Origin of the sequence: Pseudoalteromonas sp. H71 (genome assembly GCF_001468485.1) — a bacterium.
Taxonomy (GTDB): domain Bacteria; phylum Pseudomonadota; class Gammaproteobacteria; order Enterobacterales; family Alteromonadaceae; genus Pseudoalteromonas.
Genome location: NZ_LODI01000002.1, coordinates 96,856 through 154,526 on the forward strand (window position 1 = coordinate 96,856; position 57,671 = coordinate 154,526).

53 protein-coding genes, 1 other RNA gene, 1 pseudogene and 1 other annotated feature (2 of these 56 only partly in view) are annotated in these 57,671 nt (G+C 39.2%); of the genes and pseudogenes, 23 read left to right on the forward strand and 32 right to left on the reverse strand.

Features of this window, described 5'->3' with window-relative positions:
• The 6 genes from ATS71_RS02600 to prmB all read right to left on the reverse strand — a co-directional run.
• Window positions 1–151, reverse strand: the 5' end (the start) of a protein-coding gene (locus tag ATS71_RS02600) for an ATP-NAD kinase family protein (RefSeq protein WP_058403408.1). It extends 1,013 nt beyond the left edge of the window; only the first 151 of its 1,164 coding nucleotides appear in the window; the start codon lies at window positions 149–151; its stop codon lies off the left edge, out of view.
• Entirely contained in the window at window positions 141–695 is a 555-nt protein-coding gene (locus tag ATS71_RS02605; RefSeq protein ID WP_058403409.1) for an elongation factor P hydroxylase, read from the reverse strand. The genes ATS71_RS02600 and ATS71_RS02605 overlap by 11 nt, the downstream gene beginning before the upstream one ends.
• Window positions 696–795: 100 nt before the next feature.
• A complete protein-coding gene (locus tag ATS71_RS02610; RefSeq protein WP_058403410.1) occupies window positions 796–1,449 on the reverse strand; it encodes a glutathione S-transferase family protein in 654 nt (217 codons plus the stop codon).
• A gap of 67 nt (window positions 1,450–1,516) precedes the next feature.
• Window positions 1,517–1,909 carry a DUF4112 domain-containing protein gene (locus tag ATS71_RS02615; RefSeq protein ID WP_058403411.1) on the reverse strand — a complete coding sequence of 131 codons (393 nt, stop codon included), beginning with the start codon at window positions 1,907–1,909 and terminating at the stop codon, window positions 1,517–1,519.
• 119 nt (window positions 1,910–2,028) lie between these two features.
• Window positions 2,029–3,126, reverse strand: a complete 1,098-nt coding sequence (gene aroC / locus ATS71_RS02620) for a chorismate synthase (protein ID WP_058403412.1) — start codon at window positions 3,124–3,126, stop codon at window positions 2,029–2,031.
• Window positions 3,127–3,227: 101 nt separating this feature from the next.
• Window positions 3,228–4,163, reverse strand: coding sequence for a 50S ribosomal protein L3 N(5)-glutamine methyltransferase (gene prmB / locus ATS71_RS02625; RefSeq protein ID WP_058403413.1), 936 nt, complete (start codon window positions 4,161–4,163; stop codon window positions 3,228–3,230).
• Between the two features lie 152 nt (window positions 4,164–4,315).
• Between prmB and smrB the strand changes: the two genes are divergently transcribed.
• Both smrB and ATS71_RS02635 read left to right on the forward strand, forming a co-directional pair.
• Entirely contained in the window at window positions 4,316–4,873 is a 558-nt protein-coding gene (gene smrB, locus ATS71_RS02630) for an endonuclease SmrB (protein ID WP_058403414.1), read from the forward strand.
• Between the two features lie 27 nt (window positions 4,874–4,900).
• Window positions 4,901–5,830: an AEC family transporter gene (locus ATS71_RS02635; RefSeq protein ID WP_058403415.1), complete on the forward strand. Its 930-nt coding sequence runs from the start codon at window positions 4,901–4,903 to the stop codon at window positions 5,828–5,830.
• Between the two features lies 1 nt (window position 5,831).
• Here the strand turns inward: ATS71_RS02635 and ATS71_RS02640 are convergent, their stop codons facing one another.
• The 3 genes from ATS71_RS02640 to sixA are packed head-to-tail and all read right to left on the reverse strand — an operon-like array spanning window position 5,832 to window position 7,414.
• The gene (locus ATS71_RS02640) at window positions 5,832–6,569 is read right to left on the reverse strand and encodes an SDR family oxidoreductase (RefSeq protein ID WP_058403416.1); all 738 of its coding nucleotides are present in this window, start codon (window positions 6,567–6,569) and stop codon (window positions 5,832–5,834) included.
• A 6-nt stretch (window positions 6,570–6,575) separates the two neighbouring features.
• On the reverse strand, window positions 6,576–6,929 hold the full coding sequence (locus tag ATS71_RS02645; protein WP_058403417.1) for a RidA family protein: 354 nt from the start codon (window positions 6,927–6,929) through the stop codon (window positions 6,576–6,578).
• Between the two features lie 14 nt (window positions 6,930–6,943).
• The gene (gene sixA, locus ATS71_RS02650; RefSeq protein ID WP_058403418.1) at window positions 6,944–7,414 is read right to left on the reverse strand and encodes a phosphohistidine phosphatase SixA; all 471 of its coding nucleotides are present in this window, start codon (window positions 7,412–7,414) and stop codon (window positions 6,944–6,946) included.
• Between the two features lie 191 nt (window positions 7,415–7,605).
• Between sixA and ATS71_RS02655 the strand changes: the two genes are divergently transcribed.
• Both ATS71_RS02655 and ATS71_RS02660 read left to right on the forward strand, forming a co-directional pair.
• On the forward strand, window positions 7,606–10,329 hold the full coding sequence (locus ATS71_RS02655) for an insulinase family protein (RefSeq protein WP_058403419.1): 2,724 nt from the start codon (window positions 7,606–7,608) through the stop codon (window positions 10,327–10,329).
• A gap of 53 nt (window positions 10,330–10,382) precedes the next feature.
• Complete coding sequence (locus ATS71_RS02660; protein ID WP_058403420.1) at window positions 10,383–12,641, forward strand: putative bifunctional diguanylate cyclase/phosphodiesterase; 2,259 nt, start codon at window positions 10,383–10,385, stop codon at window positions 12,639–12,641.
• Here ATS71_RS02660 and ATS71_RS18770 read toward each other — a convergent pair.
• Together ATS71_RS18770 and efpL are read right to left on the reverse strand one after the other, a co-directional pair.
• Window positions 12,638–12,832 (reverse strand): hypothetical protein, encoded by a 195-nt coding sequence (locus tag ATS71_RS18770; RefSeq protein ID WP_235591404.1) that lies wholly within the window; start codon window positions 12,830–12,832, stop codon window positions 12,638–12,640. The genes ATS71_RS02660 and ATS71_RS18770 overlap by 4 nt on opposite strands.
• Window positions 12,833–13,207: 375 nt before the next feature.
• The gene (efpL, locus tag ATS71_RS02670) at window positions 13,208–13,780 is read right to left on the reverse strand and encodes an elongation factor P-like protein EfpL (protein ID WP_058403422.1); all 573 of its coding nucleotides are present in this window, start codon (window positions 13,778–13,780) and stop codon (window positions 13,208–13,210) included.
• A gap of 193 nt (window positions 13,781–13,973) precedes the next feature.
• On the opposite strand from efpL, the gene ATS71_RS02675 reads away from it, so the two are divergent.
• A complete protein-coding gene (locus tag ATS71_RS02675; RefSeq protein ID WP_058403423.1) occupies window positions 13,974–14,369 on the forward strand; it encodes an MmcQ/YjbR family DNA-binding protein in 396 nt (131 codons plus the stop codon).
• 83 nt (window positions 14,370–14,452) lie between these two features.
• Here ATS71_RS02675 and fadJ read toward each other — a convergent pair whose 3' ends face one another.
• Together fadJ and fadI are read right to left on the reverse strand one after the other, a co-directional pair.
• Complete coding sequence (fadJ, locus tag ATS71_RS02680) at window positions 14,453–16,672, reverse strand: fatty acid oxidation complex subunit alpha FadJ (RefSeq protein ID WP_058403424.1); 2,220 nt, start codon at window positions 16,670–16,672, stop codon at window positions 14,453–14,455.
• Window positions 16,672–17,982, reverse strand: coding sequence for an acetyl-CoA C-acyltransferase FadI (fadI, locus tag ATS71_RS02685; RefSeq protein WP_058403425.1), 1,311 nt, complete (start codon window positions 17,980–17,982; stop codon window positions 16,672–16,674). The genes fadJ and fadI overlap by 1 nt, the downstream gene beginning before the upstream one ends.
• A 306-nt stretch (window positions 17,983–18,288) precedes the next feature.
• On the opposite strand from fadI, the gene ATS71_RS02690 reads away from it, so the two are divergent.
• Genes ATS71_RS02690 through ATS71_RS02725 form a run of 8 tightly spaced genes read left to right on the forward strand, consistent with a single transcriptional unit; the run spans window position 18,289 to window position 26,538 of the window.
• Window positions 18,289–19,245 (forward strand): AAA family ATPase, encoded by a 957-nt coding sequence (locus ATS71_RS02690; RefSeq protein WP_058403426.1) that lies wholly within the window; start codon window positions 18,289–18,291, stop codon window positions 19,243–19,245.
• A 3-nt stretch (window positions 19,246–19,248) separates the two neighbouring features.
• Window positions 19,249–20,193, forward strand: coding sequence for a DUF58 domain-containing protein (locus ATS71_RS02695; RefSeq protein WP_058403427.1), 945 nt, complete (start codon window positions 19,249–19,251; stop codon window positions 20,191–20,193).
• Between the two features lie 3 nt (window positions 20,194–20,196).
• Window positions 20,197–20,631: a DUF4381 domain-containing protein gene (locus ATS71_RS02700; protein WP_058403428.1), complete on the forward strand. Its 435-nt coding sequence runs from the start codon at window positions 20,197–20,199 to the stop codon at window positions 20,629–20,631.
• Window positions 20,624–21,610 (forward strand): vWA domain-containing protein, encoded by a 987-nt coding sequence (locus tag ATS71_RS02705; RefSeq protein WP_058403429.1) that lies wholly within the window; start codon window positions 20,624–20,626, stop codon window positions 21,608–21,610. Before ATS71_RS02700 ends, ATS71_RS02705 begins: the two co-directional genes overlap by 8 nt.
• The gene (locus ATS71_RS02710; protein ID WP_058403430.1) at window positions 21,610–23,508 is read left to right on the forward strand and encodes a VWA domain-containing protein; all 1,899 of its coding nucleotides are present in this window, start codon (window positions 21,610–21,612) and stop codon (window positions 23,506–23,508) included. The genes ATS71_RS02705 and ATS71_RS02710 overlap by 1 nt, the downstream gene beginning before the upstream one ends.
• Window positions 23,502–25,169, forward strand: a complete 1,668-nt coding sequence (locus ATS71_RS02715) for a BatD family protein (RefSeq protein ID WP_058403431.1) — start codon at window positions 23,502–23,504, stop codon at window positions 25,167–25,169. Before ATS71_RS02710 ends, ATS71_RS02715 begins: the two co-directional genes overlap by 7 nt.
• A 59-nt stretch (window positions 25,170–25,228) precedes the next feature.
• Window positions 25,229–25,786, forward strand: coding sequence for a sigma-70 family RNA polymerase sigma factor (locus ATS71_RS02720; RefSeq protein WP_021032391.1), 558 nt, complete (start codon window positions 25,229–25,231; stop codon window positions 25,784–25,786).
• Complete coding sequence (locus ATS71_RS02725) at window positions 25,786–26,538, forward strand: DUF3379 family protein (protein WP_058403432.1); 753 nt, start codon at window positions 25,786–25,788, stop codon at window positions 26,536–26,538. Before ATS71_RS02720 ends, ATS71_RS02725 begins: the two co-directional genes overlap by 1 nt.
• A 65-nt stretch (window positions 26,539–26,603) precedes the next feature.
• On the opposite strand, the gene ggt is transcribed toward ATS71_RS02725, so the two are convergent.
• Window positions 26,604–28,277: a gamma-glutamyltransferase gene (ggt, locus tag ATS71_RS02730; RefSeq protein ID WP_058403433.1), complete on the reverse strand. Its 1,674-nt coding sequence runs from the start codon at window positions 28,275–28,277 to the stop codon at window positions 26,604–26,606.
• Window positions 28,278–28,428: 151 nt separating this feature from the next.
• The gene (locus ATS71_RS02735) at window positions 28,429–28,974 is read right to left on the reverse strand and encodes a GNAT family N-acetyltransferase (protein ID WP_058403434.1); all 546 of its coding nucleotides are present in this window, start codon (window positions 28,972–28,974) and stop codon (window positions 28,429–28,431) included.
• 50 nt (window positions 28,975–29,024) lie between these two features.
• On the opposite strand from ATS71_RS02735, the gene ATS71_RS02740 reads away from it, so the two are divergent.
• Window positions 29,025–29,390 carry a hypothetical protein gene (locus ATS71_RS02740; RefSeq protein WP_058403435.1) on the forward strand — a complete coding sequence of 122 codons (366 nt, stop codon included), beginning with the start codon at window positions 29,025–29,027 and terminating at the stop codon, window positions 29,388–29,390.
• Window positions 29,391–29,463: 73 nt separating this feature from the next.
• On the opposite strand, the gene fabB is transcribed toward ATS71_RS02740, so the two are convergent.
• On the reverse strand, window positions 29,464–30,675 hold the full coding sequence (gene fabB / locus ATS71_RS02745) for a beta-ketoacyl-ACP synthase I (RefSeq protein WP_058403436.1): 1,212 nt from the start codon (window positions 30,673–30,675) through the stop codon (window positions 29,464–29,466).
• A gap of 178 nt (window positions 30,676–30,853) precedes the next feature.
• On the opposite strand from fabB, the gene mnmC reads away from it, so the two are divergent.
• From mnmC to ATS71_RS02770, 4 genes are all read left to right on the forward strand, one after another.
• Window positions 30,854–32,863 carry a bifunctional tRNA (5-methylaminomethyl-2-thiouridine)(34)-methyltransferase MnmD/FAD-dependent 5-carboxymethylaminomethyl-2-thiouridine(34) oxidoreductase MnmC gene (gene mnmC, locus ATS71_RS02750; protein WP_058403437.1) on the forward strand — a complete coding sequence of 670 codons (2,010 nt, stop codon included), beginning with the start codon at window positions 30,854–30,856 and terminating at the stop codon, window positions 32,861–32,863.
• A 59-nt stretch (window positions 32,864–32,922) separates the two neighbouring features.
• The gene (locus tag ATS71_RS02755; RefSeq protein ID WP_058403438.1) at window positions 32,923–33,243 is read left to right on the forward strand and encodes a hypothetical protein; all 321 of its coding nucleotides are present in this window, start codon (window positions 32,923–32,925) and stop codon (window positions 33,241–33,243) included.
• Between the two features lie 181 nt (window positions 33,244–33,424).
• Window positions 33,425–34,060, forward strand: coding sequence for an SDR family oxidoreductase (locus ATS71_RS02760; protein WP_058403439.1), 636 nt, complete (start codon window positions 33,425–33,427; stop codon window positions 34,058–34,060).
• 476 nt (window positions 34,061–34,536) lie between these two features.
• Window positions 34,537–35,592 (forward strand): hypothetical protein, encoded by a 1,056-nt coding sequence (locus ATS71_RS02770; RefSeq protein ID WP_058403441.1) that lies wholly within the window; start codon window positions 34,537–34,539, stop codon window positions 35,590–35,592.
• A gap of 285 nt (window positions 35,593–35,877) precedes the next feature.
• Here ATS71_RS02770 and ATS71_RS02775 read toward each other — a convergent pair whose 3' ends face one another.
• The 8 genes from ATS71_RS02775 to ssrA form a co-directional block, all read right to left on the reverse strand.
• Complete coding sequence (locus ATS71_RS02775; RefSeq protein ID WP_058403442.1) at window positions 35,878–36,429, reverse strand: hypothetical protein; 552 nt, start codon at window positions 36,427–36,429, stop codon at window positions 35,878–35,880.
• 21 nt (window positions 36,430–36,450) lie between these two features.
• Entirely contained in the window at window positions 36,451–36,972 is a 522-nt protein-coding gene (locus tag ATS71_RS02780; RefSeq protein WP_058403443.1) for a hypothetical protein, read from the reverse strand.
• A gap of 396 nt (window positions 36,973–37,368) precedes the next feature.
• The gene (locus tag ATS71_RS02785; protein ID WP_058403444.1) at window positions 37,369–37,950 is read right to left on the reverse strand and encodes a YagK/YfjJ domain-containing protein; all 582 of its coding nucleotides are present in this window, start codon (window positions 37,948–37,950) and stop codon (window positions 37,369–37,371) included.
• 370 nt (window positions 37,951–38,320) lie between these two features.
• Window positions 38,321–38,788: a hypothetical protein gene (locus ATS71_RS02790; protein WP_058403445.1), complete on the reverse strand. Its 468-nt coding sequence runs from the start codon at window positions 38,786–38,788 to the stop codon at window positions 38,321–38,323.
• Window positions 38,781–39,059 carry a helix-turn-helix transcriptional regulator gene (locus ATS71_RS02795; RefSeq protein ID WP_058403446.1) on the reverse strand — a complete coding sequence of 93 codons (279 nt, stop codon included), beginning with the start codon at window positions 39,057–39,059 and terminating at the stop codon, window positions 38,781–38,783. The genes ATS71_RS02790 and ATS71_RS02795 overlap by 8 nt, the downstream gene beginning before the upstream one ends.
• Window positions 39,060–39,168: 109 nt before the next feature.
• The gene (locus ATS71_RS02800; protein WP_058403447.1) at window positions 39,169–39,873 is read right to left on the reverse strand and encodes a hypothetical protein; all 705 of its coding nucleotides are present in this window, start codon (window positions 39,871–39,873) and stop codon (window positions 39,169–39,171) included.
• Window positions 39,874–41,106 carry an integrase domain-containing protein gene (locus ATS71_RS02805; RefSeq protein WP_058403448.1) on the reverse strand — a complete coding sequence of 411 codons (1,233 nt, stop codon included), beginning with the start codon at window positions 41,104–41,106 and terminating at the stop codon, window positions 39,874–39,876. It lies immediately after the preceding gene.
• Between the two features lie 185 nt (window positions 41,107–41,291).
• Window positions 41,292–41,648: a transfer-messenger RNA gene (gene ssrA, locus ATS71_RS18365) on the reverse strand.
• A 268-nt stretch (window positions 41,649–41,916) separates the two neighbouring features.
• On the opposite strand from ssrA, the gene ATS71_RS02810 reads away from it, so the two are divergent.
• Window positions 41,917–43,542: a DUF342 domain-containing protein gene (locus ATS71_RS02810; protein WP_058403449.1), complete on the forward strand. Its 1,626-nt coding sequence runs from the start codon at window positions 41,917–41,919 to the stop codon at window positions 43,540–43,542.
• Here ATS71_RS02810 and rnt read toward each other — a convergent pair.
• Complete coding sequence (gene rnt / locus ATS71_RS02815; protein ID WP_058403450.1) at window positions 43,526–44,209, reverse strand: ribonuclease T; 684 nt, start codon at window positions 44,207–44,209, stop codon at window positions 43,526–43,528. The genes ATS71_RS02810 and rnt overlap by 17 nt on opposite strands.
• 202 nt (window positions 44,210–44,411) lie before the next feature.
• Here rnt and ATS71_RS02820 point away from each other — a divergent pair, with 202 nt between their 5' ends.
• Window positions 44,412–45,290 (forward strand): flagellar protein MotY, encoded by an 879-nt coding sequence (locus tag ATS71_RS02820; protein ID WP_058403451.1) that lies wholly within the window; start codon window positions 44,412–44,414, stop codon window positions 45,288–45,290.
• Between the two features lie 102 nt (window positions 45,291–45,392).
• Here the strand turns inward: ATS71_RS02820 and ATS71_RS02825 are convergent, their stop codons facing one another.
• Window positions 45,393–46,274, reverse strand: a complete 882-nt coding sequence (locus ATS71_RS02825; RefSeq protein WP_058403452.1) for a DMT family transporter — start codon at window positions 46,272–46,274, stop codon at window positions 45,393–45,395.
• A 358-nt stretch (window positions 46,275–46,632) separates the two neighbouring features.
• Between ATS71_RS02825 and ATS71_RS02830 the strand changes: the two genes are divergently transcribed.
• A complete protein-coding gene (locus ATS71_RS02830) occupies window positions 46,633–47,838 on the forward strand; it encodes an aromatic amino acid transport family protein (protein WP_082653580.1) in 1,206 nt (401 codons plus the stop codon).
• A gap of 86 nt (window positions 47,839–47,924) precedes the next feature.
• Here ATS71_RS02830 and ATS71_RS02835 read toward each other — a convergent pair whose 3' ends face one another.
• The 4 genes from ATS71_RS02835 to ATS71_RS02850 all read right to left on the reverse strand — a co-directional run bounded on the left by ATS71_RS02835 (window position 47,925) and on the right by ATS71_RS02850 (window position 51,869).
• Complete coding sequence (locus ATS71_RS02835; protein WP_058403453.1) at window positions 47,925–49,115, reverse strand: amino acid aminotransferase; 1,191 nt, start codon at window positions 49,113–49,115, stop codon at window positions 47,925–47,927.
• Between the two features lie 80 nt (window positions 49,116–49,195).
• Window positions 49,196–49,855 (reverse strand): GAF domain-containing protein, encoded by a 660-nt coding sequence (locus ATS71_RS02840; RefSeq protein ID WP_058403454.1) that lies wholly within the window; start codon window positions 49,853–49,855, stop codon window positions 49,196–49,198.
• Between the two features lie 56 nt (window positions 49,856–49,911).
• Window positions 49,912–51,564, reverse strand: a complete 1,653-nt coding sequence (locus ATS71_RS02845; RefSeq protein WP_058403455.1) for a SpoIIE family protein phosphatase — start codon at window positions 51,562–51,564, stop codon at window positions 49,912–49,914.
• Window positions 51,564–51,869, reverse strand: coding sequence for an STAS domain-containing protein (locus tag ATS71_RS02850; protein ID WP_058403456.1), 306 nt, complete (start codon window positions 51,867–51,869; stop codon window positions 51,564–51,566). The genes ATS71_RS02845 and ATS71_RS02850 overlap by 1 nt, the downstream gene beginning before the upstream one ends.
• A gap of 134 nt (window positions 51,870–52,003) precedes the next feature.
• On the opposite strand from ATS71_RS02850, the gene ATS71_RS02855 reads away from it, so the two are divergent.
• A complete protein-coding gene (locus ATS71_RS02855; RefSeq protein WP_058403457.1) occupies window positions 52,004–52,333 on the forward strand; it encodes a translation initiation factor in 330 nt (109 codons plus the stop codon).
• 14 nt (window positions 52,334–52,347) lie between these two features.
• On the opposite strand, the pseudogene ATS71_RS02860 reads toward ATS71_RS02855, so the two are convergent.
• Window positions 52,348–55,360 (reverse strand): annotated as a pseudogene (locus tag ATS71_RS02860) (bifunctional diguanylate cyclase/phosphodiesterase).
• Between the two features lie 199 nt (window positions 55,361–55,559).
• Window positions 55,560–55,673, forward strand: a sequence feature (Phe leader region).
• A gap of 45 nt (window positions 55,674–55,718) precedes the next feature.
• On the opposite strand from ATS71_RS02860, the gene ATS71_RS02865 reads away from it, so the two are divergent.
• Window positions 55,719–56,876, forward strand: a complete 1,158-nt coding sequence (locus ATS71_RS02865) for a chorismate mutase (RefSeq protein ID WP_058403458.1) — start codon at window positions 55,719–55,721, stop codon at window positions 56,874–56,876.
• A 61-nt stretch (window positions 56,877–56,937) separates the two neighbouring features.
• Here the strand turns inward: ATS71_RS02865 and tyrA are convergent, their stop codons facing one another.
• On the reverse strand, window positions 56,938–57,671 hold the 3' portion of the coding sequence (tyrA, locus tag ATS71_RS02870; protein ID WP_058403459.1) for a bifunctional chorismate mutase/prephenate dehydrogenase. Its footprint extends 400 nt past the window's final position; only the last 734 of its 1,134 coding nucleotides appear in the window; the start codon falls outside the window, past its right edge; its stop codon occupies window positions 56,938–56,940.

Consider the following 57,671-nt stretch of genomic DNA (forward strand, 5'->3'; position numbering starts at 1 on the left):
CGAGTGCGGCTTTAGTGCGGCTATTTGCTTTAGGCTGTGCACCTAGCTCAATAGCTTTTGCAGCGGTTTGCGCTCCATCGCTTCCTTTAAGGGCAACGCTTCCGCCTAATCCTGCTACAGGGTTTATAATTAAACCTAATTTAAACTGCATCACAAAACTCCTGAGGATGTTGCCAATTAAACTGCTTTGCGGTCATTGGCCATGGTGTATTGTAAAAATTGGCAAGAGCAATTAATAGTGATTCTGTTCGTGGGTTAAATCCGTTTTCTATCAAGTTAATTACACGCTGGTGCACTCGCTGTTGAAAATCAAACCGGCATGTTTGCTCACCATTTAAATTATCAACCGATACATTAAAAGAAAAACCCGCAGCAGCGCTTAATAACCATTCTATGGCTTGCGGCTTAACTTCTACACTTTCAAATTCAGCCTGCTGGTGTTTATCACGGCCATCAGGGCAATACCAATATCCATAATCTTCTTGTTGTCGACGATCAATGCCCGCCACTAGCCAATGGGCTATTTCATGTAAGGCACTAGCATAAAAGCCATGCGCAAACACAATTTGGTGATAAGGGGTGTTGTGTGTTGCGGGAAGGTATACGGGCTCGCAATCACCTTTGATCAGCCGTGTATTGTGGCTTTGATAAAAAGTGCCTTCAAAAATAGAAATAAGATCAGCTATTTGATGCATAAAATATGGCTAATTCGTCTCGGTTACAGCGCCCAGCGGCACATTAAAAACGAAACGAATTGTACGGGCTTTTACAGCTAAAGTAAAAGTCGCTTACTTGCTATATTTTTAAATCAACGCCGGCTTCATCAGCATCTACTATATCGGTTTCTTGAAGAGCTTGAGTTATCCAGCTCTGTAATACAGGGCATGCTAATACATGTTGGCAGTAACTGTTGGCGGCTTTAGACAAGGTTATCTGATACGTTTTTAACCGCAGTACAATGGGGGCATACATAGCATCAACAATACTGAAATCACCAAACATCCACTGATTTGGGTAAATTACCTGTTGTTTACTAAAAATGTCGTCAATGCGGGCAATGTCTTTTATAGCATCATCAGAGAGTATGATTTTACGCTTTGCACGAATATTCATTGGCATTTCTCTTCTAAGCGCTATAAAGCCTGAGTGCATTTCAGCGCTTAAAGCACGCGCTGTTGCACGTTGCGTAACATATTTTGGCCATGCAGCTTGTGAAAGGTACGCATCATTAATGTATTCACAAATGGCAAGTGAATCCCAGACTTGTAAATCACCATCAATTAATGCTGGCACTTTTAGAACTGTAAAATGCTTTTTTAGCTCGCTGTAAAAGTGTGGGGTATCGAGTACAAGCTGGCTTTCATCAAACTCCAATTCAAATTTACTCATTAAATACCACGCGCGTAACGACCAGCTTGAGTAGTTTTTATTGCCAATAAATAGTTCCATGACCTATTCCTTGTTAAAACGGACTCCCTAACTGTACATTAATCAACCACGAAGTTAATACTAAAAATTACTCAATATTGTCTTTATTTAATTGCTTAGTAATATGCTTTTTTAAAATGTGTGTATTTCGGGTATTCGCTTTAAAAAACGCATCAAATATATCGCCAAAAAGAGGAATTGATCCGACAAAAAAGTCTATCAGCATATTAATAATTATCCGTAATTTAATATGCCAGCTTATACCTAGCTTTTGAGCTTCAAATAATACGTAACTAGATAAAATAAGCCCTATCACATCCCCTACAACTGGCACAAAACCAATAACTGCCTCAATGCCAAACCTAAAGTTTGTAAAAGGAAAACGAATACTACTGTCGGTTAGTTGACTAAACCTTTCTAAGCGTTTTAATGCTGCATTTTGTTTAGCGTATTTACTATGTGTTTGAATTGAATCTTGCATAATTTACCTCTATAGAAAATTATATAACGGTAAAGTTGAACTGCGCCTTAAACCACTTTAACTCTTTTACATAAACAAAAAGCGCGAAAAACGCGCTTTTATATGACTAACTTCAAACGTTAAACAGAGCCGTTAATTGGCCCGTGTTCGTGGTTCACATGCGGGTTTTGACCGCGTTGACGCAATAAATGGTCCATTAGCGTAATGGCCATCATTGCCTCAGCAATGGGTATGGCACGAATGCCCACACACGGGTCGTGACGACCTTTGGTGATCATCTCTACCGGTTCGTTGCTAGTATTAATACTCTTACCTGGAATAGTAATGCTTGATGTAGGTTTAAGCGCAATAGAGGCAATAATATCTTGTCCTGTAGAAATTCCAGCTAAAACACCACCAGCATGGTTTGATGTAAAACCTTCAGGCGTTAGTTCATCACGATGCTCTGAACCTTTTTGCTCTACTACATCAAAGCCATCACCAATTTCAACGCCTTTAACGGCGTTGATGCTCATTAGTGAATGTGCAATTTCAGCATCTAATCGGTCGAACACAGGTTCGCCTAGCCCTACAGGTACGTTGCTCGCCACGACTTTCACTTTAGCGCCGACTGAGTCACCTTGTTTTTTAAGGTCTCGCATATATTCGTCAAGTGCTTCTAGCTTGCTAGCATCAGGGAAAAAGAACAAGTTGTTTTCAACTTCATCCCAATCGTAACTTTCGGCTTTTATTGGCCCTAGCTGGCTCAAGCATGCTTTTACTTCAATACCATGAAATTGTTTTAAGTACTTTTTAGCAATGGCCCCTGCCGCAACGCGAATTGCTGTTTCGCGTGCAGAAGAGCGGCCTCCTCCGCGATAATCACGAAGACCATATTTGTGCCAGTAGCTGTAATCGCCATGACCTGGGCGAAACACATCTTTGATTTTGCCGTAATCTTGTGAACGTTGGTCGGTATTTTCGATTAATAAACCAATACTTGTACCGGTTGTTTTACCTTCAAAAACGCCTGCTAATATTTTTATTTGATCGCTCTCACGGCGCTGCGTTGTATAACGGCTTTGCCCTGGCTTACGGCGATCTAAGTCTATTTGTAAGTCGGCCTCTGTTAATTCAAGACCTGCTGGAGTGCCGTCAACAACGCCGCCTAAAGCAACACCGTGGCTCTCTCCAAAGGTGGACACTTTAAATAACTGCCCAATGCTATTACCTGCCATTAACTTTCCTCATTCCTAATGACGACTAATAGCCGGGCTAACATGCCCAGCTATATATTTACACTCGTTTTAGTTAATACAAATCCAAAAACAAAAGAGTGCTATTTTGCAAAATACTCATCTAACTGCTTTTTGCTAATTACAAACACACCTAAGCCACCTTGCTCAAACTCAATCCACTCAAACGGTGCATTTGGATAAAGTGCATCCATATGTACCATAGAGTTCCCCACCTCTACAAATAACAAACCGTTATCAGTTAGATGATTACTGGCTTCACTTAAAATAGTACGCGTTACGTCAAGCCCGTCGTGGCCTGATGCAAGGCCTAGTTCTGGCTCATGGTGAAATTCGCGCGGCAAGTCTGCCATGTCTTCAGCGTCAACATAAGGTGGATTGGCAACAATCAAGTCGTACTTTTGACCTTCTACACCACTAAATACATCTGACTGGATAGGTAGCACGCGATCACTTAACATATAGTCGTTAATGTTGATATCAGTCACTTCAAGGGCTTCATACGAAATATCAACAGCATCTACTTGCGCTTGTTCAAATGCTTGTGCAAGTGCGATGGCTATACAACCCGACCCTGTACATAAATCTAAAATGCGATTTACCGAGCTTGGCTCCAAAAGCCAAGGCGTAAAGCGATTGCTAATAAGCTCTGCAAATGGTGAGCGGGGAATTAGTACACGTTCATCTACGTAAAACGGCATGCCTGCAAACCACGCAATGTTAGTTAGATAAGGTACTGGTGTGCAGTCGTTTATACGCTCTGCGATAAGACCCGCTAGACGATTTTTTTCTGTACTTGTTAAACGTGCATGCATTAATTCTTTTGGTGCATCAACGGGTAAGCTAAGCGCTGGCAAAAGCAGGCTTACCGCCTCGTCCCATGCGTTATCAGTACCGTGTCCAAAAAATATACTACTACTTGCAAATTGGCTTGTAGTCCAACGTAACCAGTCATGTAAAGTTGACAGTTCTGCAACAGCTTCTTCGAGTGTTGCTTCTTCTATTTGTAAATCGCTCATATATGTTTACCTGTATTAGCTTACTGACTGTTTTGAGTCTTTAAGACGATTGCATTGCCTATATGCGCTAGGCAAATTACAATTGCCCATCATTTAAGTATTGTACCGCCTTTTGCGCTGCGTTTTTACGTTTTTTTGTTTAGGTAATAGTTATGAAAAAAGACTCTCCATCACAATCGTCCCTAAGCAATGACGACATAGACTTATTTCGTCAAACGATCACAGGCGCTAAAGTATTTAAACAAGATACTCATCGTTTTGATACAAAGCCTAAGGTGTCACAAGCAAAGCAATTTGCCCAGCAAAAAAAGCAGGCTCAATCTGAATTTTATTTCTCAGATGAATATATTCCCGATATAGACACCCATGGCACTGTCAATTACGTAAAAGAAGGGCACGACACTTATTTACCCAAACAGTTACGCCGAGGCGACTTTGCACCTGATTTAACACTTGATTTGCATGGCTTAAACAAAGAAATTGCTAAAGATGAATTAGCAGGGCTTATTCATGAATGTAAAAAGCAACATTATTACTGTGCATGCGTAGTGCACGGAATTGGTGGAGGAATACTTAAACATAAAATTCCTCAGTACCTAGTTCAGCATCCAGACGTTATTGCAATGCATCAGGCTCCACTTGAATACGGTGGTAAAGGCGCGGTACTTATTTTGATAAACTTACCACAAAGCGATGAATTTAGACGCTAACCCAACACATTACTAGGAAGTAATTACGTGCATATTGTTTCTATTATTTTTCCACTTATATTCATTGTCGCATTGGGTTATAGCTGTTGCCGACTCTCGTTTTTTGACAAACAGCACATTGCAGGCCTAAGTAAATTCACATTTTATATAAGTTTACCGGCTTTTTTGTTATTGAATATGTCGCAAATAGACTTAAAACAAAGCATTAGTCTTTCTGCGTTTTTAAGCTTTTATATTCCAGTGCTGTGTGTTTTTGGGTTAGGTATTTTAGTTGATCGGTATTATTTAAATAAAAAACATCCAAAAAACTACCAAAAGCATGGCGTATTTGGCCTTGCTGCTAGTTATTCCAATATGGTGTTGGTAGGTATCCCAATTATAATTGCGTCCTTGGGCAAAGAGATGATTGCAATTGCTTTTATGATCATCACGTTTCATAGTACTTTATTATTTGCACTGACCTATTTAATTGGGGCAAAAGGCAATAGCAGTTCGTTCTCGTGGCTACAATTTAGTAAAAGCATGGTGCTAAACCCTATTGTTTTGAGTATTGGTTGTGGCTTAATTATTAATATATCTGGGGTTGAACTATTTAAAAACTTAACGGATAGTTTGGCATTATTAGCGACCACCGCCATTGCCTGTGCGCTATTTGTATTGGGTGCAAACTTAGCGTTTTATAAAATAGCAGCAAACTGGCAACCTGCCTTACTTGCATCTATTCTAAAAATTATAATACTCCCCGCAGGCGTATTAATAATTGGGTCGTATTTGTTTAAGCTCGACCCTCAAATACTTACCGTACTTGTTTTATTAAGTGCCTCACCTGTTGGCGTGAATGCTTATTTAATAGCAAGCCAAATTAAACAGCATGAAGCGACGCTTGCTGGAGCGGTGGTGCTATCAACTATTTTAAGTGTAGTTAGTTTATCGTTTTGGTTGGCGGTTTTACTTTAATTTATAAGCCACCAGCTACATCAATAAAAGCGCCAGTAGTAAATGAGGCAGAGTCTGAGGCTAAAAAATAGATTGCAGCAGCCACTTCTTCAGGTTGCCCACCCCTACGCAGAGGAAGATTACTTTTAAGCCGCTCTACTCGCCCCTCTTCTCCGCCATCTGTGTGCATATCAGTATAAATAAGGCCAGGCCTAACACAATTAACACGTATCCCTTTGCAACCAACCTCTTTAGCTAGACCCATAGTCAACGTATCAATCGCACCTTTTGTGGCTGCATAATCAATGTATTCATTTGGTGACCCAGTTTTAGCCGCTACCGAGGACACATTGACGATACTACTGCCGGATAACATTCGCTTAATAGCTTCTCGGCTGCATATAAATGCACTGGTAATATTTGTAGTGAGTAATTGGTTAATTCGCTCAGCGTCCATATTTAGCATCGGCATTTGCGGTTTAAGCACACCGGCATTATTTACAAGCACGTCGAGCCGACCAAATACTTCATCTATACGTGAAAATAAAGCGCTAACATCACTCTCTTGAGACACATCGGCTTTTACTAGTTCGGCCCTTACGCCACAACGTCTTATTTTATCGGCAACCTGTTCTGCTTTAACTAAATCAGTCTTATAGTTAATACATACATCATATCCATGGCGCGCAAAATAAACAGCGGTGGCAGCACCAATCCCTCGGCTAGAACCTGTTATGAGTACCACCCGCGCTTTGTTCATACAAAATTAGTCCTTGAGTGCTGCCACAACCGAAATTTCGACCAATAGCGCATCGCGTGCCATTTTAGCTTGTACACATGCACGTGCTGGTGCGTGTCCTTGCGGAACCCACGCATCCCATACGGCATTCATTTGTGCAAAGTGCTGCATGCTTTTCAAATAAATTGTTGCGCTTAACATATGCTGTTTTGAACTACCCGCTTCGTCTAGTAACGCTTCTACTTTATAAAGCATGGTTTGCGTTTGCTCTGTTATGTCTTTTTCAGCATCAGCACATACTTGCCCACACAAATAAACAGTGCCATTGTGTTTTACTATACGGCTCATTCGGGCACCGGTTTGAAGGCGTTCAATCGTCATATTTTTCTCATTATTTATAAATCAGCAGGGGCGTTTATACTTATATATTCGCTGCGGTGAGTATCATCATTGTAATGTATGACAGCCACAGCACCCGTGTTAAATATTGGCATGTTGCCAGGACAAAGCTGATCAACCAAATAACTCACTATTGGCATGTGAGCCACAACTAACCAGCAATTACACTCTGGGTGCATTTGTATTAATGTTTCAAGGTAATCGGCAGCAACATGGGGTTTGCCTTCTGGGATGACATCGTTACACGTTTCACTGTATTTAAACGTTATAGTTTCAGCCACTCCATTTGCAGTTTGCTGAGCGCGTGTGTAAGGGCTAACTAACAGCGCGTCTGGAGAAAAGTTTTTGGCAAGCCATAGCCCCATTTTTTTTGCTTCTAAATGACCCACTTGGGTTAAATTTCTTGCCGCATCGTCAGCCTGCATAGGGGCCGCTTCGCCGTGACGCATTATTAAGATTGTTTTCATAAAAAATCAACCGATTTAAGAATATAAACAGTAGCCAGTTTGCTCACTTGTCAGCTATATTAACAACATAAAGTTATTTTTTCTAAAAATAGTTCTTTCAAGACATTCAGGTAAATCTTTTAGCATATTCTCGCTACCCTGAAGTTATCCTCTATTGTTATCTAGTAAGTATTTAGTTTCAGGAGCATCATTTGAATATCAGCCGCAATGATAATAGAGCATACCACGCCCTTACACTGGACAATGGTCTAAAAGTGCTGCTTGTGCAAGATAAAGATTCGACTAAGGCCGCAGCATCAATGGCTGTAAACGCGGGCCATTTTGACGATCCCTCTGACAGGCAAGGCCTTGCTCACTTTTTAGAACACATGCTTTTTTTAGGCACAGATCAATTTCCAGACTCAGGCAGTTTTAATAATTTTGTTTCTCAAGCTGGCGGTAATACCAATGCATGGACGGGTACAGAACACAGTTGCTATTTTTTTGATATAAACAATCAAGAATTTAAACATGCTTTATTACAATTTAGCCGTTTTTTTATTGCCCCCTTGTTAAGCGCCACAGAAACAGAAAAAGAACGCAATGCCATAGAAGCTGAATTTAAACTAAAAATTAAAGACGATGCACGCCGTATTTATCAGGCCCATAAAGAAACCGTTAACCCAGCGCACCCTTTCGCTAAATTCTCTGTTGGTAACCTGCAAACATTAGCAGACAGAGAACGCTGTATTAGCGACGAACTTCGCGACTTTTTTAATGATCACTATCAAGCCCAGTGGATGACACTGGTTATATGTGCAAATGAAGAGTTAGGCACACTTCAAACCTGGGCAAACAAATACTTTAACGACATTATTGGCAATAAAAAGGCTGTAAAACCCGAGATCAACGAACCCCTTTACAGAGAGCAAGACCTAGGGAAAATTTTACATATAGAGCCACATAAGCACATGCAAAAGCTAATAGTAAGTTTTGCAATGCCCAATATTGATGACTTTTACCGCCACAAAACAGTGAGCTTTATCGCGCATTTACTTGGCTATGAAGGGCAAGGTTCGCTCTATTCTATTTTAAAAGAACAAGGTTGGATAAACGCCCTTTCTGCGGGTGGTGGCATTAACGGCAGTAACTTTAAAGATTTTAATATAAGTATGGCTCTCACCGATGAGGGCATTGAATACTTTGAAGACATTATCGAAATGCTCTTTGAGTACATTTGCTTAATAAATAACAACACAGAAAAGTTACCACGCCTGTACCAAGATAAAAAAAACCTATTACAAATAGCATTTGATAACCAAGAAAAATCACGCCTTATTGATTGGGTAAGTAGTTTAAGCATAAATATGCAGCATTACGACGAATTTAATTATGTGCAAGGTGACTACCTAATGGAAGGCTTTAAAAAGGCAACGCACGAAATGGCGATGCAATGGTTAAAACCTAACAATATGCGCATTGTACTTATACATCCTGATGTAGAGCCTGAACATAAAACAGCGTGGTACAACACACCTTACAAAGTAGAAAATGTATCGCCTAGCTGGCTTGACGCACTTAGCGACATTAACAAACCTCTAAAAAATATGCTGTTACCCACGGCTAATCCATACTTAACTAAAAATGTTGAGCTTTTTGATGTAGAAAAGCCTCAAAACCAACCTACTCTTTTAGTTAAAAAACCGGGTTTTGATTTTTGGTTTAAACAAGACAACACATTTAGAGTAGCTAAAGGCCACTTTTATTTAGCCATGGACTCTCACTTTGCTGTGAAAGACGTAAAGCACATGGCCTTAACTCGCTTATTTAGCGATTTATTTATGGACAGTGTTGGCGAGCAGTTTTACCCTGCTGAGCTTGCAGGGCTTAGTTATCATTTAACATCTCATCAAGGCGGGCTAACACTTCACACCGCTGGATTATCGTCGAGCCAACTGGAGTTAGTAGATGAGCTGCTCGACGCGTTATTTAATGTAGATATATGTGCCAGACGCTTTGCTGAATACAAAAAACAATTAGTAAGGCACTGGCGTAATAGCAATCAAAATAAGCCTGTTAGCGAATTATTTAGTATTTTAGGTGCTAAAATAATGCCTTGGAATCCTCAGCCTAACGAACTTGCCGCAGCTTTAAAAACAACTAGTTTTCAGCAATTTAATGAATTTAGACAAGACTTTTTTAAAGCATTACATGTTGAGTCGTTCCTACACGGTAACTGGCAAGAAAACCACGCTATTGAATTTCAAAAAAAGGTGGCCGTTCACTTACGTCACACTGCAACAATTGACGATTTAAGGCGCCCTTTATTTGAAATTAAAAAAGCAACACGCTATGAAATTGAGTTACCGTGTAATGATCACGCTATGGTGGTGTATTACCAGGCTCAAACCGATGACGTAAACGAAAAAGTTAAAATGATGGCATTAAACCATTTGATGAACCAAGACTACTTTAACGAATTACGCACAACACAGCAGTTAGGCTATTTAGTTGGTGCGGGTTACGCACCTTTTAACACCCGAGCAGGAATTGCCTTTTATATACAGTCCCCTAAATTTGACGCAAAAACTTTATTGCATCGCCATAGTCACTTTGTAAATCAATACTTGAGTAATATTGGTGGATTAGACGAGCAAAGCTGGCAGCAACAAAAGCATGGTTTAAAGACGCACATTGCAGAAAAAGATAAAAACTTACGTTTGCGTTCACAACGATTGTGGCTTGCCATAGGTAATAGGGATCATAATTTTGATATGCAAAAACGATTACTATCGGCATTAAATATGCTGACTTTACAAGAAATTAAAGATTATGCGCTGGTACTTTTTACTGAAGATAGACCAAGATATGAGCTATTAAGTAACGCTAAAGTTAATAAACCTCAAAAAACACCCGTTTACTCGCATTCTCTTTGACTCTGGGTTTAGCTTGTTTTAAATTATCATTTGTAAATTAGAAGTAATAAAAAATGATAATAAAAACAATAAAACTAAGCTTGTCAGTTGTATTACTTGCTTACTCATTTGATCTTTTCGCCTTTGAGTCTTCATTTAAATACAATTCAGATACAATACTCTTTTTCTCAAGCGCTATTATAGCGCTCGTTCTTCCGTACCTGTTATTTGTGATATACAAACTGAGGCGTTCTCGCCGCCAGCTTCGATTGTCTGAAAAGCGCTTAAAAAGTACTGTAGAAGGCAGTGGTGATACCCTGTGGGATTGGAACATAAAAACGGGTGAAGTTATTCGTATTAACGATAAATATATGATGAACTCCCCCACTATTATGGGTTTCCCACCAAATAAAGGCCTTATACACCCGCAAGATATTCCACATGTTGAGCACCTACTAAAAAAACATTTTGCCGAGCAAAGCGTGTTCTTTGAAGCAACATACAGAATTAAAGATACTTTTGGTAAATGGCATTGGGTACTGGACCGCGGCAAGGTTATCGAAAAAGATGCAAACCTAGCCCCACTAAGAATGACAGGAACAGTACGCGACATCTCACAGTTAAAATCAACCGAAGAACGATTAAATTTGTTTGCAAAATGTGTTGAATCGTTTACAGATGCGCTAGCAATTTACGATAAAAACTTTAAATTAGTCGATATAAATCCCAGTTTTTTAACGTTATTTGGGGGTATGCGCGAACAATACCTAAATAAAGGTTTTAATTTGCCTGGATACGATACAAGTTACGTTGAAAACATTATCGATGTAGTGCGCCAAACTGAGCATATTCAACAAGAAATTAAACTGCGCAATAATGAGCGTGTATTGCTGCCAATAGAAATATCGATTGATGAAATTAAAAACGAGCAAAACCAAATTACTAACTACGTGGTTGTTTATTCCGACTTAACAGAACGTAAAAAAGCAGAATCGCAATTACACAATTTATCAAACCGCGACCGTACCACGAGCCTGCCAAACCGTAATTTATTTTTTACTAACTTACATAAACTAGTAAAACAAGACGCCCATCACGCATTACTGGTTTTTGATTTAGATAATTTTAAAAAAATAAATGACTCATTAGGCCATCAACTTGGTGATAGCTTATTAGCCAAACTCGCTATGCGATTAAATAAGCTCACCCGTGAAAACGATGTATTTTATCGTTTAGGAGGCGATGAATTTGCGCTTGTTATGTCAAATACAAACGACATTCATGTCATAACTCGCACTGCAAAACAGTTTTTAGCCGCTATTTCGACCCCATTTAAAATGGCAGGACATGAGCTGGCCATTACCTCAAGCGTTGGTATTGTGCTATTCCCTGAAGATGGAAACACCCCTGAGGTATTACTTAAAAATGCCGATACCGCTATGTATCACGCGAAAAAGAAAGGTAATAGCTACCTGTTTTTCAACGACACCATGAACCGCCAAGCTGTTAAACGTTTACAAATAGAAAACCTAATGCGTTTTGGTTTAAAAGAAGACCACTTTGAAGTTTATTATCAACCAAAAATGAATATACGAACCGGTAAGCTAACCGGTATGGAAGCATTAGTACGCTTTATTACACCTAAAAAAGGCATTATAAGCCCAGGTGTTTTTATTCCTATTGCTGAAGAAACAGGTCAAATAATAGATATTGGTGAAGTTGTTTTAAACAAAGCCTGTCGAGATGTAAAAAAATGGCTGGACGATGGGCTGTTTAATGGGCGCGTTGCTGTTAACTTGTCTGCTAAACAATTTAGCCTCCCCGATTTAACGTCGCGAATAGATATTATTTTGCAAAAAAATGCATTGCCATCGTACTTTTTAGAGTTAGAAATTACCGAAGGCACAGTAATGGACGATCCAAATGAAGCCATTAACATTATGCGTTCACTAAGCGCACGAGGTATACATTTAGCCATGGATGACTTTGGTACAGGGTACTCTTCTTTAGCTTATTTAAAGCAGTTTCCGCTTAATACACTTAAAGTAGATAAAGCGTTTATTGATGACATGAAAAATGAGCGCGGGCGCAATATGGTCGATTCAATTGTGACAATAGCGCAAAACCTAGACCTGCATGTGGTTGCAGAAGGTGTTGAACAAGCATACCAAATAGACACTTTAAAAGCACTTAACTGCGAAACGGTGCAAGGCTATTACTACTCAAAACCGTTGTCTAAAGACGAATTCACCGAGTTTTTAAAACAACAACAAAGTAAAGCAACACCAAGCTTAATAAGATCTAAAGCAAGCAATGTGGCGTCTCTTAATTAAGGGCGCCATATGCACGCTTTAACACCCACGTTACGCAGCCAGGCTCGCCTGTAGTGCACGTTAAACAAACACCAAGCCAGTGGACCAAGCAGCGCACTGAGTACAAGCCAGCGCTTTACAGGCATGCCTTTTTTTATAGTGTTTAAGTACATGAGTGAAATAAACAAACTACTGAGTAAAGCCAACCACAAAACCACATACCCTCGCCAATTGAATTAAGGCGCGCAGTTTAACGTTTCTTCAATTAAATTTAAAGCAATACACCTTTAGCAAAAAAGCCGCGTTTTTAGTGGCTGTTGACCTTTGCGGATTGAAGTTTGTTAAAACTTGGAGGATTTAATCGCGACGCGAGGTGTGAAACCTAGTGGGCTCTATAACGGCTACTGCATTATTCTACTGGCTTACATCCATATAAGAATAAGTAAAAACTGAGTGAAGCTTTCGCATCCTGCTCGTGCCGCTTACCTACATCCATGTAGGCAACAAAGCGTAAATAGCCCCCCTAAAAGATCAACAGACCCTATTGAGAGCGCAGCTTTCAAATTTAATTAATAACTTGATAAGCGCTACTTTTCAGCGCGCCCCATAAACTTGTTTTCAACCGTATTGATACGAATGCGATCGCCCGTTGAAATATGCTCAGGAACAGATATATTCAGCCCTGTAGACATACGTGCTGGTTTTGAACGAGCACTGGCTGAAGCGCCCTTAATAGAAGGATCGGTTTCTTCAACAACAAGTTCAACGCTTGAAGGTAGGTCTAGCCCTACAGGCGCTCCATCAATGACAATAACGTGCACACCTTGGGTTTCTTCATTAATAAACAAAATTTCTTCACTAATCGCGTCTTTGTTTAAGTTATACGGCGTGTAGTCTTCGCTATCCATAAATACGTATTCATCACCGTCTATGTACGACAGCATAGCTTCACGACGAATTAAATCAGCAAGCGTTAGCATATCGCTGTCTTTAAACGTTTCATCAACTTTACCGCCGGTTACTACATCGTATAAACGCATGCGGTATAAGCTTCCACCAGCACGGCCTTGAGGAACAGAACGTACAATATCTTTTACTACTAATACACGACCATTAAATTCAATAGCTGTGCCTTTTTTAACATCACTCGCCTTTGGCATGTGTAAATCCTATTATTTTTTTGATTGCCAGAAACATACCACGAACTCAACTTTGTTCAACAATAAAGTGAGCTAAATAGGCTTATACCTTGTATTGACTTGTAAAATCTCTATTTATACTAAAATACATATAATCAATTCATTAAAAAACTGCTATGGTGTATCTACCTAGTATGACTTCAAGGAATGGATCATGGATCAAATAAAAGTACATGAGTATTTAATCAAAAAGCCGCTTGTGTTGGTTACAAAGCCATTTGCTCAAGAGGTTGATGTTTACAAAGTGAATCATAAAATGTTCGCCACCCTTGCTGTTGGTAACGATGGTGAAACAAACGAAAACGGTGAAGTAATTTGGTGGCTAAATTTAAAGTGCGATCCTGATGAAGCACTTTCATTACGCGATATTTTCCCCGCGGTTATCCCTGGTTACCACATGAATAAACGTTTATGGAATACGGTTATTTTAGACGGGTCAATTCCCCAAGGTGAAATTGAACGCATGATTGATAACTCGTTTAATTTAGTTGTGGAAAACATGCCTGAAAAAGACCGTAACATGATAGAGCAACATTTAAATGCGAATTAAGTTCGCTTATAAGTCTGTTATTTAGCCTATGTATGGCACAAAAAAACCGCATATAAATGCGGTTTTTTAATACGTGTTAAACGTTATTTAGTATCATCTTTAGCAACGTCTGATTGCTCTTCAGATACCTCGTCTGCTTCTGGCTCTAGTGTTTCTAGCTTTACTACTTCAGCAACGGTTTCGTTTTGTGTTGGCTTTTGGCCATAAAACGTTTCACCTGACTCAGACATTGATACTAGCGACTCACACGGTGTAAATATAGCGTTGCTATTGGCAAGCGTAGACATATCCGAACTTACTTTACTCGCACCGAGTTTGTCCATGTAGCTAAATGGACCACCGAGGAATGGTGGGAACCCAATACCAAAAATAGCACCAATGTCACCATCACGTGGGCTTGCAATAATGCCCTCGTCTAAACAACGTGCAGCTTCATTTAGCATTTGCGCTACACAACGCTGTGCAATTTCACTTTTGTTTAAACGTGAATTAGGTGTTACATCTAGTAGCTCGTATACTGACTCATCAACCTTTTTGCCTTTTTTCTCGTAATCATAAAAACCACGACCCGTTTTACGACCAAGGCGTTTTGAATCAATCATACGTGAAAAGGCATTAGGTCCTTTAAAGCGTTCACCTAATTCTTTTTCAAGAATTGGCGCAATCTTAGAGCCAATATCAATACCTACTTCATCAAGTAACGCAAGCGGTCCTACCGGGAAACCGAACTCTACAAGGGCTGCATCAATTTTTTCAATTGGCTCACCTGCAAGCATTAAGTTAGCTGCTTCATTTAAGTAAGGTGCAAGTATACGGTTTACGTAAAAACCCGCCATGTCTTTAACAACAATGGGTGTTTTACCCTGCTTACGCGCAAAATTAACAACACGTGCAATTGTCTCTTGAGACGTTCCTTCATGCGGAATAATTTCAACCAGTGGCATTTTTTCTACTGGTGAGAAGTAATGCAGGCCAATAACGTTTTCTGGACGTGCAGCGTTTGCCGCAATCTGTGAAATAGGCAACGATGACGTATTACTTGCAAAAATTGTATTCTCTTGGCATTGCTGTTCTACATCAGCAACCATGCCTTGCTTTAACGCTAAGTCTTCAAATACCGCTTCAATAACTAAATCAATGTGTTTAAAGCCACTGTAGTCAGTTGTACCAGTAATACGGTTCATTGTTAACTGCATATCTGCTTTAGACATAATGCGGCGCTTAAGGCGCTTATCAAGAATTTTGTAGGTGTAGTTCATTGCATTGCTAATGCCTTGCTCTGCTACATCTTTAATACGAACAGGCAGCTTCGCTTTTACAGCACTGACGTGGGCAATACCCGCGCCCATCAAGCCACCACCTAATACTGCCGTTTTGGTAATTGCGGGTGCATCGTCATTGCGCCACTCTTTTTTCATTTCAGTGGTAGCAAAAAATAAGCCACGAAGCGCTTTAGATTGCTCACTCATTACAAGTGTTGCAAAACCCTCAGCTTCTGTTTTGTAAGCTTTTAGCTCATCAAGTTCTACGCTTGCACGTACCGCTTTAATAATAGCTAATGGCGCTGGATAGTGCCCGCCCGTCTTTTTCAAGACGTTTTCTTTCGCTTTTTTAAAGATAAAGTTACGGCCAAATGGGTTTGACTCTAATAACTTGCTTACTTTATCGAGCTTTGGCTCTTTAGCTTGTGGCTTTTTCTTAGCGGCAAATTCTTTTGCCACTTTTAAAAGTACGCTATGCGGTACACACTCATCCAATACGCCTGCTTTTTTAGCCTGTTTAGGACGTATTTGCTTACCGGTTAGCATCCACTCAAGTGCTTTTTGAATGCCCACGATTTTTGTTAAACGCTGCGTACCACCGCCACCAGGTAATAAACCTAGTTGAACTTCAGGCAAGCCAATTTTCGTCAAATCGCTATCAGTACCAACACGGTAATCACACGCTAATGCAAACTCTAAACCGCCACCAAGCGCCGCACCATGAATGGCACTTACCGTGGTATAAGGTAGTTTTTTCATATCAAAAAAAGCTTGATGACACAGCTCACTAATGGCAAGCGCATCTTCACGTTTTTCTACGCTATCAAGCATTTTCACGTCAGCGCCTGCAATAAAGTTATCACTCTTGCCGCTAATAAAAACCATGCCTTTAACAGCATGCTCTTGTGCTTGTGCTAATAACGCTTTTAAATCGTCTGCAAACGAGTCGCGCAGGGTGTTCATTTTTTCACCCGGCACATCGATAGTTACAACGGCAATTTTGTTTTCGTCTACCGCTAAATTAAAAACTGAATCTGTCATTACGCGCTCTCCAATACAAAGGCTGCACCTAAACCACCAGCAGCACACGCTGTTGTTAATGCTAAACCGCCACCACGACGTTTAAGCTCGTTTAAGCTTTGTGTGATTAAGCGAGCACCTGTTGCTGCAAATGGATGACCATATGCCAGTGAGCCACCATTCACGTTAAACTTATCCATGTTAATTTCGCCAATTGCTTTGCTACGACCTAGTTTTTCTTGCGCAAACTTGTCTGAGGCAAACATTTTCATGTTCGCAAGGGCTTGCGATGCAAATGCTTCATGCATTTCAATTAAATCTAAATCAGCAAGCGTAATACCGGCTCTGTCAAGTGCGATAGGCGTTGAATGCGCAGGACCCATTAGCATGTCTTGCTCTACACCAATAGCAGAAAACGCAAAGCTGCGAACGTAACCTAAAATTTCGTAACCAAGCGCGCGCGCTTTACTTTCGTTCATCATTAATACCGCAGCTGCACCATCTGTTAGCGGTGTTGCATTAGCAGCTGTAACCGAGCCATGTTGACGGTCAAATACAGGTTTTAGCTTTGCGTAACCTTCAACAGTAGAGTTTTTACGAATATTGTTATCTTCTTCAATAAAGCTTTTATACGGTGGTAAATGAGCCGTCATTACTTCATCTTTAAGCTTGCCATCAGCCCAGGCTTGCGTTGCAAGCGTGTGTGAACGATGTGCTAATGCATCTTGATCTTCACGGCTAATATTATGTGTTTTAGCCATTTGCTCAGCCGTTTGACCCATTGAAAGACCGGTTGAATACTCTGCAACTGCAGGCGGTACTGGCATTAAGTCTTTTAAACGTAGCTTTGAAAAAATTTGTAAGCGTTGGCCTAAAGTACGCGCCTTGTTTAAATCAACTAAACTACCTGCCAATTTTTTACTTACGCCAATAGGTAATACAGACGATGAATCTGCACCACCGGCAATACCTACACTTACTGAGCCCGCCATAATAGACTCAGCTACGTTAGCAATTGCCTGAAAGCTGGTAGCACATGCACGTGACACTGAATAAGCATCAACACCAACTGGCATGCCTGTACCCAGTACAATTTCACGCGCAATATTCGGCGCTTCTGGCATTTGTACTACTTGACCAAATACAAGTTGATCGATTTCTGATTTGTCGAAATTTAATCGCTCAAGCATTTCGTTAACCACTAATTTACCCATATCAAGTGCTGGTACGTGGTGGAATGCTGTTGCTTGTTTTGCAAACGGTGTACGAAGGCCACTTACTATGGCAATACGATCACCCTTTGGTGTTTTTAGTATGTTTTGCTCAGACATTTATGCTCTCCCGCTGACAGGTCTGACCTGTTTGTTTTCCTCGATTCTAAACAACCCGTGTGCTAAAGCCAATAGATAAACTGAAATTTATACAAAGTAGTCATGTTTACATATCACACAATAGGCTTTTTTAAACGCATTTACAAAGATTTGTGGTACGCTAAAAACCGTTAAAAAATAACGAACTATTTTAAAAAATACAGTCTAACTCTTGAGTTACCTAATTATAAACCTTATAAATAGGTCAGTATTTGCAACCTAACCCATTTAGGTACTAACCCAGCTGACGAGGACAGTCCACTTATTATGGCAGCTAACGCATTTTCACAATTAAAAACGTACTTAGATACACAAATCATTGGCCAGCCAGAGCTTACTCAAGCACTACTTATTGCTATTTTAGCTGACGGCCATTTATTAGTTGAAGGCCCTCCAGGGCTTGCAAAAACACGCGCCGTAAATGCGCTTGCAAAAGGTATTGAAGGTTCGTTCCAACGTGTACAGTTTACACCCGATTTATTACCTGCGGATGTTACAGGTACTGATATCTACCGCCAACAAACAAGCGAGTTTGTATTTGAAAAAGGCCCACTTTTTCATAACCTTATTTTGGCTGATGAAATTAACCGCGCCCCAGCAAAAGTACAGTCAGCTTTACTTGAAGCCATGGCTGAACGTCAAGTTACGGTAGGTAAAAACACGTACCCACTTAGCGACCTATTTATGGTTATGGCAACTCAAAACCCGCTAGAGCAAGAAGGCACCTACCCGCTACCTGAAGCACAGCTTGACCGCTTTTTATTACATTTGAGTATTGGTTATCCGGGCGCCGAGCACGAGCTTGACATTTTACGCCTAACACGAGGCGAAGCATTAAAAGAGCAGCAAGCTGTTTTACAAAAAATTAGCCAAAGCGAATTATTTGCTGCCCGCCAAGCAATTTTAGGTTTGTACTTAGCCGAACCACTTGAGCAGTATTTAGTTCAACTTATTATTGCAACGCGAGAAGGCGCTAAACTAGATGAGCAATTGGGCCGCTGGATTGAATTTGGTGCAAGCCCTCGTGCAACTATTGCGCTAGATAAATGTGCACGTGCTCATGCGTGGTTACAGGGCCGTGACTTTGTAGCCCCTGATGACATACAAGCCGTTGTTCATAATGTATTACGTCACCGTATTATTTTAAGTTACGAGGCACAGGCCGATGGCATTACTAAAGATCAGGTAATTAGCCGAATTGTTGAACTTGTAGCTGTACCGTAATTTATGCAAAAACAATTAGACCCTCAGGCATGGCTTAAACAAAGCCATAGCCACGGTGTTAATTTAGCACTAAAAGAGCTGATGTATTACAAAGCCAAAGCGCAACTGCTTGAGCTTGCCCCTAAGGTAAAAATTAAAAATACTTTAGCGGGGCAATACCTTGCACCGCACAAAGGCCGTGGTATGGAGTTTGCCGAAGTACGTCATTACCAGCAAGGTGACGATATACGCTCAATTGACTGGCGAGTTACAGCGCGTACAGGCGAAACCCATACAAAACTTTTTCAAGAAGAAAAAGAACGCCCAGTTTTTGTATTTACCGATTTTTCAAACTCTATGCTATTTGGTTCAAAGCTACTGCTTAAGTCAGTACAAGCTGCGCACATTAGTGCATTAGTTGCTTGGTCTGCGTGCCAGCGTGGCGACAGAGTTGGCGGTATTGTATTCAATCAGCATGCACACCTAGAACTTAAGCCGAGTGCGCGAGAAAAAGCAGTATTAAAGCTTTGCCACAACTTATGTGCAAATCATCAGCAAGCCCTTACAAATATTGATACTAAAGCCAGCAATAACTTTAGTGATAACCTAAAGCGCCTTAATCATTTAGCAAAGCCTGGGAGTTTAGTGTATTTAGTCTCTGACTTTAGCGCCTTAGATGACGCAAGCTTTAAACAGCTTGAAATACTTAGCCGTCATTGTGAGCTTATAGGGTGCCATATTAGCGACCCATTTGAACATCAATTACCCGCTTTTAAAAACACAGTAACGGTTAATGCGAACGGACAAAACTTTGCCTTACCGCTCATGGATAATACATTTAGGGCACAGTTTGCCAAAAATGCAGAAGATGCATTTAATACACGCCTTACTCGCTTAACTAAATCGGGTCTTAATTTAATATCATTCAATGCAGCCGACCCACTTGAGCTGCAGCTAGTGAGAAAATAAACCATGCAAACCAATCCTCTTGATGGCCTGCACGATGTAATAGCACCAAACCACGTTGACTGGTGGCCACTTGCCCCAACATGGTGGGTGATCATTGCTCTACTTTTTATTGCGCTATTGAGTGCAGTTTATGCAATTTACAAAGCGTATCAATATAAAAAAGCAAAACGCTATGCTGTTTTATTGAATCAAAATGAGCAGAGCCCTCAGCAGTTACATATTATTTTAAAACGCCTAGTAGTTGAATATTACGGTAAACACCTTGCCGCGCAGCCTACAAAGCAATGGTGTGAAACGCTAAACACACTCAGTGGGCTGACTTTTACCGAGCAAGAAATTTTAAGCCTATACAGCAGTGATAACAGCGATTTAGCATTAAGTAAAAAATTTAGCCAAGCAATCAAATGCTTTAAAGTAAAGGAACCACTACATGTTTGAATTTAGTTGGCCGTGGCTATTTTTATTAATTCCATTACCTTTGTTGCTTTTATTACTAAAACCCATAGCAAGCAATAGCAATACGCGCCTGCGTATTCCGGGCTTTGCTAAGCATGCCTTAAATAACCCAAATTCAGCACCTCAATCACGCCGTTTATCTATATTTGAATGGCTACTTTGGCTATTACTTGTCAGCGCAGCAGCAAACCCAACATGGCTAGATGAGCCAATTTTATTACCAAATGAAGGGCGAGATATCATGCTTGCGGTGGATTTATCTGGATCAATGACCGAACAAGATATGGCTTACAATGGTCAATACGTTGATCGCTTAACCATGGTAAAAGCCGTACTGAGCGATTTTATAGAACAGCGGACTGGCGATAGGCTCGGACTTATTTTATTTGGCGATACCGCTTTTTTACAAACCCCTCTGACACGCGATTTAAAAACGGTAACCAAAATGCTTAACGAAGCACAAATAGGGCTAGTGGGCCGCGCTACAGCTATTGGCGATGCACTTGGTTTATCGGTTAAACGTTTTGCAAGTAAAGAAGACAGCAACCGAATCGTCGTGCTATTAACCGACGGGCAAAATACTGCAGGTAACCTAAATCCTGACGACGCTCTACTTCTAGCGCGGGAAGAAGGTATTAAAGTGTATACCATAGGTGTTGGCTCTGATAACCCACGTGGATTTAGCCTATTTAATATGGGCGGCTCAGGCGGGAGTAATTTGGATGAACGCCTTCTAAAAAATATCGCCGACGATACCGGGGGGCTTTATTTTAGAGCAAAAGATGTTGCGGGACTCAAACAGATTTACGCTGAGCTTGATAAACTTGAACCCATTAGTGCAGATGAAAAAACCTTTCGCCCGCAAAGCTCATTATTTTATTACCCATTACTCATCGCTATTTTTTTAATTAGTCTAAATGTAATGCTAAATACACTGCGCGCATTAAAGGAGCCAAATTGATGGATTTTGAATTTATTCGTCCTGCCGTTTTATGGCTACTTATACCGGCAATTGGACTGTTTTTTGTGGCGTTAATTAAGCACAAAAAAACCACAAGCGAGCAATTAATTGCCCCTCATTTAGCGCAATTTATTATGACTGATACGGACACCAAAACCAGCCAACCGCTTTGGCTTGTAGCTGTATTTTGCACTTTAGGGGTTTTATTTAGTGCAGGCCCCAGCTTTGAAAAAAAACACGTGCCTGTTTTTCAAAGTAAAAGTGCACGTGTCATTGTAATTGACATGTCGTATTCAATGTACAGCACTGATATTTCGCCAAACCGTTTAACACAAGCACGCTATAAATCTCTTGATATGATTGAGCTATTTAAAGAAGGCGACACCGCCTTAGTCGCATATGCGGGCACGGCCTATACTATATCGCCGCTAACCAACGACGCCACAACACTCAGTAATTTAATACCCAGCCTGAGCCCTGACATAATGCCCGACAAAGGGTCTAACGTACTAGCAGGCCTTGATATGGCAAAAGAGCTATTAACTCAAGCAGGCTATATTGATGGCGATATTATTTTAATAACCGACGGCATAGAACAAGAAGAACAAACGGATGTCACACGCTTTATAAGTAACACAACATTTAGACTCAATATTTATGGGGTAGGTTCTGAGCAAGGTGCACCTATTAAATTACCTGAAGGCGGTTTTTTAAAAGATAGATACGGTCAAATTGTCATCCCTACTCTGAATATTTCACAACTGAAAAGTTTGGCCACCCGCAGCGGTGGTAAATTTGCGCGCTATCAACCAAGTAATAGCGACATAAATACGTTTTCGCCAATGGCTAACAGTGAATTAATTAAAGATGAGACGCAAAGCCATGCGCTATGGCGTATCGATGCGGGTATTTACGGGCTTTTACTTTTATTACCATTTGGTTTGTATTTATTTAGGCGCTCTGCCTTTTTAGGGGGAGTTTTATTGCTTGCCTTTTTACCGCAGCAAAACGCTTATGCATTTGAGCTCCCTGCAATATTAAAAAATACAGACCAACGTGCACTCACCGCATATAACAATGAAGAATACGACAAAGCCGCTAATGCGCAATCAAACCAATTAAAAGGCGCAGCGTTATACAAGCAAGGCAACTTTGATGCTGCACTGGATGCATTTAGCCAAGATAAGTCAGCCACGGGTTATTACAACTATGGCAATGCACTTGCCAAAGCTGGCCAACTAGAAGAGGCCATAAACGCCTATAAACAAGCTCAAACGCTACGAAGTGATTTTAGCCAAGCCGCAGATAATCAGGCCTTAGTTGAGCAGTTGTTAAAACAACAAAATCAACAGAATCAACAAGAACAAAGTGGTGATGAATCCCAAGACCAAGAAAATCAGCAAAAAGGCGATCAAAACCAACAACCAAATAACGATCAATCTGAGCAAGAGCAAGAGCAACAAAATAACTCTCAAAAAGGTGACAAACAAAGCCAAAGCGATGCAAACAAAAAATCTGAGCAGGAGTCTGAACCCTCTGAAGATCAACAAGGTCAAACAGGTGAGCAATCTCAAGAGCAAAATAAACCTGATATGCAAGCACAGCCACAAAATAAGCAAAGCGAAAGTAATAATGCTGAACAGTCTGACCAGCCAAAACCGCAGGCAATGAGCGAGCAACTAGTCAGCGATGAGCAAAAGCAAAAAGCGCAACAACAGGCTATGCAAGCCCAAGCAAGTGAACTGACAAACGAAGAAAAAGAAAAAGCGCAGCAGCTTAATCAATTACTCAGAAAAGTACCGGACGATCCGGCCATTTTATTACGGAATAAAATGCAACTCGAAGCCCAAAAAAGACAATATCAACGCCGCCCTACAGGAGTAGAAAAATCATGGTAATGCGATTATTTTGCTGTTTATTGCTATTATGCGCGATGCCGTCATTCGCAGCGACAAAACTCGAAGCAAGCGTAGATAAAAACCCAGTATTAGCGGGTGAGTTTTTTATGCTTAACATTTCAGTAAACGATACCGTTAATGGTGAACAACCCGATACATCTGTATTGTTAAAAGACTTTGTAGTCGGCCCCACAAGTTTAAGTACCCGCACAAACATCATAAACGGCAGCATTAATAAACAAACCACTTGGAGCGTTAAGTTAATGACCCGCACTGAGGGGCAGTATACAATCCCCTCGTTTAGTGTTGCTGGGCTTAGCTCTGAACCCATTGATTTAACTGTCGCCAAACGGGCTGTAAACGCAGACAAAAATAACGATATTTTTGTAAAAACATCACTTTCTAGCAGCTCGCTATACGTCCAAGAAGCAGGCGTTTACACGTTAAAACTGTACTTAGCTAAAGAGCTACTTGATGGCAGTTTAAGTACACCCAGCATGGAAGATGCACAGCTAACCCAATTAGGTAAACAAACAGAGAGTTATGAATTAGTCGACGGAAAACGATACCTGGTTATTACCCGAGAGTATTTAATTCAGCCCCAAAAAAGTGGTGCTTATACTATTGCAGCTCCGGTATTTCAGGGCCGAGTTCAACAAAATTATCGTCAGTTAGAAGTATCTGCTCTTGGCGACGATCTAGAAATAGAAATTAAACCTATTCCAAGCGACTACAAAGGGGCTTGGCTACCCAGCGAACTGGTGAACCTAGATGAAGAATGGCAACCTAACGATAGCACCGTAGAAGTAGGCACTCCCATAACACGCACTATTACACTCACGGCTTTAGGGGTAACTAAAGAGCAACTTCCTGATATAACAATGCCTACCATCGAGGGAATTCGTAGTTACCCTGATCAAAAAGAAAACAACAACGCTGTTCGTAATGGGCGTGTAGTATCGCAACAAACTGCATCTTACGCATTACTTCCACAAAAACCTGGAACATATACATTACCCGAAATAAAATTGCCGTGGTTTAATACAAAAATAAACCGTATTAGTTATGCGACCATTGCAGAGCGAACAATTACTGTTATTCCAAGTAGCAGCAGTGTTAACACACCAATTAATACACCACAAAATATGAACGACTTACCTTTGGATGAAGCTAATACCGAAAGTAATAGTGCTGGTAAACCTTTGGCACAAACAGCAACGGTTATAAACCAATCTCCGTTGTGGTTTATTGGTGTTGCAATACTGGGTTATGTTTTATGGATCATTACTGTAATGTTTTATTGGTTTAACCGTTCTAATATTAATACAGTTGAAAATGTGCAGCCTTCACCTACTTCACTTAATCAACCCAGCTTAAAAAAATTGATAAAAGTACATAAAACTGGTGATATTAAAGCGTTTTATAACGAGCTTACTCATTATGCAATGCAAGTCACACACGAAGAGACAGGGGCAATTGATAAGTTATGCCAAAGTATAAATAACCCGCAGCTAAACAATGCAATTATTCAATTACAAGCACAACTGTATGGTAATAAGGCTACAAATAGCGATCTTGGTGCTATTATAAAAATACTAGAGAGCGAGCAAACTCAGTCATTAAAATTACAACCAACTGTATTAAAAGACCTTTATAACTAAAGTGAAGTTAAAGATGAATCTTTTTTAATTAAATAAAAATAAAGTAGTAAAAAGTGCTTATGTTGGGAAATAAAAAGTCAAACAATCAGGTCTTAATCGATATGGCAGAGAAACAAAAACGTTATGAAGCCTTGGTCCACGTTTACAATAAGGAGCTTTATCGCTTTGCTTATTGGTTATGCCGTGACCCGCACATAGCAGATGATTTAGTACAAGAGACATTCTTGCGTGCTTGGCGCTCACTTGACTCATTACTAGATCAAAAAGCCGCAAAACCATGGTTACTTACTATTTTGCGACGAGAGAATGCGCGCCGATTTGAACGCAAACAGTTTGACTACAGCGATGTAGAAAACGACACGTTGGTTGATGAAACCAGCCATTCGCTTGATGATGAAATGGAGCAAACCGTTATTCAACGACAAATTGGATTATTATCTGATGAATACAGAGAGCCACTATTGCTACAAGTTGTAATGGGGTGTACTGGCGAGGAAATTGCCGACATTCTCGATTTAAATAAAAACACGGTTATGACGCGTCTATACCGTGCCAGAAACCAACTTAAAGAGGCTTTAAGCCGTGATGATGAACAACTTAAAGGGGCATCAAAGTAATGGATGAACTTGAGTTTCGTCGCCGCACTATTGCGCAGCCAAACGATATTGACAAAGAACTTCAGGAGTTTGCCCAAAGCAATCCTGAACGACAGAATTTTATTAATGAAATGAAAGATTTTGATAAGCATATCCAAGATGCACTCGATATACCTGTACCTGATAATTTAGCCGACCGTATTATTTTAAATACCTCGTTAAAAGAAAAGGCGTTGCAGGAAGAACAAGCTGCTGGTAGGAATGTGGTTGATGCCAAATCTCGGTTTAAGTTTGATCGTGTGCACCTTGCTTTAGCCGCATCATTTATGGTAGCTGTGAGTGCGTTCTTTTTTAGCTCAGAGCAACATATTGGTCACGAAGCAGGCGAACATGCACTCGCACATGTTTACTACGAAATAAATGCGCTTGATAAAAAATCTCCTATTAGCCTGCAAAGTGTGAATGATAAGCTGGCTGTATTAGGTGGCCACATAGACGAACTACCAGGTGATATAACTTACGCTATGTTTTGTGATTTTAAAGGTGAAAGAGGCTTACACTTAATTTTTGAATCGGACTTTGGGCCAATGACGGTATTTATTGTTCCGTCTGAAAATAAATCGTTTGGTTTGGGTAACGACCATTTCCAAGACGAACGATTTGAAGGGCAAATTAATCGCGGCACCCAAGCCGATACTATTTTAGTAGCCAGTGTAGGTGCACCGCTTGATACTTATAACGAGCGAGTAACTAACGCAATTCGTTGGCTTTAAACCCCAGTCAATAAAAAAACCGCTTAGTCCATGCTAAGCGGTTTTTTGTATCTACCTTTTATCTATTAAAAAACGATTGATTTACCTCTTCCTGAACTTTCAGACGCAGCATCTAATTGCCCGTTTTTATTGATAATTACATGCAAGTCACCAAAGTGGCGCTCGTCAATTGTGTAACCCATTTTTTGAAGCTTTAGTTTTACTTCATCATTCAACCCTACATGAGCACGTACAACGTTTTTAGGCCAAAGCTGATGATGAAAGCGAGGTGAATTAACGACTTGCTCTGCACTCATATCAAACTCAATAGCATTTAAAATTGACTGATAAACCGAGCTAATAATAGTTGTACCACCGGGTGAGCCTGTGACCATTTGTACCGTGTTGTCTTTTAATAAAATAGTAGGCGTCATAGAGCTAAGCATACGTTTGTGTGGCTGTATTTCATTGGCTTTGCCGCCAATAGCACCAAACACATTCATAACACCAGGTTTAGCACTAAAGTCATCCATTTCATCATTTAAAATAAAGCCAGCGCCGTCAACCACTACACCGCTGCCAAACCCTAAGTTTATGGTCGTAGTATTTGCAACAGCATTACCCATTTTATCAATAATAGAAAAATGTGTGGTTTGTTCGCTTTCTTTTAACCCAGGCTTTATTGTTTCGGTTGAAGTAATGGCTGCCAACGAAATACCGCTGCTACGTGTTTGCAAATACGGTTCATCAACTAATGCATTTACCGGCACATTAAAAAAGTCAGGATCACCTAAATACTCCGCTCGGTCGGCAAACACACGTTTACCTATTTCAGAAAGTAAATGTACGTAGGGTGTTGAGTTATGAGCTATGTCGTTAACTGGTTTTTTTAGCTCATACATTTTAAGCCATTGTAAAATTGCAATGCCACCAGAACTAGGCGGCGGCGAAGTAAGTACTTCATAGCTGTTCCAACGTGCTTTTAATGGTGTGCGTGATTTAGCCGTATAATTTTTTAAATCAGCCTTAGTTATGATTCCCCCATGCTGGCGCATGAACTTTTCAATAATATTAGCTGTTTCGCCTTCATAAAATCCTGCTTGGCCATTATCACGAATTCGCATTAAGGTTTTTGCTAGGTCGGGTTGCTTAAATATTTCATTAGCTTTTAAACCAGCAAAATACTTTTCGAAGTTAACGTTTATTTTTTGCTCGTTTAAATAGCTGATATAATTACTAGCTCCTTGCGCTAGCTTTGGTGGCACAACAAACCCCTTCTCAGCCAAAGTAACTGCGGGTTGCACTAGCGTTTCCCAGTCAACCGTGCCATGTTTTTTATGTGCTAACCACATACCCGCAACACTCCCGGGTACACCGCTTGCGTGGATGCCATAAATTGATTTATTGGGGATCACATTACCTTGTTCATCTAAATACATATCACGATGAGCAGCACTTGGGGCAGTTTCTCGGTAATCAATAAAATCACTTTTGCCATCTTTTTGGATGAGCATAAAACCGCCACCACCAATGTTACCCGCTTCGGGAAGCGTCACAGCTAGTACAAATTGTGCTGCTATAGCTGCATCTACTGCGTTACCACCTTGCTCTAATATGTTTTTAGCCGCATCTGCACTGAACGAGTCAGGCATAGCGACAGCACTTTGCACAACCTGCTTAGCCGCTACATTAAATGCACTAAATTGCAGCATAACTACGCTAGTTATCACTAACTTGCTTGGCGAGAAAAATAAGCCCATACAGCATCCTTAAATTATTGTTTTAATATTGGTGTTATTGAAAAATTAATTAAAAAGTAAACATCTTAAAAATAACTAACAGCATAACCTCACGCTTATTTATGCATAGCTTTAATGGCTAGGTCAATCGTTGCGCATTCAGATTTTAGTCTTACCTTAAACACTTAGAATAAAGAACAGCAGGTAGCTCACCCTGTTCATCGGTATGTGTGTAGGTTTTAATAAACAACAGTCCAAGTTTTTCCATTACTTTTATAGAACCGATATTATCAGCCAGAGCACTGGCGCTAATTTTTTTTACACTAGGCTGTTTTGCTAACTCTCCACACAGTGCCTTAGCAGCTTCAGTAGCGTATCCATGTCCCCAACTAGCTTGTTTAAAGCGCCAACCAATTTCAATATCACTAAAGTTTGGTGAATCACTAAAAAAATCCATAGGCCTCAGTAGAATCCAGCCAATAAACATATTCGTGTCTTTAATTGTTATTGACCAAAGCCCCCACCCTGTTTGCTCATTTCGATAAGCAAGCATACGCGGTATACCTTCCTCTTTAATTTGCTCTTTTGAGGTAGGAACCCCGCGTGTTAAAAATTGCATAACGGCAGGGTCTTGATCAAGTTCATACAGTTGCCGCCAATCGTGTTCGTCCATTAATTTAAATTTTAACCGCTTTGTTACGGGGGCGTTCATTTTCATTAGTGTATAGTTCCTTTAAATCAATTATTAATCTCTTGAGGAGATAACACATGAACAAATTAGCAGGTTTAGCATTATTAGGCACTTTAATAACTTTAACGGGTTGTGAAGATGCCAAAGAAGTAAAAGAAGAAACAAAAGAAAAAACCGCTCAAATGCAAGAGCAATTGGGTGATGCATGGAATGAAGTAAAAGAAACAACAAACGATCTTAAAAATGATGAGTCACTAAACGAACTGCTGCAAGAAAGTAAAGCAATGGGCTTAGACATGTACGACGATGGTAAAGAAATTGCTATTGATGCATGGATAAAAAGTAAAGAAGCCGCAGGTGAATTAACAGAAAAAACGAAGCAAAAAGCGCAAGAAATTGCTGATGAAATTGAGCAAGCTCGTGAAGAACATAATAAGGGATAATAAATCTTGTAATAAAAAAAGGTAAGCCATTACGGCTTACCTTTTTTGTATCGTACATAACAACTGTGAGTAATTAAGCTTTATATTTGCTCATTACCAGAGTGGCGTTTGTACCACCAAAACCAAAGCTGTTAGACATTACTGTATTAAGCGCTACGTCTTTGCGTTCCGTCACAATATCTAAACCTTCAGCTTGCTCGTCTAATTCATCAACATTAATAGACGGCGCTACAAAGCCATGCTCAAGCATTAGCAAAGAGAAAATGGCTTCATGCACACCTGCAGCCCCTAATGCATGACCAGTCATTGCTTTTGTTGCACTGATCATTGGCGAGTTACCACCAAATACATCTTGAATTGCACCAAGCTCTTTGACATCACCCACCGGTGTTGATGTACCATGCGTGTTAAGATAATCAATGCTGTCTACATTTTGCATTGCTTGGCGCATGCAACGTGCAGCGCCCTCGCCCGAAGGTGCAACCATATCGTAACCGTCAGATGTAGCACCATACCCTACTATTTCAGCGTAAATATGTGCGCCACGTGCTAATGCATGCTCAAGCTCTTCCACAACCACAATGCCACCACCGCCAGAAATAACAAACCCATCGCGGTTAGCATCATAGGTGCGCGATGCTTTTTCTGGCGTTTCGTTGTATTTAGTTGACAGTGCACCCATTGCGTCAAATTCCATTGCAAGCGTCCAGTGAAGTTCTTCACCGCCACCAGCAAACACAACGTCTTGCTTACCCAGTTGAATTTGTTCAACCGCATTACCAATACAATGCGCCGACGTAGCACACGCAGAGCTAATTGAATAATTAACGCCTTTTATTTTAAAAGGGGTCGCTAAACATGCTGATGTTGTACTGGCCATAGTACGTGGCACCATATAAGGTCCTACGCGTTTTACGCCTTTTTCACGTAAAATATCAGCAGCTTCAACTTGCCATTTAGATGAACCACCACCAGAGCCAACAATAATACCCGTGCGCTCGTTTGACACTTGGTCTTCTGATAATCCAGAATCTTCAATTGCTTGCGTCATAGAAATGTAAGAGTACGCAGCTGCATCGCCCATAAAACGCATTGCTTTACGGTCAACGTGATCTTTAACATTTATGTCAATTTTACCCGATACGTTACTGCGTAAGTTATAGTCGGCAAACTCTTGGTTGAAAGCGATACCACTTTTACCTGTTTTTAATGACTCTAAAACTTCTTCTTTGTTGTTACCAATGCTTGATACAACACCGATACCGGTAATTACGGCTCTTCTCATGGGTGATTCCCTTAGCTTAATACTTAATTGCATTTTATTTTACGCGAATTTAATCTCTTAAGTGGTCAGCTTTCTAGCGTACACTTGTACTCTGAACTGCTAGCTTATAAATAACGCCAGACTATTACAAAGAAAACCCGTAAAATAATGAAAAATATACTCTATAAATTTGTTAATTATGATCAAAAACGCACATATACACTTTAACGATTTAGGTACACCGTTTGCTGATGACTTCGGTGATATTTATTTTTCGAATGACGATGGCCTTGCTGAATCGCATTATGTGTTTTATGAGCAAAATAATATAGACACTCGATTACAAACTCATGACCAATCCCATTTTGTAATAGCAGAAACAGGGTTTGGCACAGGGCTGAATTTCTTAAATACATGGCAACACTTTAACGATCATATTGCACGTCAACAATCACAAAATCAATTAGATAAAGGTGTTAAACGCCTTCACTTTATTTCGTTTGAAAAATATCCGTTAAAAGTCGACGATTTAAGCCAAGTACTTCAAGCATGGCCTACATTACAAAAATTAAGCAAAAAACTCGTTAACAGTTACCCTATCAACTTACAAGGATGCCACCGCCTTGAGTTTGACAGCGGGCGTGTTGTGCTTGATTTACATTTTGGTGATGCGCTGGCGTCTATTAATACAATGAGCTACCCACAAACAGGTGTTGTTGATGCGTGGTATCTGGATGGCTTTGCCCCAAGTAAAAACCCTGACATGTGGCAACAAAGCTTATTTAATGGCATGGCTAAGATTTCAAAAGCAAAAGCAACACTCGCTACATTTACCGCCGCAGGTTTTGTTCGCCGTGGCTTAATAGAAGCCGGGTTTAATACAATCAAAAGTAAAGGCTTTGGCAAAAAAAGAGACATGCTAATTGGCCAAATAAATGATGCAAATACAGCGCAATCTGCACCGCCTTACTTTAATCAAAATGCGAGCAAACTCGAAAAAATTGCTATTATTGGTGGCGGTATAGCAAGTAGTTGTATTTTATATAGCCTTGCTAAACGTGGTATTGCAGCTGAATTATTTTGCCAAGATCCACGTCCCGCTATGGGCGCATCTCATAATGTACAAGGCGCAGTGTATCCTCATTTGCAAGCCAAAAACTCACCACATAGTGAACTTTTTGCTCATAGTTTTTTATACGCAAAGCGTGTTTACCAACAACTGCTGGATGAAGGCTTTAGTTTTGATCATCAATGGTGTGGTGTTTTGCAACATGCAGTAAAAAAACCGCTGGCTGATAAACACAAAAACCTAGCTCATAAGCAACTTTGGCCAAAGCAACTTATGCAAAACGTAACCGCAGAGCAAGGCGATGAAATAGCCGGCGTTCAAACTGGTTACCCCGGTGTGTTTTTTGAACAAGGGGGTTGGGTTAATCCACCACAACTCGTTAATGCAATGCTAGCCGCAGCCAATAAACTAGCGCCTCACAACAGCCATTTTAATTGCAATATCATAAACCTAAAAAAAACAGAAAACGGCTGGTTTTTAACAAGCAATCACCAAAAGTTTGGCCCATTTAGCGATGTTATTATTTGCGCTGGTGAGCACAGCGACGCATTTGAGCAAACAAAAGCACTTCCTATTGTAGGTGTACGCGGGCAAGTGTCGCATGTGCAAGCAAGCCCTGAATCTCAAAAGCTTAAGACGGTGCTTTGCCATAAAGGCTACTTTACGCCAGCTTATTTAGACCACCACTGTATGGGTGCTACGTTTGATAAAAACAGTAAAAGCCGTCATGTTTCAGATGAAGATAACCAAACCAACCGTGATCAACTCATCAACTTTTACGAACATAGCGACTTTGCCACAACGTTAGGTAAAGTAAACTCGGCAAAAGCCGCTGTCCGATGCACATTCATCGATCACCTGCCAATGGCTGGGCAATGGTGTGAACAAAGCGATTATACTAACGCATTTGCAAATCTAAGGCTGGGGAAACGTTACCAATACTTGCCTCTGGCTAACCCTCAACAAGGACTGCATATTTTCACAGGTTTTGGAGCTCGCGCTTTATGCAGCGCACCACTGTGTGCCGAACACTTTATTAGCTGCTTAGCAAACGAGCCACGCCCTCTCAGCGAGCGAGTGAGCCAAGCAATACATCCTGCTCGTTTTATTGTAAGAGATTTAATCCGCAATAAAATATAAATGACAAAGCCCCTAATTTAGGTAAACTATTCTTAATAAAAGGAACTTATAGAGCCACAATGAAAAAATTAATTGTACTATCGCTGATATTGTTTACCTCGTTTAAAGCACTTAGCATAAATGTTATTAACATTGCCCTGCCTGATGAGTTTGTTACAACAATGGAAGTAACAGATGAATACCCACTTGTAAAAACAGGGTATTTAACGCAATCTATTTCGTCCATTACAGACTTTTATCAGCAACAGTTAGGTGAGCCATTAAGCGTAACCGGCAATAAAAATTACCGTACCCTTCATTACAATTACCAAACTCGTAAAGTGCGTATTAGCTTATACCACCGTAACTATGTGACCGAAGTGAGTATAATGATCGAATAAACGTTATAAAAAAACACCAATGTAGCCACTCATTTTCATACTCAGTTAAGGTGCTCGTTTTAAATTAAACGTTCTTTAAAATTAACCAATTAATATCTCTTTTTACCCTTTAAAAACAATTTTTGAGCCCAAGCTCTATTTGTAAGCAAACACATTTACTAACAAGTGAAAGGAGTTAATTATGAGTAAGACCTTAATTATTGGCGCAAGTGGTCAAATTGGTAAAATGACAACGGAGTTATTACTTAAGAACGAACAAAATGTTACCGCCCTTGTTCGTGATAAAACTAAACTAAGTGATTTAGAAAGCCCGTTTTTAAATATTGTAGAGCAGGACTTAGAAGGTGACTTTAGCGAAGCTGTAAAAGGTTGCGACCAAGTAATTTTTGCAGCGGGTTCTGGTGGAAGTACTGGGGATGATAAAACATTATTGATTGACTTATGGGCTGCTGTTAAAGCAGTAAATTATGCAAAAGATAATAAAGTTAAACACTTTATTATGGTCAGCTCAATCGGTGCAGACAACCCGGACGCAATAGAAAGCGATTTAAAACCTTACTTAGTTGCTAAACACATGGCCGACGAATACTTAACCAATAGCAGCTTAAATTACACCATTGTTCGCCCTGGTACGCTTACTGATGAAACAGCCTCAATGGAAGTGACAAAACAGCGCCCTGATGATCAAGACAAAGCCAAAATCAGTCGAGAAAATGTAGCCAATGCGCTACTGCATATTGCAACTAACTCATTTGAAAAAAGTCGTATTTTTGAGTTATTTGATGGTGATACAGCAATAAAATCTGCGGTTAAATAATTTAAGCGCTCCATTAACCTGAGCGTTAGTGGAGCAACACTTTCATCGATTACCAATCGATGAAACAGCAAACATTAAAACAAGGGCGTAATACTGAGCCTAATGGATCTAAAAAAGGAATAGGCAATAAGGCACCCATTTGCATGCAACAAACAATTACCCCATTACTTCGCAAAAACTTTAAACCCAAAGTAGTCACGATGAGATTCAGTAAACTAGACGACACAGCCCCAAGATTAGATCTAAGTGAGTGCCGCTCTAATAGTTAAATGTAAAATAATCCACGTTTCCTTCCCTACTTTGCAAATTTTCTTCTTATGAACCCACTTTTCTGTACTAATTTTAAGCACAGTAAATTATTAATGAAAAATCATTAGTGAGGATTATAGATAACCGTGCTCCAATCTGTTAAATTTATGTTATGTATCTAAAATAAAAACAAAGCTTCTTTCTGGGATGTTAATAAGGGAATTAATGTGAGCGCTACATTTAAAATTATTTTTAATGGCCGATTACACCAGCATGCCAATATTCCATTGGTACAAAAAGAACTAAGTCAGTTTTTAAATATTCCCCATGCTATTGCCATCAAATTATTTGACGGTAAACCCTACGCATTGAAAAAAGATCTAACGAGTATTGAAGCTGTTAAAGCCGAATCGTCACTTAAAAAAATGGGCTTAATAACACGAGTTGAACTGCATCAATCTACCTCTTTAACTGAAAAACAGTATCCTTTAGCGTTAAAAACACCAACAAATTACGATAATGCAAAAACACATAAAACGTCCAATTCAAAACGTATACTACTGCAAAAAAAAGCAATTTATGTAAGGGATATGATTACGCGTTACAAAAACTACCAAGTAAAGCTGCAGCGCGCGTCACTAAAAAGCCTGCTCTATTTTTGTTACGTATCCCTGTTAGTTGTGACAATTACGGGCCTTACCATTAGCTGTAATTTACTTTCAAACATTGTGAATGAATCGCAAAGTAACACTTTAGTTAACTTAACCTACCAAGATTACAAACAATACATAACTGACCAAAACGCAATTAACAATCAACAAAGCAATATTAATACCGATAATAATGCATCGCAAAACCAAGGTAGTGAGCAATTCAATCGGTTTGCCCTATTAATTAATAGTTATGCTGAAAATGTAAAACAGCCTAATGTGGAAAAAATGGGAGGAGAAAAATTAAACCTACGCCTGCAAGAAATAGACGAATTAGGTGAAAAAAATGTATTTTGGCTGCAACTCATTAATTTAGCAAAAAACTTAAATAACGACGCGCATGTAATGAGCACACTTAGTAATGCCGACCCAAACAAAGTTCAATGGATCAACGCCGTAGACTGGATCAGCCAGCGTTATATTAGGCAGCAACAAATCAGCAACTCTCTTCCTAAAGTTAATGAACCTAACAACGTTGTGCTTAATTTAACGCTATCAATTAGTGTTTTATCACTACTTCTATTAATGATCATTGTGATAAAAATGAAGCTACGTACAATTAGAGAAACCTAGTATTTTTTATTCATTACATAAAAAAACCCGCAGCCTGATTACTCAAGTTGCGGGTTTTTTAGGGTTTTTAAACAAACGAATTTAAAAACCATTATTGGTGGAGCTGGGGGAATCTTAATCGAAAACATAACCAAATGAAAATTAATGAATCCTAATTACACAAAACCACTCGTTGTTACTATTGTTGTGACTATTTGTTTTTGTGTGGGTTCAAATTCGCGTCTTGCAGCTGCACTTATCTAGATTAAGACACTTACTGAAACAAATATATGAATGAACTAACGTTTAACTTTTATTTATTCGTTTTTGAATTGCATCTAAAAAAGCAGCCGATACCCTATGATCTACTTTAAAAACTGAGTCACACTTTTTACCTGCAGCTTTAAACTCGACATCTTTAACAGCAAGCTCTTTTAACTTACCTAGGGAAATGTCTATAGCAAAATACTCATGGATGACAACATAGCTAACACCCATTGCAGAGTTAGAAACTACATTTCTATCTATTTTGTGTAATTTGTATTCGTTTCCTAATTCATCATAAGCAGCATCAATAAAGCACCAACCGTTTTGTGAAAACATTTTTCCATATACCTGTATAAAATCAGGACTTGTAGAGTTATCACGATAACTTGCCCTATAATTATACTGCGTTACGGGCTCGGTCATTCCTCCTTGATACACTTCTGTCTTTAACCAACCTTGAGACTTAAATTTATCATAGGAATAGGTAACACTTTTTGCAGCAGCTTCTTTACTGCCAACATTTAAATTGTAAGCGCAGGCACTTAGCAATAGAATAGGGTAAATTAGTAATATAGCTTTTAAGATTTTCATACAATTCCTTTTATTTAATATTTAATTAAAACCTAAACTTTTCTTGTCGCTTTCTGGCTTATCTAAGCCACTGTAACCAACACCTAACATTGTCTCCAAACCAAATGTAGTTGGTATCACCCCGACACTTACTGAGGTTTCATTATCTTTCCATACTAACGTAGTAGAAGCCATATTAGATGAAGCTACATTCGGCTTTTCAAAATCATATCCAAATAGGGTAGTTAGTTTATTTATCAAAGTACTATAACTGTCAACATCAAAAGTAACACCAACACCAATTAACCTCATTTCTGAATCAAACGAAAAGTGTAATCTTTGCTTGTTTCTATCAATATCAAAAACCTTACGCGAATCTTTTATCTCTAACCAAATGGTATCACTAATATTTTTTTTCTTCGCTTTTGGATATTTGGCTAAAACCGTTTCAAACGAATCCCCCCACTGAGTACCAAAAACACCATCGCCAAACAACTCCGTAATAGTTGCCGCTTTTGAAGGGGATAGAAATAATAAAAATATAACACTTAATAAGACTCTCATGGCTTTCCTTAATTTGAATCGTAGGGTAAGTTTGGACTTGAATAAACTTACCAAGCCAATAAGTTATGGTAACACTTATATATGAACTGCTTGCCAGTAAACAGGTAAACTAATGTAAGAGATCGGCTTCTTGACTAGAGGTAAAAAGCTTACATTACTTGAATCGTAATAATAGCTCTCTTTTTTAGGACTCAATAAACCCTTGCGCATATCTCTCCGTAAAAGCTTGAATAGGTGTATTTTCGTAAATAAAAGTCAAGTTTTATCAGGTTTTGTGGGGGGTATTTAGTACGCCCGTTCATGAAAATAGTTAAGTTATACTAAGTTTTAATAAGGTTTTGTGAGGTAGGTTATATCAAAATAAGCTATTAGGCTGCTCGTGACTTACGAAAACACCTATTTAATTTGCTTAGGCTTAACCCTACTAGATCCATGGTTTTTGGTTTGTGGTGGTTTGTAGCCCTTCCCTCTGGCTTTAGCAAGGTAAGACATACGCCATATAGCGCCTTGCTTTTTATCATGCTCATTTCGTTTAAATCTATAAAAACAATTTTCTGGTATCCATGGACGCACAGCCAGTGTATTTCCCATTTCTAAAATAAATTCATTTATCTTGCTTGGGTAGCTTACTTTGTTGGCATCAAGAATAACGACCACATGATAATGCTGCTTTTTCGCTCTTTCTTGCTCCCGTGTCCAATGGTAGCCAAAAATAGGCATTTTATACCTTTGCTTTATAAAGCCGCTCAAGCTTTCCATAACAGCAATAATAAAACGGTTATCATTTGTTTGATATGGAATACCAATATCAAATCGTAAAACTAAAACTTGGCTGTAGTGCGTTAAAACTGACTCGAGTTGATCTAACATGCTTTTCATTTGCACGGTGTATATGCCACTTTTTTTTACATGAACCTGCCACAAATTTTGACCGTGTTGTATCACTGGTGAATGACTCACATACTGATAATTAGCCATACCGACTCCTAAGCAAACTAATAGATAATATAAATATCCGATAAATTACAAAGCAATAATTAGAACGAGAAAACTCGCGTTACAGTTAAACGAAAAGCCTATAAAGTTAAGAGGCACTCACAATTAATTAAAATTTGAGTGTCGTAAACCTATTAATCAACACCGCTTATAACCGCGTTTTTTACAAACTATGCAAATTGACTTATGGATAGGGGTGTTTCGAGATAGTAACAACTAACATTTCTCTGTAATTTCATGGTGGGAAACAGTACAAATCTTATGTAAGATATCGGTTGCTGGTGGGGCAAAAGCACCACCAGCTTTACATACCTTTCGCTGATTTTGACTGCCATCTTAATCAGCTTTTTTTCTAATCATCATTACTGGCTTTGAGCTTTTCAGATAAAAACTTAACCCGACTAATAGCCCAACCCTCGCCCCGCTCTTTAATGTCTTTTATGTAGGCTTTGTCTTTGCTAGTTCGCCTTAACGCATACACATTACTTTGAACCTTTCTTCTTTGGTTCTCTCGGTCATTAAAAAAGTCGAAAATTTGCTGATATGTCATAAAGTGCCGCACATGATTTCCTCGTACTCTTTCACTTGTAAACTCTATGAAATAACTTGTTTTGAGTGCGCTGGATACTGCATCTTCTTTATCTATCTCTATATCTGCATAACCTCTACCAATAGGGCTAGAACTCATACCGTTAAGCCAAGCGAGTAAAAGCTTCCTATGCTCTACCTCCATGCTTAAAAGCTCTTTAAACGTATCAGGGGCTTTAATCTCTAATGACTCTAATGTGATGAGCGAGTGTATATCGTTAAAATTAATCATTAGCTGCCTCCAAGTGAGTGTATTGCGCAAGTAAGTTTTTGCGTTTGGTCACCAGTTCACTAACAAAATCTTTTATTTGCTGGTTACTGTAGCCTGCAATGGTTACTGCCAAGGTTGCATTAACCTCATGCTCATAGAATGCTACGGCTCTTAAACCTAATTTTATTGGGGGTGGTATTAGACCTGAATTAATTTTGTGCTGCAGTAGTGTCTTTCCACAAGCAAAGGTGTTTAGTAATTCGGACTTTCTAACAAGTTTTAAATTAGACATTTTATTGTTCCTTAAGAGTTGTTTAAACGTCATAAGGGAATTTAAGTCATTTGTACTTTGGGCATTGGCATATGAATATATTCATTTGCCAACTATTTAATCTTTTTTTTTAAAACCACTTTCTTACAGTATCTGCTTTATACTTGTTAATGATTTCATCAGCCTCATCTTGAGAAAATTTACTGCTGAAGTCGATAATTGCCAACTCTGCAGCGCGCATTTTTGAATGATTATTTTCATTTATAAGCTTTTTACCTATCTCAATAATTTCTTGTTTATGCGAAAGTGGCTTTGAGCCACCTGGGTTACACTTCAAAACTTGATTTTTAATACCATCAATTTGTAGTTGAGTGATTACCAAATCTAAGCTATCTGCGTAATAATCAAGTGAAGCACCTAATAACGAACTTTTAACTTCATTTAAAATATCAATTAGATCTAGCTCCTTCTTTTCTGAGTTCATATTTCTAAATCTTGCCTGTTTAGCTAGTAGTACCTCATAGGGGATCATATTATTTTCTGCATTGCAAAGTTGGTATTTTAAGATAGCTATTTCTTTATCTGACGCGGATAAGCTTTCATAATCACTTAAAAATTCTTCTTTATTTTTTTTAAAACTATCTCCGATACTCTCGCCTAACTTTATTTCTTCATCTGGATTAGTATCTTGAATCTCACCAAAAACAATATTATCGATTATCTCATCTCTTATTAAGCATTCAGCATCTGGATACTGTTCTTGTGGTTTAACTAGTAATTCTTTTAAAAAATCACTATGCTCTTTTAAGCGTTTTTTTCTTTCATCCTTATCCATTTAAACCACCTTCAAACCTTTAATACCAGCTAACGAACTACTGCCACTTGCCGCAATCTCAATATGTTCAGACCACCAGCACATCATGGTTTTTCTACGCTCAAAGTAATCAGTGCGGTTATATGCTCGCCTTACTTCATTTGTATCTACGTGTGCTAAAGCCGCCTCTATTACATCAGGATCAAACCCTTGTGCATTGAGCGTTGTACTAGCAAGCGAGCGTAAACCATGCGCTACCAGCTCGCCCTTAAATCCCATACGCTTTATTGCTGCGTTAGCTGTTTGCACGTTTGTGTGGCTGCGTGGGTCTCTATCTGCGGGAAATACATATTCTCGGTGTGCGCTTATTGGTTTCATTAATTCAAGTAAAGCAAGTGTTTGCGGGGTTAACGGTATACGTTGCTCTTTGCCCTTTTTCATTTGCTCGGCAGGTATAACCCACACACCAGCATTTAAGTCTATATCTTGCCATTTAGCCGTTGCAGCCTCATTAGGGCGCGTCATAGTGTGTAACTGCCATTCAATTAAACAACGTGTTGTAAGCTTAATACTGGCACGATTTAAAGCACTCATTAACTCTGGTAGCCTATCCGCTTCAATAGACGGCATAGCGCTTTTTTTAGGTGCTTGGAATGCTTGCCTTATATTCGCTAGTGGATTGGCTTCTATAAGCCCACAGTTAACCGCATGAACCATTACTTCGTTAATACGCTGGCATAGCCTTTTAACTGTCTCTAAGCTCCCCTTTGCCTCTACGGGGCGCACTAGCTCTATTACTTGAAAGGCTTTTAATTTGCTTATTGGTTCATCACCAAACGCAGGAAAGGCATGATTGTTTAAGAGGCTAAGTGCTGCTTCGGCTGTTTGTGGTTTTATTTCTGTTTTCTTTTTCTCAAACCACATCAAAGCAACGGCTTTAAATGTTTGTAGGTGTGTTTCTTGTGCTTGTTTTTCATCTAACTGGCGTTGGTGAATAGGGTCGATATTTTCAAGCACTAAGGCTTTATATTTTCTATGGCGCTCACGGGCTTTTGCAAGGCTTATGTCTGGGTATGAACCAAGCCCCATATTTTTGCGTTTTTTAGTAATAGGCGCTGTGTAGTTATAAAGCCAAAACTTACCACCACTGGGTTTTATCCGTAGTGTTAAGCCACCACCGTCCGTGAGGTTGTATTCTTTATCTTTTGGCTTAGCTGCGCTTATTTGTTTATCTATGAGTTTTTGAATAGCCATTTGTAACAACGATCCCTATGTAATATTCCAGTTGTTACGTTTAGTGTTACAACAAATCGCGGTTGTTACAAGTTTTAAACGGTCACTAATGGTTAAACTATAGGCATAAAAAAACCCGCAAGGCTCGAATTAACTAGCGTTGCGGGTCTTTTACGGTTCTTAGCAACGTATCTAAAAACCTTTATTGGTGGAGCTGGGGGGATTTGAACCCCCGTCCGAAAAGCCTCGACCGTCGGTACTACATGTTTAGTATTGTCATTTAATTAACCTTTAAATCCCGGACAAACACGGTAAGTAAAGGCGAGGCCGCTTAGTTTTAACGCTTCAACCCCGGCCAGGGTTTCCATCGCGATCAGGTGTTAGGGTGACACTCCAGAATCCAGTCCACAAGAATACATGGAAGGAGCGCTAGCCAGCCTAAGCTGCTAGAGAGTAGTTATCGTCGTTTGCGATTACTTTAGATTGCGGCTTTTTTACGAGGCAAACCGCACCTCGACATGCACCTTGGGCTTCTTGAATTCCGTCGAATCCTAATCAGCCCCTGAATTAGTAAACTCATTCAGAGCGTGCAGGCAGTATAACTGAGTAAAGTGATGATACTCAAGGCTTAATGACGCTTTATTTAATTCACCTATGTTAACTGCGTATTTAATGAACAAATTAACAATAATGTACTAGATACAGTAAACATTTACTTAACAATATGGTTAACCTGTGTTCAAATGAGGGATTAGCAAACTAGTGCTAAAGGTTTAGTTGTAACTGTAAAAGTTAAGAATAATAACAGGCATAAGAAGTAGGGAATTAAAAATGTCGGTTTTTTCATTAGATAAAAGTACAGGATGTGTGTCTTTAACTAAGCATCCTGTTGATAGTGGTTTTCCGGTCACAAGCACTCAACTAATTGAAATGTTTGAGCAATCTGAGTTTGGTGAATATGAGATCATTTCAGCCAATATCGGAAAACTTTTTGCGCCTACAAATAACCACAAAGAAGTGTCTTTAGTTGTCGCAAAAGCAGTGGATGCATCTATTGTAATTAATATTGATGAAAAAAACATGGTTGCAGAAGCAACAATAACAACCGCCAAAGGTGGTGCACTGCTTTCAATAGAAGATGCACAAGAGGCGTTGAACAAAGCGGGTGTAAAAAAAGGGATTAGTCCTCGCGCACTTGATAGCTTTTTGGGTCAACAATTTGAACAAGCTTCTGGGTCAACTTACAGCGCTATTGTTGCGCATGGTCGTAATCCAAAAGAAGGAAGCGATGCTAAATTTGTTCGCCTTTGTTCAACAGCACAAGATCGTATTTTAAGCCCTCAAGCTACTGCCGGTGGCAAAGTAGATATGAAAGATCTTGGTGCCATTATTACTGTTAAACCAGGCACACCTCTTATGCAACGTATTGCTGCCACAATGGGTGAAGACGGCTATACCGTGTTTGGCGATATAATTCCTGCAACGCCTGGTAAAGAGCTTGAGCTGCAACCTTTTGAAGGGACAAAAATAGACCCAACAAACCCCAATTTACTAATAGCAGACTGCAAAGGCGTACCTGTTGCGCTACCACGCGGGATGCGCGTTGACGACGTTTTATGTTTCGATAATGTCGATGTGAGCACCGGTCATGTTGATTTTGATGGCAGTGTAATTATCAGCGGTGACATAAAAGACGGTATGCGAGTAAAGGCAAAAGGTGATATTACTGTTTTAGGCTTTGTTGAATCGGCCATTGTTGAAAGCCAAAGTGCAGTTACAATTGTGCTAGGAGCTATAGGCCGTAACCGTGAAAACGAAGAAGCATTTACATGTAGCATTTCAGCTAAGCGCACAATTTCTATAGGTTATGCCCAATACTGTAATATTAAAACCGACCAAAACCTGTTTATTGAACGTCAAGTATTGCATTGTGATTTAACGGCTAAACGTTTAATTCGTGTTGGCAAGGCAGATAAGCCTCGTGGCAAAATTATAGGTGGTAATATATTTGATGCTATGCGTATTGAAACTGGCGAACTAGGTGCACCAGCCGGTACTAAAACGCGTGTATTTTTAGCTCAAAACTGGTTTGAACTGCGTGATAAGCAGAGCCAAATTAACGACTTTGAAAAAGTATTAAGCACTAAATTAGTGGATTTAAAAAATGCGCGAACTAAAGCAGAAAAAATCACGAACCCTGCTCAGCGTAAACAATTTACAGATAAAATCAGTGCTAACGAAAAGCAACTGAATGCTCGCTCTCGCAATGTTAAGCAGCAAAAAGCACTCGTAAAAAGAAAAATAGCCCAGCTATTAGCTTCTAGCCGCGTAAAAGTGAACGAATTAATGCACCCTGGTGTGGAGGTTAAAATAGCAAAAGAAACAAAACAGTTTTCGCGTATTTACCCCCCCCACTTCGTAAAACTATCTGAGGGTAAAATTACTCAGTCGTTTTAGATTCATTAGCTGCTTCATCTTCGTCACTATCATCAAGTGGTGCAAGCGGCCAACCGCCTAGCTCTTGCCAACGGTTTACGATTAAACAGTATAATTCAGCGGTGCGTTCTGTGTCGTAAAGTGCTGAGTGGGCTTGACTGTTATCAAATTCAATTCCAGCCGCACGACACGCTTTAGCTAATACTGTTTGGCCTAATGCAAGCCCTGCTAGCGTTGTTGTATCAAAACTTACAAATGGATGAAATGGGGTGCGTTTTATACTATTGCGTTCAATAGCTGCATTTAAAAATCCGTGATCAAAGGCTGCGTTATGCGCCACAATAACAGAACGTTGACATCCGGCTGCCTTTTGCGCTTTGCGCACTACCTTACAAATCTCTTTAATGGCATCCTCTTCTTTTACTGCTCCTCTTAACGGTGAAAATGGATCAATTCCATTAAATTCGATTGCCGCTTGCTCAATATTAGCACCTTCAAACGGCTCAACATGAAAATGCACTGTTTGATCTATGCTCAACAAGCCATTGTCATCCATTTTTAATACAGAGACTGCAATTTCAAGTAATGCATCTGTTTCTTTATTAAAACCTGCGGTTTCAACATCAATAACAACAGGAAAAAAGCCACGAAAGCGTTTCGCGAAAAGAGTTTGCTCAGTATTTGCCATAGTCTTCTTGGTTTGTAGGTATAAGCCTTCTATTATGTCAAAAGTATAGGGCTTTCGGCTAGAGGCATTAACTATTATTTACGCCTATAATAATAGGCATATAACTTGCTTTAGAATGACGCTAGCAAAGTGTACATTGCACTTTAATAAAGTAGTACTGAACAATGCCAAATTTTTGGCGTGTAGGGTTACGGAGAGTTTTATGAAGTTTAAATTATTATTGATGAGCGCCAGTATTAGCTCTGTGCTATTAAGCGCAAGTTCAACTGCAGCCATGCGTAATTACTCTGCTAATCAAGACAGTTCAAGCTGGGAAGTCGTTAGAACAACACGCTTACAGTGCCAATTAAATCATGAGGTTCCTTACTACGGGGAAGCTATTTTTAAAGCCACTGCCAGCAAAAATAAAAACCTAACTTTTAATTTAGATATGGTTGTGCGCCCAGATAACTACTCTATTGCTGGACTTAAAGCAGTTCCGCCTTCATGGCGTTCTGGGCTACCAGCCCGAGATATTGCCAATATGAAACTACTAAAAAAGTTTAATGGCGAGCTAGGCAATCAAACAGCTTGGGAAATGCTCACTGAGCTTGAAAAAGGATTTTACCCCACTTTTTACTATCAAGACTGGCAAAATAGTGCCGATAAAATTGCCGTTGGTATTTCAAGCGTTAATTTTAAGCAAGCTTATTGGGCTTTTTTACAATGTCGTGACGAACTACTGCCTTACAGCTTTGAAGATATTTCGTTTACAGTAATGAACTATCAATCTAACAGCAGTAAGCTCACTAAATCATCTCAGCAACGCCTTGACAAAATTGCTGAATATTTAAAAAACGATTCAACCATCGAATCAATTAGTATCGATTCTTATACCGACAGCTACGGCGGTCGTTGGAACAATTTAGACCTATCGCGTAAACGCGCTAAAGCAATAAAAGACTACATGGTTAGCCTAGGGGTAGATGAAAATAAAGTCAAAACAACGGGGTTTGGTGAAAAGCGCTTTGTAGACACCAACGATAATATTTTAGGTCGCGATAAAAACCGCCGTTTGGTAATTCAAATAGCTAAAATGTAGGAGCGTCTACTCAGCCCACCAGGTTACAAACCTCACGCTGTAATTTAATCGCTCCTAGATATTGAACAAATTTCTAGCCACAAAGTTCAACACGCACTGGTGCTAACGCTTTGCTTTTAAATATTTATCGCCAAATTGAAAAAAGCCTAAACTAATAACAATGATAACCGCGCCAGTTATTAGCTCTATACTCAGTGGCTCATTGTTAAGCCACGCACCTAGTCCAATAGCAAAACTTGGAGTAATAAGTGTGGTTAACGCAACGGTACTTGCATTTAAATTTTGTAAAACATGAAAATATGCTAATGCCCCTATTAACGAACCAAATATTCCTAAATAACCAATTGCCCAAAGCGACCTTACATTCCAGTTTTGTATATTAAGCTCACCATCAAGCAACCACCATGCAATAAAAAATAGTGGCGTTACAAACACAAGTGCACCAAATGTTGTGGCCATAGGGTTAATTGCAATTTTTACTCGCTTTATCATCACACCGCTTAAGCTAAAAAAACACACAGCCATAAATACATATACAAGCCCGAGTCCCTGAGTTTGTGAATTTTGTACTTGGTTGTAGCTTACAAAATAAAGGCCAACTAAAGCGCTTGCTAAAGCAATGAGCTTTATTGGGCTAAATTTAGGCTCATTTAATAGCTGCTGAGCAAGCAACCCCGATAAAATAGGAGCCAACCCAAACATGAGTGAAATAATGCCAGAAGGCACTGTTTTAGCCGCCATATAACTCAATAGCATGCCACCAAAAATACCAATACTTGAGTAAGAATATAGTAAACACGCCGACTTATTCCATGGCACTCTTACATTAGTGACGGCTACGACAAGCGCCCCCATAAATAGCCCCACCAGCATACGCATTAACACCGCTAATGAGGGCGAAACACTTTCACTACTCCACACAATACCCAGCGGTGTGGTCGACCATATAAGAACCATAAAAAAATAAGAAACTTTAACTGGCACGTGCCATTCCTTTGTAAGTTAAAAATAAGGCGAATTGAGCTTAGGAAGTAAAAACCAGCTTAACGCATTAATAAATGAGTTACAGGCAAAGCTAAATAGCTTTTGTTAAAACTCGCTAAAAGCACTTAACTGTCAGCTTAATCTTAAAATATAAGCGCCTAAGAACTGGTCATAGGATTATACGCTGTAAAGGGTTTATGAATAGGCGTTTAATCATATTAAAAATTAAAAAACGTGTAAATATACAGCTGTAAATTGTAAGTTACATTTTATTTAATGCCATTTAGAACAAAACTATTTGAGTTTTACTGAAGTAGTTATATCGTGCGTGTAAATTAATAATAATTAAGGTAATTAAGTGCTCAAAAATAAAACAATAGGCAGCATGTTAATCGTAGCTGGTACCACAATTGGTGCTGGCATGCTTGCTTTACCTATCGCCTCTGCTGGTTTAGGTTTTATGACTGCACTTGCACTTATTGTTGCAAGCTGGGTATTAATGACTTACACCGCTTTACTGATGTTAGAGCTACATCAATTTGCCCCACGTGATGCCACGTTGAATACACTTGCTAAACGCTGGCTTGGGAAGCGCGGTCAATACATTGCCAATTTTTCTATGGTGTTTTTATTTTATGCTTTATGCGCAGCGTATATTGCAGGCGGTGGTGCACAGCTTCAAGAACGAATTAATCTTGGATTTGATTTAGACATGGCTCCCCAATTTGGGTCTGTCATATTAGCGGTCATTATTGCAAGCGTAGTTACACTGGGAACAAGCAAAGTAGATAAATTCAATAGAGTGCTGTTTACAATTAAAGTGATTGTTTTAGCCAGCTTATTTTATATGCTTACACCTTATGTACAAGCCAAGCATTTACTCGAAATGCCAGTACAACAAGGATTAATATTATCCGCGATCCCTGTCGTCTTTACCTCTTTTGGATTTCATGGCTCTATTCCATCAATCGTGAAATACGTAGGCCTTGACGTAAAAACGCTTCGTAAAGTGATGATTGCAGGCGCGGCACTTCCTTTAGTAATTTATATTTTTTGGCAATTATTAAGCCAAGGTATTATGAGCCAAAGCGATTTACTTAATAGCGAAGGTTTGAGCGGGTTTGTAGCCAGTGTTGCAAGCATTGCACATAATTCAAACGTGTCGGTAGCGGTAAAGTTATTTGCCGATTTAGCACTAGCAACTTCATTTTTAGGTGTAAGCTTGGGTTTATTTGACTTTTTTGCCGATACATTCAAGCAAGTCGATAACAACGTAGGCCGAATTAAAACCGCGATTGTTACGTTTATACCGCCTTTGGGGTTTGCCCTTTTTTACCCGCAAGGGTTTATTATGGCTCTAGGTTACGCTGCTATAGCTTTAGTTATATTAGCTGTATTTTTACCTGTTGCTATGGTTTATAAGCAACGAGGTTCAGCAAGCACTGTCACTGGTTATAAAGTACAAAGTGGTAGTATTGGGCTATTAATTGCAGGGTTATGTGGCGTGCTAATAATTGCTGCGCAATTTATGCAAATGGCGGGGTTTATACCCGCAATTGGTTAAACCGTACTTTTGTAACAACAAAATTTAGTTAATAAAAAACCGCATACCATTATTAATGGAGTGCGGTTTTTTTATATTAACTACGCTTATTTACAAACGTCAGCCACTGCATTTGCAAAGTAATCAAGGTTTGCTTTGCTAACACCCGCTACATTTACGCGGCTTGAGCCAACAATGTATATACCATATTCTTTTTGTAATCGCTCAATTTGCTCTTTATTAATACCCAAGAACGAAAACATACCGTGTTGACGTTCAATAAACGAAAAATCTTGCGCTATGTCTTTTGATGCTAGACTTTCTTTAATTAAACTACGAAGGCCATTAATACGTGTACGCATTTCATCAAGTTCAGCATGCCACATTTGCGTAAGCTCTGTACTGCTTAGAATAGTGTTAACAATATCAGCGCCATGTGCCGGAGGCATTGAGTAAATACTACGTACCACACTTAACATTACTGAGTTAGACACATCAGCTGTTGCACTGTCTTTTGCGATTAATGAACATGCACCTATACGCTCACGATATAAACCAAAGTTTTTAGAGCACGATGAGCAAATAATTAACTCTTCAACGGCATCAGCTAAAATACGAAGTCCGCGTGCATCTTCTTCTAGTGAAGAGCCAAAGCCTTGGTAAGCTATATCTACTAATGGTGTAAAGCCAACTTCTTTAGAAAGCTCTGCAACGGTTTTCCACTGCTCTTCGTTTAAATCCATACCACTTGGGTTATGACAACATGCATGTAACAGCACTACATCACCCTTTGGTACTTGCTTAAGGGTATTGATCATTTCATCAAATAACAGGTCTTTATTTTCGTAGTCGTAGTACGGGTATTCTTTGACGGTTAAACCTGCCGCTTCAAATAAACTAATGTGGTTTGCCCAAGTCGGCGTTGTAACCCATACGGTTGCATCTGTATTACAGCGTTTAATAAACTCAGCAGCAACACGAAGTGCGCCTGTACCACCTGGTGCTTGTGCAGTACGAACACGATTTGCTAATAATGCTTGGTGCTCACCAAGTAATAGCTGTTCCATTTTTTGACAGTAATCTAAGTTACCTGCTAAACCAATATAAGATTTGCTTGTTTCATTTTCCAAACGGAACGCTTCTGCTTTTTTTACTGCATTTAGTACAGGTGTATTGCCGTGCTCATCTTTGTAAACACCCACACCTAAATCAATTTTATTAGGGTTTGTGTCTTGTTTGTAGGCCGCCATAAGGCCAAGGATCGGATCAGTTGGTAATGGTTTTAATACTGAGAACATGGGCTATCTCTTATCTATATTTATGGGTTAGCAATTAAGCTTAGCTTAACATAAAAGCACATCACGTTGACTAGTGTTATTTACACTAGTGAATGAGGAATTTTAATACAACATGCAATTAAAATGGCCAGTGCTTTTTCATCAAAAAAATCATTATTAAATGCTTCCGCATCAATAATACCTACGCAATCATTTTGAGCATTAAACAAAGGCAAACACACTTCAGATTTAACTTTAGGGTCACAGGTATAATATTCTCCACCTTGTGCCAAGTATTGCTCTACATTATTAATAATGCGGCCTTTTTGAGATAAAGCCACTTGAACGTTATTGCTTCCTGCAGCAAAGGCTTGTGTAAGCGGAAATAAAGGACGGCTAGGCACGCCATGATAAGCAAGCTTTAATAGTTGTTTACCTTCGTTAGTGTTTGTTGATTGATAAATACCATACCAGTCAACACCCGTTTGCGAGTGTACATAGTTAACAATACTTTGCAGCTGTGCTAGCTTGTCGTTGGTATTGCTATCGTTATTTATGAAATCAGCAAGGTTGAAAGGCTCATCTTGCAAGTAACCAAATAAGCTACATGCTCCGCCTTCGCCTAATTCAGGTATTTGATACTGCCAACGAGTTTCTGGCAAAGATGTATGCGCAAGATAATTCTCGAGCTTTTCAAGCTCGGCTGAAATTAAGTTTGCATCGACGCTTAACTGCGCTTGCGTTAAATAAGAAGAAATCATTTGGCCATCCATACATCTAAAGTTTCGAGGATAATAGCATGGATATTTTCGCAGAGCTAGATCAACTTATAGCACATTTCAACTTGGTTACCGCTTGCGTTGTAAGTCACTTTTTCTGCTATTTCTTCAAGCAATGACAGGCCCCGACCAAATTCATTATTAGCACTCATTACATCATTTGACTGACTACTAAACCCCCGACCCGAATCACAAATCATAAAATGGAGGCTAAGTGTATCTGGGCAATAACGTATATCAATGATGATCATGGCATCTTTTAGCTCACTAATTGCCTTTTCACGCATTTCATAAAATTTAAAAAAACCGTCTTCCTGAAGTTTAATCGCAGAGTCTAATCCTAAAACACCATGATCAAGTGAGTTATTGTAAGCTTCAGAAAGGAGTAAAAATATGTTTGAGCGGTGATCATTTAATCCTTCAATACGACTAAGAATATTTACAATGTCGTAGACGGGATCAGTTTGTTTAATTTGTTTTGAATTTAGGCTCAATGACAAATTAAAAGCAAGCGTTGAGAAAGGTTCTCTGGGCTTTTCTTCCATCGGCAAAGGCAAGCAGTTTAGAAGCACAATGCTTACATCATCTTGTTGCTGTAAGCCCTGTGCAAAATCGCTGACATGAGCAATTATATCCTCACAGGTGATCATAGGCTTACTTTGCAGGGTGGCTATAAAGCGGTCTTCGGCAAAAAAATCATCTTGTTTATTTGTCGTTTCTATTATGCCGTCGGTAGCAAGCACTAAACGCGTATCACTATTTACTTCAAAATGTATTAAGTCGTACTCAAATTCATGTTTGTCTAATATGCCCAGTGCCATATGCTGAGACTCTAGCGTTTTTTTTATATTGCCTTCGCTATCAATCAAATATGCATCAGGTAAGCCACCAAGCCACGCTGATATACTTTTTCCAGATGCACTGAGCTCTACAATAGTCGCCGCACAAAACATGTGCCCTGGTAGCAGGTTATATAGAAGCGTATTTAATTCAAAAGCAATATCATTAACGGCCTTGCCTTTATTTACCATTGTATAAAATGCACGAGATACAGGAAGTGCACCAATAGCAGCTGCTAGACCATGCCCGGTAAAATCGCCCAGCATACAATACAAGTTACCTATTGGACTTTGCGCAACTAAAAACATGTCGCCGTTAAACATAGAAGCGGGAGACAAATTAAAGTCGAGGTGCTGCTTAAAACCATCTTGATTTTCGAGCGAATTATTAAAAATATGCTCAACAATTTCGTGTTCACGCTCAATTTGATTATGGTGATATTCGAGAAGTTGCTTTTGCTGATTCGCTTTTTTACTTAATTCTCGGGTTCTTCTATGCGCTTTAATTTTTGCGTTAAGGATTACTTTATCAAATGGTTTATGAATAAAGTCATCCCCACCAACCTCCAAACATTTTTCAAAACTTGCTTTGTCATCTAAAGAAGTAATAAAAATAATAGGTAAATAAACGTCACTGTGATTATTTTTTATTATTTTGGCGGTCTCAAAACCGTCCATAACTGGCATAATTACATCGAGTAACACAATGTCTATGGCTTCATGCTCAAGGACTTTAATTGCTTCTTGGCCGTTGAAGGCCATCGATACTTGATAACCTTCATCATTGAGCATTTGACTTAATAAAATACGGTTTAATGCCTGATCATCGACAATAAGAACATGTGCTGCCATTAGCTAATGTCAAATTTCTTATCGAAGCGCGATATTTGTAGTATTTTTTTAAGCTGTGGCTGGCAATTAGTAATTTCAAACACAGCCACTTTATCTTCTAATGTTTTTTTCATATTTAAAAGCATACCCAGGGCAGAACTATCCATGTAGTCAGTTTCTCTTAAATCAACAATAACTTTATTAGTACCATTGTCTATTTGTGCATAGGCTTGGCGAAAAGACTGAACTAAATTAAAGTCAAACTTTCCCTTTATTTGTATTGTTAGCGCTTTTCCATCAGCTGATGTACGAGTAGTTAAATTCATTGATTTCTCCGTTAAATGTATCTTTGACTAAATATAACCTGTTAAAACTATTTAGCAAAAAGAAAAACACACAACAGCAAATTTGCTATCATTTACGCCATTATTTAATACATTTTGACTGAATAAGGTAAACCATGACAGATAGTCACTTAGTATATTCAACAAGCACTGGACGCATTGACCAGCCAAAACCAGAAAAAGAGCTTGATATTAAGCTCTTCAAAGATGGTTTTGTGCGTATTGAGCGTCAAACAAAAGGCCGTAAAGGAAAAGGCGTAATGCTTGTAGTTGGCATAGACCCAAAAGAACATGACTTAAAAAAGTTAGCTAAAACAATAAAAAGTAAAATGGGCCAAGGCGGCGCTGTAAAAGAAGGTATTATTGAAGTTCAAGGTGATGACCGAGATAAATTAAAAGCGATTTTAGAAGGCTTAAAATTTAAAGTGAAAATTGCGGGTGGTTAACCCGCAATTATAAACTACATTACTTTTTTAAATGGTACTTCACCCAGCTTAGTATATAAGTCTGGTAAATCAGATTCAGGAATTGGGCGGCTGTAATAGTACCCTTGCACTATAAAGCAGTTGTTATTTTGTAAAAACTCTACTTGCTCTATGGTTTCTACCCCTTCGGCAACGACATCTAAATTAAGCTTTTGAGCCATTGCTATGATAGCGGCTGTAATTTCCATATCATTGCTATCTTCTGGGATATCTTGCACAAATGAACGATCTATTTTGAGTATATCCACCGGAAAGCGTTTTAAATAACTCAGTGAAGAATAACCCGTTCCAAAATCGTCAATTGAAATAGAAATACCTAACGCTTTTAACTGATGAAGTTGTGTAATAGCGGCCTCTACGTTCCCCATTAACATGCTTTCGGTTAACTCTAAATGTAAGCGCTCAGCCGATACACCTGATGTAATAATCATTTTGCTTAGGGTTGGCACAAGATTCGAATCTTTAAATTGGCGAGCAGATAAGTTTATAGATACATTATTTTCACGGTTTTGCTCTGTTAATCTCACAACAAAATTACATGACTCCTGTAATACCCACTCACCTAATTCAACAATAAGCCCTGTCGCCTCAGCAATCGGAATAAACTTATCCGGCGGTATTAAACCTTCTGTTGGGTGGAACCACCTTAATAAGGCCTCGTATCCAACAACCTGTTGAGTACGGCTATCGATTTGTGGCTGATAATAAACCACAAACTGGTCTTCTTTTAATGCAATACGCAGTTCGTTTTCAATGAATAAGCGCTCATTTGCGGCCGCATTAAGTTCTTGGCTATAAAAGTGGAACGTATTACGCCCTTTTTCTTTTGCCTCGTACATCGCTAAATCAGCATGCTTTAATAATTGGTCCTCTTCTAGGCTATCGTACGGCGCCATAGTAATACCAATACTGGCACTTATAATGACCTCATTATTGCCCAGCATGATAGGCATACTAAGTGTTTGCTGAATTGTATTTGCCACATCGGTTGCGTGTTCTTGGCTTTCGATACCACTCAATAGTACTGCAAACTCATCACCACCCAAGCGTGCAATAGTATCTTCAGAGCGAAGACGTTTTTTAAGTCTATTTGCAACCTGTATTAATAGTTGATCGCCCGCATCGTGGCCAAGGGTGTCGTTTATGCGTTTAAACTCATCCAAATCAAAGTAAAAAAGTGAAAACGCGTAATGACCGCGTTCTGCAAGTGCAAGAGATTTGCGCAGCTGCATTCTAAAGAAGGTTCTGTTTGCCAAACCTGTTAGCGTGTCAAAATAAGCCAACTGTTCCATTTTGCGTTGGCTTTCTTTAACAAACGAAATATCTTGTGCAGAAGCAACATAACTGGTGATATTGCCCCCCTCTTCACGTATTGGTGAAACGCTTAATGAAACCCATATAGGCTGTTTACCTTTGCTTTCAATTAAGGTATCGCCGCGCCAATAGTTGCGACTACGAAGATCAATATCAATATCTTCAACCAAAATCGCCATATCTGAAGCAACAATATTTAAAAGGGGTGCTCGGGTAAAGTGGCTTTCAGGGTACCCAGTCATTTCTAACATTTTAGGGTTAACGTATTCAATAACAAAGTTTTCGTCAGTTATAACTACACCTGTTCCTGAGAAAGCGACTGCTTTTGATAATCGGTTAGCTGCTTTTTCGGCTATTTCTTTTTCTGAAATTCGCTGGTTAAGTCCGTCAATTAATTTACGAATTTCAATCGTCATATCTTTAAACGAACCGTTAAGCGTACCAATTTCGTCTTTGTTCTCTTCTGGGAATTTAGTATCAAGTTTTCCTTGTCCAAAACTCGACACAGCATAAACAAGTGAATGCAATCGGCGTAACACAAGATGCTGCAATGCTTGATGCAATAACAAGGCAACTAAAATAGCGTAAAGAATAAAGAGGCCAAAAAACTTAAACTTTAAATCTTGCAGTGCAGACAATGTAGAAGAACGCTTTTTATAAACGCCTATATACCAATCTAGCTCATCAATTTTTTGAATATTGATTAATTGTGCCTCATCATTTTGTAAAAATGAGCTGGCATACTCGGGAAGCTTGGTCGCAATTGCTTCACCAATAATTGACTTAAGTTGTGGGTTTACAAACTCGTCCATAACTACTGTTTTGTTATTTTTTTCCGTATTCAGCAAGTAATGAAGCACTTAAATCTGGGTGAGCTAATAATTGGCCTTTGCTATCAAAAACGAGTAAGTTTTTTTCTTTGTCTCCTATAGGTAAAAAAGACACGAGTTTATTAAGCGTAATATCACTGCCTGTAACCCCTATAAATTCATTATTCGAATAAATAGGAACCAGTAAACTGATCACCCAATCATGCCATACCCTATCGTAATAAACCTTTGACCATTCTGGTTCTATTGAGTTACCTAAGCTTTCTCGAACATACTTGTAAGTTGAGCCTGCGCTTACCCGAAAATCAGCAGGGGCATTTAACGCCCAATTAGGAGGCGATATCCTAATAAAGTCATCATTCGTAATAAGGTAAAAATTGTAGAAGTCATAAACTAATGTTGGTGAAATAACATCCCAGAGTGCTTCAGAATTATTAAATAGCTGTTTGTAAAAAGGGCTGTACTTTTCTTGTGGTAAAAAAGCGGCGGATAAGCCATCAGATGAAGCGCTTCGAATCGTACCATCACTGTTAAACTGTAGTTGCGCTTTACTGGTTAGATCAATGGGGGAGTTTTTTTGAAATAACTGCTCATTAACTATGTTGTTAGCTTGCTTAGCAATATTTACTTTAGTTTTTATTCGTTCTTTAAATTGCCTTACTAATAAATCGGTCGAGCTTTTTAGTACTTCATGCTCTTCAAAAACCAGCTGTTTTTCCTCTGATTTAAGCATAAAAAATGCAGCACAAACACCCGCAATCAAACAAATTGAAGATATAAGTAACGACAGTTTTACACTTAAAGAGTTTATTCCAAAACGCGATGGAGGGCGTCTATATAGCACAAGCCAACCTTAATTATTAATAATTGTTATTATTTAGCTGTTAATGAAATATACCAGATTCAAATTCATTATTATAAATTTTTTGTAAACTTTATAAAAAAATTACAAAAGTTGAAATAATCAATACTTAAGCACTATGTTAGTAAAGTATGTTATTGACATTACTCCTAACTCTCCATACATTAAGTGCATGAACATATTTAATTCTCGCACTATTTTTTCTTTTTTTAGCTTCTTTATATAAAGAGGCTTGTCTGTTTGTGAGATAAATCAATCGAATAGTAAAGCCTCCCAACCGGGAGGCTTTTTTGTATATGCTGCGTTTACGCAGATTAATTTTGGAATGAGGAAACCAAAAATGACCAACGATGTTTTAAACACCTTAAGACATGATATAAACGAAATAGATTCTGATTTACTCGTACTGCTAGCTAAGCGACGTCGTATTAGTCACGGCGTTGTCGAATATAAGATTGCTAATAATAAACCCATTCGTGATGAGGCTCGTGAATTAGCATTGCTTGAAAAACTCATTGGTTACGGTAAATCACTCGGCTTGGATGCGTATTATGTAAATAACGTTTTTCAAACAATCCTAGAAGACTCAGTACTTCATCAACAAGCAATGCTTCAAAAAAATCTAAATCCTGATGCTTTAAGCGAAACACATCTTGTGACTTACCTTGGTGGGCAAGGTTCATATAGTCAATTAGCTTGCCATAAATACTTTAGTCGTCGTCCAGGAAAGCTTGTTGAAATAGGTTGTTCATCGTTTGAAGAAATCACCTCAAAAGTAGAAAACGGACAAGCCGATTTTGGTTTACTTCCCATTGAAAATACAAGCTCAGGGAGCATTAATGAAGTATTTGATTTGCTTCAGCATGCGCAAGTCTCTATTGTTGGTGAAGTAACACACAGTGTTGAACATTGTTTATTAGCTTCACCGGACACTCAACTAGCCCAAATTACAAAATTATTTGCACACCCTCAACCGTTTGCACAATGCAGCCGCTTTTTGCAAGGGTTAGGTGATTTACAACAAGAAACCTGTGATTCAACATCCTCGGCGCTTCAATCTGCGCTAAGCACACCAAATAGTGCTGCCATTGGTTCAGCCCAAGCCGGCAAGAATGTAGGACTCGAAGTTATTAAATCAAACTTAGCTAACCAAAGCGAAAACCACAGCCGCTTTATAGTCGTAGCGCGTAAGCCTTTACATGTGTCGAATCAAATACCAACAAAGACCAGTTTAATTATGTCTACTAAACAACAGGCTGGTTCACTTGCTGATGCACTGATGATTTTTAAGCAACACAAAATAAACTTAGTAAAATTGGAATCTCGTCCTACTCCGGGCAATCCGTGGGAAGAAGTGTTTTATGTTGATTTAGAGGCAAATCTAGCCGACGGCCAAGTAAAAGAAGCGTTAGAAGAACTTAAAGAACATACCCAATATGTCCGCATATTAGGCTGCTACCAAAGTGAAACATTGCAAGCCGTCAGTGTTAATACTTAAATATAAAACTAAAAGGGGCCAGATTCGGCCCCTTTGAGATTGCATTATTAATGTCACAAATTTAGTCGAGTACTTTAGCGTCATTCGCTTTGTTAAGTAAGCTGCGGCTTTGTGTCAGAAAATGCGCAGTAGAGTCTGAAAAATAAGATTTTGCATCGGCAAATGCATCTATTAACGCCGCTTTGTTGCCATTCCTTAATTTTTCGAGTGTTTGTGCAAACGTATCTTGGTATTGAGCCAATAGACTTTCTACATCGTCAAATTGAGCTAACATAATATCTGAATAAAGTTCGGGAGATTGTGCAAACAAGCGTCCCACCATCATTAGTTCTAATTGGTATATTGGCGACGAACAGCTTCGTAACTCTGCCAAAGTATGGCTTTGTTTTGCTAGAAACTGCCCATAAACAAACGTTGTTAAATGTCGCATTACCTGAATTATTTGCATAGCTTCATCGTGTTTTTTAGCATCTAGCTCTACAAGCTGACATCCCCACACTTGTAACTGCTCTAATAGCCCTTTGGCCGCTTGATGATGCCTGCCTTCACAAACCACTACAGTTTGTTTTACCCAATGTGAAATATCTGGGCCAAACATTGGGTGCAAACCGACAACCGGGCCGCTATGTGCAGCCTTTAGCGCTTTAATTGGCGATTGCTTTACTGATGTTATATCAACAAGCAAACACTCTTCATCTAGTTTCGGTAGTTTAGCAACTACAGATTCTAAAGCATTAATTGGTACACTGATCATAACCAGTTTTGCGCCACTCAAAATTTTGTGAGCATCATCTT

Excerpts from the sequence above, each read along its gene's own strand:
- ATS71_RS02605 (WP_058403409.1), bottom strand. The coding sequence starts at position 695 with ATGCATCAAATAGCTGATCTTATTTCTATTTTTGAAGGCACTTTTTAT.
- ATS71_RS02610 (WP_058403410.1), bottom strand. The coding sequence starts at position 1,449 with ATGGAACTATTTATTGGCAATAAAAACTACTCAAGCTGGTCGTTACGC.
- ATS71_RS02615 (WP_058403411.1), bottom strand. The coding sequence starts at position 1,909 with ATGCAAGATTCAATTCAAACACATAGTAAATACGCTAAACAAAATGCA.
- aroC (WP_058403412.1), bottom strand. The coding sequence starts at position 3,126 with ATGGCAGGTAATAGCATTGGGCAGTTATTTAAAGTGTCCACCTTTGGA.
- prmB (WP_058403413.1), bottom strand. The coding sequence starts at position 4,163 with ATGAGCGATTTACAAATAGAAGAAGCAACACTCGAAGAAGCTGTTGCA.
- smrB (WP_058403414.1), top strand. The coding sequence starts at position 4,316 with ATGAAAAAAGACTCTCCATCACAATCGTCCCTAAGCAATGACGACATA.
- ATS71_RS02640 (WP_058403416.1), bottom strand. The coding sequence starts at position 6,569 with ATGAACAAAGCGCGGGTGGTACTCATAACAGGTTCTAGCCGAGGGATT.
- ATS71_RS02645 (WP_058403417.1), bottom strand. The coding sequence starts at position 6,929 with ATGACGATTGAACGCCTTCAAACCGGTGCCCGAATGAGCCGTATAGTA.
- sixA (WP_058403418.1), bottom strand. The coding sequence starts at position 7,414 with ATGAAAACAATCTTAATAATGCGTCACGGCGAAGCGGCCCCTATGCAG.
- ATS71_RS02660 (WP_058403420.1), top strand. The coding sequence starts at position 10,383 with ATGATAATAAAAACAATAAAACTAAGCTTGTCAGTTGTATTACTTGCT.
- efpL (WP_058403422.1), bottom strand. The coding sequence starts at position 13,780 with ATGCCAAAGGCGAGTGATGTTAAAAAAGGCACAGCTATTGAATTTAAT.
- ATS71_RS02675 (WP_058403423.1), top strand. The coding sequence starts at position 13,974 with ATGGATCAAATAAAAGTACATGAGTATTTAATCAAAAAGCCGCTTGTG.
- fadJ (WP_058403424.1), bottom strand. The coding sequence starts at position 16,672 with ATGACAGATTCAGTTTTTAATTTAGCGGTAGACGAAAACAAAATTGCC.
- fadI (WP_058403425.1), bottom strand. The coding sequence starts at position 17,982 with ATGTCTGAGCAAAACATACTAAAAACACCAAAGGGTGATCGTATTGCC.
- ATS71_RS02690 (WP_058403426.1), top strand. The coding sequence starts at position 18,289 with ATGGCAGCTAACGCATTTTCACAATTAAAAACGTACTTAGATACACAA.
- ATS71_RS02695 (WP_058403427.1), top strand. The coding sequence starts at position 19,249 with ATGCAAAAACAATTAGACCCTCAGGCATGGCTTAAACAAAGCCATAGC.
- ATS71_RS02700 (WP_058403428.1), top strand. The coding sequence starts at position 20,197 with ATGCAAACCAATCCTCTTGATGGCCTGCACGATGTAATAGCACCAAAC.
- ATS71_RS02705 (WP_058403429.1), top strand. The coding sequence starts at position 20,624 with ATGTTTGAATTTAGTTGGCCGTGGCTATTTTTATTAATTCCATTACCT.
- ATS71_RS02710 (WP_058403430.1), top strand. The coding sequence starts at position 21,610 with ATGGATTTTGAATTTATTCGTCCTGCCGTTTTATGGCTACTTATACCG.
- ATS71_RS02715 (WP_058403431.1), top strand. The coding sequence starts at position 23,502 with ATGGTAATGCGATTATTTTGCTGTTTATTGCTATTATGCGCGATGCCG.
- ATS71_RS02720 (WP_021032391.1), top strand. The coding sequence starts at position 25,229 with ATGTTGGGAAATAAAAAGTCAAACAATCAGGTCTTAATCGATATGGCA.
- ATS71_RS02725 (WP_058403432.1), top strand. The coding sequence starts at position 25,786 with ATGGATGAACTTGAGTTTCGTCGCCGCACTATTGCGCAGCCAAACGAT.
- ggt (WP_058403433.1), bottom strand. The coding sequence starts at position 28,277 with ATGGGCTTATTTTTCTCGCCAAGCAAGTTAGTGATAACTAGCGTAGTT.
- ATS71_RS02735 (WP_058403434.1), bottom strand. The coding sequence starts at position 28,974 with ATGAAAATGAACGCCCCCGTAACAAAGCGGTTAAAATTTAAATTAATG.
- ATS71_RS02740 (WP_058403435.1), top strand. The coding sequence starts at position 29,025 with ATGAACAAATTAGCAGGTTTAGCATTATTAGGCACTTTAATAACTTTA.
- fabB (WP_058403436.1), bottom strand. The coding sequence starts at position 30,675 with ATGAGAAGAGCCGTAATTACCGGTATCGGTGTTGTATCAAGCATTGGT.
- mnmC (WP_058403437.1), top strand. The coding sequence starts at position 30,854 with ATGATCAAAAACGCACATATACACTTTAACGATTTAGGTACACCGTTT.
- ATS71_RS02755 (WP_058403438.1), top strand. The coding sequence starts at position 32,923 with ATGAAAAAATTAATTGTACTATCGCTGATATTGTTTACCTCGTTTAAA.
- ATS71_RS02760 (WP_058403439.1), top strand. The coding sequence starts at position 33,425 with ATGAGTAAGACCTTAATTATTGGCGCAAGTGGTCAAATTGGTAAAATG.
- ATS71_RS02775 (WP_058403442.1), bottom strand. The coding sequence starts at position 36,429 with ATGAAAATCTTAAAAGCTATATTACTAATTTACCCTATTCTATTGCTA.
- ATS71_RS02780 (WP_058403443.1), bottom strand. The coding sequence starts at position 36,972 with ATGAGAGTCTTATTAAGTGTTATATTTTTATTATTTCTATCCCCTTCA.
- ATS71_RS02785 (WP_058403444.1), bottom strand. The coding sequence starts at position 37,950 with ATGGCTAATTATCAGTATGTGAGTCATTCACCAGTGATACAACACGGT.
- ATS71_RS02790 (WP_058403445.1), bottom strand. The coding sequence starts at position 38,788 with ATGATTAATTTTAACGATATACACTCGCTCATCACATTAGAGTCATTA.
- ATS71_RS02795 (WP_058403446.1), bottom strand. The coding sequence starts at position 39,059 with ATGTCTAATTTAAAACTTGTTAGAAAGTCCGAATTACTAAACACCTTT.
- ATS71_RS02800 (WP_058403447.1), bottom strand. The coding sequence starts at position 39,873 with ATGGATAAGGATGAAAGAAAAAAACGCTTAAAAGAGCATAGTGATTTT.
- ATS71_RS02805 (WP_058403448.1), bottom strand. The coding sequence starts at position 41,106 with ATGGCTATTCAAAAACTCATAGATAAACAAATAAGCGCAGCTAAGCCA.
- ATS71_RS02810 (WP_058403449.1), top strand. The coding sequence starts at position 41,917 with ATGTCGGTTTTTTCATTAGATAAAAGTACAGGATGTGTGTCTTTAACT.
- rnt (WP_058403450.1), bottom strand. The coding sequence starts at position 44,209 with ATGGCAAATACTGAGCAAACTCTTTTCGCGAAACGCTTTCGTGGCTTT.
- ATS71_RS02820 (WP_058403451.1), top strand. The coding sequence starts at position 44,412 with ATGAAGTTTAAATTATTATTGATGAGCGCCAGTATTAGCTCTGTGCTA.
- ATS71_RS02835 (WP_058403453.1), bottom strand. The coding sequence starts at position 49,115 with ATGTTCTCAGTATTAAAACCATTACCAACTGATCCGATCCTTGGCCTT.
- ATS71_RS02840 (WP_058403454.1), bottom strand. The coding sequence starts at position 49,855 with ATGATTTCTTCTTATTTAACGCAAGCGCAGTTAAGCGTCGATGCAAAC.
- ATS71_RS02845 (WP_058403455.1), bottom strand. The coding sequence starts at position 51,564 with ATGGCAGCACATGTTCTTATTGTCGATGATCAGGCATTAAACCGTATT.
- ATS71_RS02850 (WP_058403456.1), bottom strand. The coding sequence starts at position 51,869 with ATGAATTTAACTACTCGTACATCAGCTGATGGAAAAGCGCTAACAATA.
- ATS71_RS02855 (WP_058403457.1), top strand. The coding sequence starts at position 52,004 with ATGACAGATAGTCACTTAGTATATTCAACAAGCACTGGACGCATTGAC.
- ATS71_RS02865 (WP_058403458.1), top strand. The coding sequence starts at position 55,719 with ATGACCAACGATGTTTTAAACACCTTAAGACATGATATAAACGAAATA.